This is a genomic window from Vibrio profundi (assembly GCF_005281835.1).
Taxonomy (GTDB): domain Bacteria; phylum Pseudomonadota; class Gammaproteobacteria; order Enterobacterales; family Vibrionaceae; genus Vibrio; species Vibrio profundi.
The window spans coordinates 57,672-115,342 of sequence record NZ_RZIS01000001.1; the positions used below are offsets into that span (position 1 = coordinate 57,672).

Annotated in this window: 49 protein-coding genes and 7 tRNA genes (1 of these 56 only partly in view); 37 read left to right on the top strand and 19 right to left on the bottom strand. The window is 44.3% G+C overall.

What is annotated here, in order from left to right:
• The 19 genes from alaS to luxS form a co-directional block, all read left to right on the top strand.
• A protein-coding gene (gene alaS / locus ELZ11_RS00280; protein ID WP_137355380.1) for an alanine--tRNA ligase crosses the window boundary here: on the top strand, positions 1 to 8 show its final stretch. Its footprint begins 2,575 nt before the window's first position; only the last 8 of its 2,583 coding nucleotides appear in the window; its start codon lies off the left edge, out of view; the stop codon is at positions 6 to 8.
• A 200-nt stretch (positions 9 to 208) separates the two neighbouring features.
• Positions 209 to 1,396, top strand: a complete 1,188-nt coding sequence (locus ELZ11_RS00285; protein ID WP_137355381.1) for an aspartate kinase — start codon at positions 209 to 211, stop codon at positions 1,394 to 1,396.
• Between the two features lie 92 nt (positions 1,397 to 1,488).
• Positions 1,489 to 1,686: a carbon storage regulator CsrA gene (gene csrA, locus ELZ11_RS00290; RefSeq protein ID WP_004415691.1), complete on the top strand. Its 198-nt coding sequence runs from the start codon at positions 1,489 to 1,491 to the stop codon at positions 1,684 to 1,686.
• A gap of 299 nt (positions 1,687 to 1,985) precedes the next feature.
• Positions 1,986 to 2,078, top strand: a tRNA-Ser gene (locus tag ELZ11_RS00295).
• A gap of 44 nt (positions 2,079 to 2,122) precedes the next feature.
• Positions 2,123 to 2,199 (top strand) — tRNA-Arg (locus ELZ11_RS00300).
• 48 nt (positions 2,200 to 2,247) lie between these two features.
• Positions 2,248 to 2,340, top strand: a tRNA-Ser gene (locus ELZ11_RS00305).
• Positions 2,341 to 2,437: 97 nt separating this feature from the next.
• Positions 2,438 to 2,514, top strand: a tRNA-Arg gene (locus tag ELZ11_RS00310).
• A gap of 60 nt (positions 2,515 to 2,574) precedes the next feature.
• Positions 2,575 to 2,651, top strand: a tRNA-Arg gene (locus tag ELZ11_RS00315).
• Between the two features lie 60 nt (positions 2,652 to 2,711).
• Positions 2,712 to 2,788 (top strand) — tRNA-Arg (locus ELZ11_RS00320).
• 60 nt (positions 2,789 to 2,848) lie between these two features.
• Positions 2,849 to 2,925, top strand: a tRNA-Arg gene (locus ELZ11_RS00325).
• Positions 2,926 to 3,299: 374 nt separating this feature from the next.
• Positions 3,300 to 3,557: an oxaloacetate decarboxylase subunit gamma gene (locus tag ELZ11_RS00330; RefSeq protein WP_137355382.1), complete on the top strand. Its 258-nt coding sequence runs from the start codon at positions 3,300 to 3,302 to the stop codon at positions 3,555 to 3,557.
• 31 nt (positions 3,558 to 3,588) lie between these two features.
• Entirely contained in the window at positions 3,589 to 5,376 is a 1,788-nt protein-coding gene (gene oadA, locus ELZ11_RS00335) for a sodium-extruding oxaloacetate decarboxylase subunit alpha (RefSeq protein WP_137355383.1), read from the top strand.
• 9 nt (positions 5,377 to 5,385) lie between these two features.
• Entirely contained in the window at positions 5,386 to 6,516 is a 1,131-nt protein-coding gene (locus ELZ11_RS00340; protein ID WP_137355384.1) for a sodium ion-translocating decarboxylase subunit beta, read from the top strand.
• A 152-nt stretch (positions 6,517 to 6,668) separates the two neighbouring features.
• On the top strand, positions 6,669 to 7,622 hold the full coding sequence (locus ELZ11_RS00345; protein ID WP_137355385.1) for an NADP-dependent oxidoreductase: 954 nt from the start codon (positions 6,669 to 6,671) through the stop codon (positions 7,620 to 7,622).
• Between the two features lie 6 nt (positions 7,623 to 7,628).
• Positions 7,629 to 8,090: a YqaA family protein gene (locus ELZ11_RS00350; RefSeq protein WP_137355386.1), complete on the top strand. Its 462-nt coding sequence runs from the start codon at positions 7,629 to 7,631 to the stop codon at positions 8,088 to 8,090.
• A 10-nt stretch (positions 8,091 to 8,100) separates the two neighbouring features.
• Entirely contained in the window at positions 8,101 to 10,959 is a 2,859-nt protein-coding gene (locus ELZ11_RS00355) for a M16 family metallopeptidase (protein WP_137355387.1), read from the top strand.
• 99 nt (positions 10,960 to 11,058) lie between these two features.
• Positions 11,059 to 12,627 (top strand): glutamate--cysteine ligase, encoded by a 1,569-nt coding sequence (gene gshA / locus ELZ11_RS00360; protein WP_137355388.1) that lies wholly within the window; start codon positions 11,059 to 11,061, stop codon positions 12,625 to 12,627.
• Positions 12,628 to 12,634: 7 nt separating this feature from the next.
• Positions 12,635 to 13,243 (top strand): transglycosylase SLT domain-containing protein, encoded by a 609-nt coding sequence (locus tag ELZ11_RS00365; protein WP_137355389.1) that lies wholly within the window; start codon positions 12,635 to 12,637, stop codon positions 13,241 to 13,243.
• Between the two features lie 23 nt (positions 13,244 to 13,266).
• On the top strand, positions 13,267 to 13,785 hold the full coding sequence (gene luxS, locus ELZ11_RS00370) for an S-ribosylhomocysteine lyase (protein WP_137355390.1): 519 nt from the start codon (positions 13,267 to 13,269) through the stop codon (positions 13,783 to 13,785).
• A gap of 81 nt (positions 13,786 to 13,866) precedes the next feature.
• On the opposite strand, the gene ELZ11_RS00375 is transcribed toward luxS, so the two are convergent.
• Both ELZ11_RS00375 and ELZ11_RS00380 read right to left on the bottom strand, forming a co-directional pair.
• Positions 13,867 to 15,135, bottom strand: coding sequence for an HlyC/CorC family transporter (locus ELZ11_RS00375; RefSeq protein WP_137355391.1), 1,269 nt, complete (start codon positions 15,133 to 15,135; stop codon positions 13,867 to 13,869).
• A 129-nt stretch (positions 15,136 to 15,264) separates the two neighbouring features.
• On the bottom strand, positions 15,265 to 16,059 hold the full coding sequence (locus tag ELZ11_RS00380) for a cytochrome C assembly family protein (protein WP_137355392.1): 795 nt from the start codon (positions 16,057 to 16,059) through the stop codon (positions 15,265 to 15,267).
• Positions 16,060 to 16,262: 203 nt separating this feature from the next.
• Between ELZ11_RS00380 and ffh the strand changes: the two genes are divergently transcribed.
• From ffh to rplS, 5 genes are all read left to right on the top strand, one after another.
• Positions 16,263 to 17,654: a signal recognition particle protein gene (ffh, locus tag ELZ11_RS00385; RefSeq protein ID WP_137355393.1), complete on the top strand. Its 1,392-nt coding sequence runs from the start codon at positions 16,263 to 16,265 to the stop codon at positions 17,652 to 17,654.
• A gap of 208 nt (positions 17,655 to 17,862) precedes the next feature.
• Positions 17,863 to 18,111 (top strand): 30S ribosomal protein S16, encoded by a 249-nt coding sequence (gene rpsP / locus ELZ11_RS00390; RefSeq protein WP_004410028.1) that lies wholly within the window; start codon positions 17,863 to 17,865, stop codon positions 18,109 to 18,111.
• Positions 18,112 to 18,140: 29 nt separating this feature from the next.
• The gene (rimM, locus tag ELZ11_RS00395) at positions 18,141 to 18,695 is read left to right on the top strand and encodes a ribosome maturation factor RimM (RefSeq protein ID WP_137355394.1); all 555 of its coding nucleotides are present in this window, start codon (positions 18,141 to 18,143) and stop codon (positions 18,693 to 18,695) included.
• 27 nt (positions 18,696 to 18,722) lie between these two features.
• On the top strand, positions 18,723 to 19,463 hold the full coding sequence (gene trmD / locus ELZ11_RS00400) for a tRNA (guanosine(37)-N1)-methyltransferase TrmD (RefSeq protein ID WP_137355395.1): 741 nt from the start codon (positions 18,723 to 18,725) through the stop codon (positions 19,461 to 19,463).
• 60 nt (positions 19,464 to 19,523) lie between these two features.
• Positions 19,524 to 19,877: a 50S ribosomal protein L19 gene (rplS, locus tag ELZ11_RS00405; RefSeq protein WP_032549758.1), complete on the top strand. Its 354-nt coding sequence runs from the start codon at positions 19,524 to 19,526 to the stop codon at positions 19,875 to 19,877.
• 132 nt (positions 19,878 to 20,009) lie between these two features.
• On the opposite strand, the gene yacG is transcribed toward rplS, so the two are convergent.
• The 8 genes from yacG to nadC all read right to left on the bottom strand — a co-directional run bounded on the left by yacG (position 20,010) and on the right by nadC (position 27,070).
• Entirely contained in the window at positions 20,010 to 20,207 is a 198-nt protein-coding gene (gene yacG, locus ELZ11_RS00410) for a DNA gyrase inhibitor YacG (protein ID WP_137355396.1), read from the bottom strand.
• A gap of 39 nt (positions 20,208 to 20,246) precedes the next feature.
• Positions 20,247 to 20,987, bottom strand: coding sequence for a cell division protein ZapD (zapD, locus tag ELZ11_RS00415; RefSeq protein WP_137355397.1), 741 nt, complete (start codon positions 20,985 to 20,987; stop codon positions 20,247 to 20,249).
• Between the two features lie 32 nt (positions 20,988 to 21,019).
• Entirely contained in the window at positions 21,020 to 21,628 is a 609-nt protein-coding gene (coaE, locus tag ELZ11_RS00420; protein ID WP_137355398.1) for a dephospho-CoA kinase, read from the bottom strand.
• Position 21,629: 1 nt separating this feature from the next.
• Positions 21,630 to 22,499: a prepilin peptidase gene (locus ELZ11_RS00425; RefSeq protein ID WP_137355399.1), complete on the bottom strand. Its 870-nt coding sequence runs from the start codon at positions 22,497 to 22,499 to the stop codon at positions 21,630 to 21,632.
• A gap of 68 nt (positions 22,500 to 22,567) precedes the next feature.
• Entirely contained in the window at positions 22,568 to 23,794 is a 1,227-nt protein-coding gene (locus ELZ11_RS00430) for a type II secretion system F family protein (protein WP_137355400.1), read from the bottom strand.
• Between the two features lie 46 nt (positions 23,795 to 23,840).
• Positions 23,841 to 25,526: a type IV-A pilus assembly ATPase PilB gene (pilB, locus tag ELZ11_RS00435; RefSeq protein ID WP_137355401.1), complete on the bottom strand. Its 1,686-nt coding sequence runs from the start codon at positions 25,524 to 25,526 to the stop codon at positions 23,841 to 23,843.
• Entirely contained in the window at positions 25,527 to 25,931 is a 405-nt protein-coding gene (locus tag ELZ11_RS00440) for a pilin (protein WP_137355402.1), read from the bottom strand. It abuts the gene before it with no gap.
• Positions 25,932 to 26,179: 248 nt separating this feature from the next.
• Positions 26,180 to 27,070, bottom strand: a complete 891-nt coding sequence (nadC, locus tag ELZ11_RS00445) for a carboxylating nicotinate-nucleotide diphosphorylase (RefSeq protein WP_137355403.1) — start codon at positions 27,068 to 27,070, stop codon at positions 26,180 to 26,182.
• Between the two features lie 134 nt (positions 27,071 to 27,204).
• Between nadC and ampD the strand changes: the two genes are divergently transcribed.
• The 5 genes from ampD (at position 27,205) to lpdA (ending at position 35,275) form a co-directional block, all read left to right on the top strand.
• Entirely contained in the window at positions 27,205 to 27,756 is a 552-nt protein-coding gene (gene ampD / locus ELZ11_RS00455; RefSeq protein ID WP_137355404.1) for a 1,6-anhydro-N-acetylmuramyl-L-alanine amidase AmpD, read from the top strand.
• 441 nt (positions 27,757 to 28,197) lie between these two features.
• The gene (pdhR, locus tag ELZ11_RS00460) at positions 28,198 to 28,965 is read left to right on the top strand and encodes a pyruvate dehydrogenase complex transcriptional repressor PdhR (protein WP_137355405.1); all 768 of its coding nucleotides are present in this window, start codon (positions 28,198 to 28,200) and stop codon (positions 28,963 to 28,965) included.
• A gap of 54 nt (positions 28,966 to 29,019) precedes the next feature.
• Positions 29,020 to 31,683: a pyruvate dehydrogenase (acetyl-transferring), homodimeric type gene (aceE, locus tag ELZ11_RS00465; RefSeq protein WP_137355406.1), complete on the top strand. Its 2,664-nt coding sequence runs from the start codon at positions 29,020 to 29,022 to the stop codon at positions 31,681 to 31,683.
• A 30-nt stretch (positions 31,684 to 31,713) separates the two neighbouring features.
• On the top strand, positions 31,714 to 33,603 hold the full coding sequence (gene aceF, locus ELZ11_RS00470; protein WP_137355407.1) for a pyruvate dehydrogenase complex dihydrolipoyllysine-residue acetyltransferase: 1,890 nt from the start codon (positions 31,714 to 31,716) through the stop codon (positions 33,601 to 33,603).
• A 241-nt stretch (positions 33,604 to 33,844) separates the two neighbouring features.
• The gene (gene lpdA, locus ELZ11_RS00475) at positions 33,845 to 35,275 is read left to right on the top strand and encodes a dihydrolipoyl dehydrogenase (RefSeq protein ID WP_137355408.1); all 1,431 of its coding nucleotides are present in this window, start codon (positions 33,845 to 33,847) and stop codon (positions 35,273 to 35,275) included.
• A gap of 92 nt (positions 35,276 to 35,367) precedes the next feature.
• Here lpdA and ELZ11_RS00480 read toward each other — a convergent pair whose 3' ends face one another.
• On the bottom strand, positions 35,368 to 35,973 hold the full coding sequence (locus ELZ11_RS00480) for a LuxR/HapR/OpaR family quorum-sensing transcriptional regulator (RefSeq protein WP_137355409.1): 606 nt from the start codon (positions 35,971 to 35,973) through the stop codon (positions 35,368 to 35,370).
• A 339-nt stretch (positions 35,974 to 36,312) separates the two neighbouring features.
• Here ELZ11_RS00480 and hpt point away from each other — a divergent pair, with 339 nt between their 5' ends.
• Positions 36,313 to 36,843 (top strand): hypoxanthine phosphoribosyltransferase, encoded by a 531-nt coding sequence (hpt, locus tag ELZ11_RS00485; RefSeq protein WP_137355410.1) that lies wholly within the window; start codon positions 36,313 to 36,315, stop codon positions 36,841 to 36,843.
• Positions 36,844 to 36,914: 71 nt separating this feature from the next.
• Here the strand turns inward: hpt and can are convergent, their stop codons facing one another.
• A complete protein-coding gene (gene can, locus ELZ11_RS00490; protein WP_137355411.1) occupies positions 36,915 to 37,583 on the bottom strand; it encodes a carbonate dehydratase in 669 nt (222 codons plus the stop codon).
• Positions 37,584 to 37,826: 243 nt separating this feature from the next.
• Here can and ELZ11_RS00495 point away from each other — a divergent pair, with 243 nt between their 5' ends.
• From ELZ11_RS00495 to ELZ11_RS00505, 3 genes are all read left to right on the top strand, one after another.
• Entirely contained in the window at positions 37,827 to 39,506 is a 1,680-nt protein-coding gene (locus tag ELZ11_RS00495) for a SulP family inorganic anion transporter (RefSeq protein WP_137355412.1), read from the top strand.
• A gap of 250 nt (positions 39,507 to 39,756) precedes the next feature.
• Entirely contained in the window at positions 39,757 to 40,674 is a 918-nt protein-coding gene (locus ELZ11_RS00500) for an ABC transporter ATP-binding protein (protein WP_137356237.1), read from the top strand.
• A 1-nt stretch (position 40,675) separates the two neighbouring features.
• Positions 40,676 to 41,446: an ABC transporter permease gene (locus ELZ11_RS00505; protein ID WP_137355413.1), complete on the top strand. Its 771-nt coding sequence runs from the start codon at positions 40,676 to 40,678 to the stop codon at positions 41,444 to 41,446.
• Positions 41,447 to 41,516: 70 nt separating this feature from the next.
• On the opposite strand, the gene panC is transcribed toward ELZ11_RS00505, so the two are convergent.
• The 7 genes from panC to sfsA form a co-directional block, all read right to left on the bottom strand.
• Positions 41,517 to 42,407, bottom strand: a complete 891-nt coding sequence (gene panC / locus ELZ11_RS00510; protein WP_137355414.1) for a pantoate--beta-alanine ligase — start codon at positions 42,405 to 42,407, stop codon at positions 41,517 to 41,519.
• 8 nt (positions 42,408 to 42,415) lie between these two features.
• Positions 42,416 to 43,210: a 3-methyl-2-oxobutanoate hydroxymethyltransferase gene (panB, locus tag ELZ11_RS00515; RefSeq protein WP_137355415.1), complete on the bottom strand. Its 795-nt coding sequence runs from the start codon at positions 43,208 to 43,210 to the stop codon at positions 42,416 to 42,418.
• Between the two features lie 22 nt (positions 43,211 to 43,232).
• Positions 43,233 to 43,718, bottom strand: coding sequence for a 2-amino-4-hydroxy-6-hydroxymethyldihydropteridine diphosphokinase (gene folK / locus ELZ11_RS00520; RefSeq protein ID WP_137355416.1), 486 nt, complete (start codon positions 43,716 to 43,718; stop codon positions 43,233 to 43,235).
• Positions 43,715 to 45,067 (bottom strand): polynucleotide adenylyltransferase PcnB, encoded by a 1,353-nt coding sequence (gene pcnB / locus ELZ11_RS00525; protein WP_137355417.1) that lies wholly within the window; start codon positions 45,065 to 45,067, stop codon positions 43,715 to 43,717. Before pcnB ends, folK begins: the two co-directional genes overlap by 4 nt.
• A gap of 86 nt (positions 45,068 to 45,153) precedes the next feature.
• Positions 45,154 to 46,044 carry a tRNA glutamyl-Q(34) synthetase GluQRS gene (gene gluQRS / locus ELZ11_RS00530; RefSeq protein ID WP_137355418.1) on the bottom strand — a complete coding sequence of 297 codons (891 nt, stop codon included), beginning with the start codon at positions 46,042 to 46,044 and terminating at the stop codon, positions 45,154 to 45,156.
• A gap of 107 nt (positions 46,045 to 46,151) precedes the next feature.
• Positions 46,152 to 46,598, bottom strand: a complete 447-nt coding sequence (gene dksA / locus ELZ11_RS00535) for an RNA polymerase-binding protein DksA (RefSeq protein WP_137355419.1) — start codon at positions 46,596 to 46,598, stop codon at positions 46,152 to 46,154.
• A 135-nt stretch (positions 46,599 to 46,733) separates the two neighbouring features.
• Positions 46,734 to 47,450: a DNA/RNA nuclease SfsA gene (gene sfsA / locus ELZ11_RS00540; protein WP_137356238.1), complete on the bottom strand. Its 717-nt coding sequence runs from the start codon at positions 47,448 to 47,450 to the stop codon at positions 46,734 to 46,736.
• A 56-nt stretch (positions 47,451 to 47,506) separates the two neighbouring features.
• Between sfsA and hrpB the strand changes: the two genes are divergently transcribed.
• The 4 genes from hrpB (at position 47,507) to acnB (ending at position 57,592) form a co-directional block, all read left to right on the top strand.
• Positions 47,507 to 49,984, top strand: coding sequence for an ATP-dependent helicase HrpB (gene hrpB, locus ELZ11_RS00545; protein WP_137355420.1), 2,478 nt, complete (start codon positions 47,507 to 47,509; stop codon positions 49,982 to 49,984).
• On the top strand, positions 49,984 to 52,380 hold the full coding sequence (gene mrcB, locus ELZ11_RS00550; protein ID WP_137355421.1) for a penicillin-binding protein 1B: 2,397 nt from the start codon (positions 49,984 to 49,986) through the stop codon (positions 52,378 to 52,380). The genes hrpB and mrcB overlap by 1 nt, the downstream gene beginning before the upstream one ends.
• A 38-nt stretch (positions 52,381 to 52,418) precedes the next feature.
• Positions 52,419 to 54,734, top strand: coding sequence for a patatin-like phospholipase family protein (locus ELZ11_RS00555; RefSeq protein WP_137355422.1), 2,316 nt, complete (start codon positions 52,419 to 52,421; stop codon positions 54,732 to 54,734).
• Between the two features lie 269 nt (positions 54,735 to 55,003).
• Positions 55,004 to 57,592, top strand: a complete 2,589-nt coding sequence (gene acnB / locus ELZ11_RS00560) for a bifunctional aconitate hydratase 2/2-methylisocitrate dehydratase (protein ID WP_137355423.1) — start codon at positions 55,004 to 55,006, stop codon at positions 57,590 to 57,592.
• Positions 57,593 to 57,671 lie beyond the last annotated feature (79 nt).

Below are 57,671 nucleotides of genomic sequence, written 5' to 3' on the forward strand. Positions count from 1 at the left end.
GCCTATAAAACTTATCTCTTGATTCAAAGATGCCCAATCACCCGATTGGGCATCTTTTATTGCGAAATTTCAATATTTCAATTAACCAAGTGGTTTAAGGTTACGTCTTAAACCACTTGGTTAATTTTTTCTAGCGCCTAATGCTTAGGTGTTGGGTTTTATATCGTGTTGTCATATATAGACAGGTGTCTTGGGAAGGTGAAGACTGGTGAACAAACCTCTTATCGTGCAAAAATTTGGTGGGACATCGGTGGGTTCAATTGAACGAATCCAAATTGTCGCAGAAAAAATCATTAAGGCAAAAAATGAAGGCAACCACGTTGTTGTCGTTGTTTCGGCCATGTCGGGTGAAACAAACCGTCTAATGGAATTAGCGACACAAATAGATACCGTACCAAACGCTAGGGAACTAGATGTGCTCTTAACGGCTGGTGAGCAGGTGTCTATGGCTTTGCTATCTATGGCGATCAATAAGCTAGGATACAAAGCGACGTCATTGACGGGACAGCAAGCAGGCATAGCCACCGACTCTCTTCATAATGATGCCACGATAACAGAGATAAATATTCAGCCAGTTCAGCAGTTACTTGACGATGACCATATTGTTATTGTGGCAGGCTTCCAAGGTATTAATGAGTTTGGCGATATCACAACTTTGGGGCGAGGTGGTTCAGATACTAGTGCGGTAACACTAGCTGGAGCGCTTAAAGCGAACGAATGTCAAATCTACACCGATGTGGATGGCATATATACGTGTGACCCTCGTGTTGTTACAGCTTCTAAGAAACTGGAAACAATCGATTTTCCATCAATGGAAAATATGGCTCGAAACGGTGCTAAGGTTTTACACCTACCGTGTGTTCAGTACGCTTGGAAGCACAAGGTTCCGCTCAGAGTGCTGTCTAGTTTTGAAGAAGGTGAGGGAACGTTAGTTACCGGTGAGCAACCAATTGGTGCGGTTACTGGCGTTGCGATTCAAAAAGAAATGGCAATGGTTGAAATTGATAATTGCGATTTAGACCGACTGAACGATCAGTGTTGCATGCTGGGTATTGAAGTGGGATGTGTGATCAAGGATACAGATCGAGCAGCCGTACTCGTTAAACGCGACGCAAGCTTCAAGTTAAAGCTGGTTTTTGATGAAAAAATCCGTAATAGTGAAGACGTCAGTTTACTTACAATAGTGGGTAACGATGCACAAGGAATTGCTGAAAGTTCACATGAGCTGTTGTCTGCTCAGAGCATTGATGTGTTCCATCATTCAGCAGGACTGCAGTCCTTAATGTTAGTTGTATCACCGAATCAGGTTGATGCGGCGGCTAACATACTTCATGATGCATACATAACGGCGTACGAAGCTTGTGGTTATCTAGGAAAAGAAGTGCATTTTGGTTAAATAAACTAAATAGATAGTTTACGAAAATATAACTTTTGTTGGATAATGCTCTCGTAGCTAGATAATTTTAGAGATTACTCAAGGAGCAAAGAATGCTAATTTTGACTCGCCGTGTTGGCGAAACACTGATGATTGGTGATGAAGTGACAGTTACTGTACTAGGTGTTAAAGGTAACCAAGTACGTATTGGTGTTAACGCACCTAAAGAAGTATCTGTTCACCGTGAAGAGATCTACATGCGCATTCAAGCTGAGAAAGGTAACGGTAACGTTGCATCAGGCAACTACTAATACGTTTTGCGTATTTAAGAGGGCTAGCTTATCAGCTAGCCTTTTTTGAGCGCGTAACTAAATAGTAAAAGAGCGGCATTAGATACAAAGTGAGGCTAATAGGATAAGTGATTCTAATCGACTGAATAGCCAGTAGCTTTTTTGCTGATTCTTGGTAAAAATCACTGTGATACAGGCCGAAAAGTTTAAATTGCAAGCGCTTTGATTAAATACGCATCGGTTGAGCGATTTTCCCCAATTTTTTCTAAGAAAGTGTTTGACATATTTTTGGTAAATCGTAATATGTGCCTCCGCAAGACGGTGAGGTGGCCGAGAGGCCGAAGGCGCTCCCCTGCTAAGGGAGTATGTGGTTTGTAGCTGCATCGAGGGTTCGAATCCCTCCCTCACCGCCATTTCTTGCTCGTTTGAATTAGCAAGCAAACACAGAAGTAAATGTGCGTCCTTAGCTCAGCTGGATAGAGTACCTGGCTACGAACCAGGCGGTCGGAGGTTCGAATCCTCCAGGACGCGCCATTCTCTTTCTTATTTCTTTAGTGAACTAAGAGTGGGAATAATGAATTTGGTGAGGTGGCCGAGTGGCCGAAGGCGCTCCCCTGCTAAGGGAGTATGTGGTTTGTAGCTGCATCGAGGGTTCGAATCCCTCCCTCACCGCCATTCATTACCGGCCCTTTGGGCTTTTTTTTGTTTCATTGGAAACGAAATGTGATATATTTCACAACTTCTTCGAAGCATAACTTCGTAAGAACATCGCGCGTCCTTAGCTCAGCTGGATAGAGTACCTGGCTACGAACCAGGCGGTCGGAGGTTCGAATCCTCCAGGACGCGCCACTCTTTAGGGTTTTCATTAATCCTGATATTGAATGAGAAAGTTCAGTATCGAAACCTTGTGCGTCCTTAGCTCAGCTGGATAGAGTACCTGGCTACGAACCAGGCGGTCGGAGGTTCGAATCCTCCAGGACGCGCCACTCTTTAGGGTTTTCATTAATCCTGATATTGAATGAGAAAGTTCAGTATCGAAACCTTGCGCGTCCTTAGCTCAGCTGGATAGAGTACCTGGCTACGAACCAGGCGGTCGGAGGTTCGAATCCTCCAGGACGCGCCACTCTTTAGGGTTTTCATTAATCCTGATATTGAATGAGAAAGTTCAGTATCGAAACCTTGTGCGTCCTTAGCTCAGCTGGATAGAGTACCTGGCTACGAACCAGGCGGTCGGAGGTTCGAATCCTCCAGGACGCGCCACTTTATATAAAAAGCCTCGTTTCGACGAGGTTTTTTTATATCTGAATGAAATTGTGTTGCTAAATTGTTAAATGTAATTTTGTGCAACTTATTGATTTTAAATCCACTCTATTCCGCATAGTTACACTTCCTTCCTCTCCAATATATTTCTTAGTTAAGAGTTAAATAATCACTAGTTAATATGCCTGTAAAAAGCCTATTTGATAGAGTTATGTGATCTGGGTGGTGAAAATTTAACCTAAAACGTGCTTTATCTATAAGAGAGCCTTAAACAAAATTGACAAAGTTTTACCAATCGAGATAATCCTTGGGTCGGGATCATAATTCGTTGAAATCCTGCACACATTGTCAGGATGACAAAGAAAGGAAGCAAAATGGAAAATATTGGAAGCCTGCTAGGAGATGCGGCAACCCTGATGCTAACGGGGATGTCTGTCGTCTTTATATTCCTAACTATTCTAGTTTATCTCGTTCGGTTAATGTCAAAACTGGTACCAGAAGAAGTACCAGAGCCGATCGCAGCCCCTAAAAAAAATCAAAAAATACAATCAACCCCTTCTGCTGTTCGTCCACAGGTAGTGGCAGCAATTTCGGCCGCGGTACATCAATACCGTACGTCGACTGCTAAGTAGCATTTGAAAGGATTAAAAGGAGTTAATGAGCATGTCTAAACCACTAGCTATCACAGATGTGGTACTTCGTGACGCGCACCAGTCACTATTTGCTACTCGTATGCGTATCGAAGATATGCTGCCGATTGCGGCAGAACTGGATAAAGTCGGTTACTGGTCACTTGAAACATGGGGCGGCGCGACGTTTGATTCGTGTATTCGTTTTCTTGGAGAGGATCCATGGGAGCGTCTGCGTGAACTAAAGAAAGCGATGCCAAACACACCGATGCAGATGCTACTGCGTGGACAAAACTTGTTGGGTTACCGTCACTACGCGGATGATGTAGTTGAAAAATTTGTTGAACGTGCCCATAAGAACGGCATGGACGTATTCCGTATTTTTGATGCGATGAATGACGTACGTAACTTTGAGAAAGCCGTGAAAGCAACGATTGATGTTGGTGGTCACGCTCAAGGTACTTTGTCTTACACAACCAGCCCTGTCCACAACTCAGATACTTGGGTTGATTTGGCTAAGCGTCTAGAAGACCTAGGTTGTCATTCATTATGTATCAAAGATATGTCAGGTTTGTTAAAGCCTTACGAAGCTGAAGAGTTAATTACACGTATCAAAGCGTCGTGTGATGTTCCTCTAGCACTGCATAGCCACGCGACAACGGGTCTTTCTACAGCAACAGCAGTTAAAGCCGTTGAAGCGGGTATCGATATTCTAGATACCGCTATCTCTTCAATGAGCTGTACTTATGGTCACACACCAACAGAAACGGTTGTGGCGATGCTAGAAGGTACAGAGCGTGATACAAACCTTAAGCTGGATCAGATTGAGCCAATAGCTTCTTACTTCCGTGATGTTCGTAAAAAGTACGCGAAATGGGAAGGCCAACTAAAAGGCGTCGATTCTCGTATCTTGATTGCTCAGGTTCCTGGTGGCATGTTGACTAACATGGAAGGGCAACTTAAAGAGCAAGGCGCCGCTGATCGTATGGATGAGGTGCTTGAAGAGATCCCACGTGTGCGTAAAGAGCTTGGTTACATTCCTTTGGTAACGCCAACTTCTCAAATTGTTGGTACTCAAGCGGTTATTAACGTACTAACGGGTGAGCGCTACAAGAGCATCACTAAAGAAACAGCAGGTCTATTGAAAGGCGAATACGGTCAAGCTCCAGCTGAAGTTGATGTAGAACTGCAAGCTAAAGTATTGGATGGTGCGGAAGCGATCACTTGTCGCCCTGCAGATCTGCTGAAGTCTGAAATGGATGAGCTAACGACTGATTTGCTAGAAAAAGCAAAAGCAGAGGGTATCTCTCTAGCGGAAGATACGGTAGATGATGTACTGACTTACGCACTGTTCCCACAAGTGGGTCTTAAGTTCCTTAAGAACCGTCGTAACCCAGAAGCATTTGAACCAGCGCCAACGGCTGAAGCTGCGGCTCCTGTTGCGGCAGCGGCACCCGCTCCAGTATCTGGTGGTATCGAAAGCTATAGCGTGAAGGTGGATGGCCAAGTTTATGATGTAGAAGTTGGCCCACAAGGTGAACTGACGTCGGTAGCGCCATCAGCGAAACCAGCTCAAGCGGCACAAGCTGCGCCTGTAGCTGCATCTGATGCTGAAGCGGTTCCTGCTCCTCTTGCGGGTAACATCTTTAAAGTGAACGTTCAGGCTGGCGCTGAAGTGGCTGAAGGCGACGTCCTGCTTATTCTAGAAGCGATGAAGATGGAAACGGAAGTTCGTGCTGCTCGTGGTGGTATCGTTCAAGAACTGAATGTTAAAGAAGGCGATGCAGTTACTGTAGGCGCTCCACTACTAAGCCTAGCGTAAGGGAGTACCATGGAAGGATTGATGACCCTATGGTCTGAAACAGGGATTGCTAACTTCGAGTTCGGCCAGATCTGTATGATGCTGGTCGGTTGCTTGCTGTTGTTTTTGGCAATCCGTAAAGGATTTGAACCTTTACTGCTGCTACCTATTGGTTTTGGTGCTGTATTGGCCAATATCCCAAATGCTGGATTTACCGATCCTGGCGGTTTGTTGTATTACGTCTACTACATTGGTATCGAAACGGGCATTTTCCCACTGCTGATCTTTATGGGCGTGGGCGCGATGACGGATTTCGGTGCATTGATCGCTAACCCTAAAACCTTGTGGTTAGGTGCAGCTGCTCAGTTTGGTATTTTCGCAACACTATTTGGTGCGATCTTGCTGAACTACATTCCAGGAATGGAATTCTCAATGGCAGATGCTTCTTCTATCGCTATCATCGGTGGTGCAGACGGTCCAACCGCGATCTTCTTAGCGAGTAAGCTCTCTCCTGATCTATTAGGTGCGATTGCAGTAGCGGCATACAGTTACATGGCTTTAGTCCCTATTATTCAGCCGCCAATCATGAAGGCGTTAACATCTCCTGAAGAGCGCAAAATTAAGATGGCTCAGCTTCGTCACGTAAGTAAAGGCGAGAAGGTTTTATTCCCTCTTGCTGTTTTGCTAATGACGATCTTGTTCCTACCTTCAGCAACACCACTGGTTGGTATGTTCTGTTTGGGTAACTTAATGCGTGAAGCGGGTGTGGTTGACCGTCTATCTAAGACAGCACAAAACGAACTGATTAACGTAGTGACTATCTTCCTTGGTTTAGGGGTAGGTTCTAAGCTTCAAGCAGATACCTTCTTGAACTTAGAAACGCTAGGTATTCTAGGCTTAGGTGCAGTGGCGTTTAGTATCGGTACTGCGGGTGGTGTGTTGATGGCGAAGGTTCTAAACCGTTTCTCGAAAGAAGATATCAACCCACTCATTGGTGCTGCTGGTGTATCAGCGGTTCCGATGGCAGCTCGTGTTGTGAACAAGGTTGGTCTTGACGCAAACCCTCAAAACTTCTTATTGATGCACGCAATGGGTCCAAACGTTGCTGGCGTATTGGGTAGTGCGGTTGCGGCCGGTATTCTATTAGCGCTGGTCGGATAATTTGGTAAATCAGGATATTTGACTGAGATAGCACAAGGTCAATTGACCGTTAATTTGCGATTCGCGTGTTAACTTATTCAGACAAAATGGTTTATAGTCAAAGGGATGCTTTCGCATCCCTTTCTTTTTGGATCAATTAAGGAATTATTGAAATGGAAAATAAGCAAATTGCGATAACAGAGTTCGGTGATGTCGGTGTGCTGGCCATGCAATCAAGCCAAGTCCCTGAACCTAAAGCCGATGAAGTTCTTGTTAAAGTCGCTTTTTCCGGAGTCAATCCTATTGATGTCAAAACCCGCGCTGGGCTTGGCTGGGCGGCGGCACAAAATAAAGACAATTTACCTTGGGTCCCTGGTTACGACATTTCAGGCCAAATTGTTGCCAATGGCGATAAGGCTGAACGTTTCTCTATTGGAGATAATGTGGCGGGATTCATTGGCTTTCCATTACAAGGCGGAGGCTACAGCCAGTACGTATGCGTGCCTGAATCGGTATTAAGCGCAGTACCTGATGCTGTGATGTTAGAAGCAGCAGCAGCTTTACCGCTTGCAGGGCAAACTGCAGCGCAAGCGATCAACAAAGCCGAAGTTCAGGAAGGTGAACGCGTATTGATCCTTGCAGGCGCAGGCGGTGTTGGGCATCTTGCTGTTCAAATCGCGGTGGCAGCTAAGGCTGAAGTGTTTACCACTTGTAGTGAAGATAACCTTGATTACATGGCGACCCTAGGGGCGCATGCGATTAATTACCACTTTGCACCAGCTTCGGAGCGAGTGTCAGACGTTGACGTTCTGATTGATCTCGTCGGCGGAGATACAGCTCTTGATGCATTGAAATGTTTAAAAGACAACGCTCGTGTCATTACAGTACCGACTTTGAGCGCGGAATTGATTTGCGAAAAGGCAAAATTACTTGGGTTTAGTGCGACGGGAATGTTAGTGGAACCGACTCCTTCCCAGCTAGATGCCATGCTTTACATGGTCAGCGTTGGTATTTTGAAAACTGAAATTCAAAAAGTATTCCCCATGGCAGAAGTTCAGTTTGCACATGAGCAAGTGGAAACGGGCCACACAAGAGGCAAGGTACTGCTTAAGATGCAAGAAGGTTGATATGCAGTGCTAGAGTCATTTAACGCACTTTTTGAAACGATCGCTTATTGGTTCTCAGACTCGGCTCTTTGGGTTTTATTCATTAGTGGCTTTCTTAGCGCTACTTTGTTGCCTGGAGGCTCAGAAGCAGGCTTAATCGCTACATTAAGCCTGAATCAATTCTCTACAGTTGAAATTGTTATTGTTGCTACCGTAGGTAATACCTTAGGCGGGCTAACCAATTATTGGTTAGGTTTGTGGTTACCGAATCGAACTCAATCCGAGAAACACGGTCATAAAGCTATGGCATGGCTAAACAAATATGGCTATTGGTCCTTACTATTTAGTTGGCTGCCCGTGATCGGTGACCCGCTGTGTTTAGCTGCGGGTTGGCTACGCATGAAATTTCTACCCTGTCTTATTCTTATTACCATAGGTAAAGCGCTACGCTATAGCTTGCTAGCCGCTGTTTATTTCGGTTTTTTCTAAAGGAGAACCTATGAAAAAGGTTGTGCTAGGTACATTATCTCTTATCGCCTTATATGGCTGTTCTTACAATGTACCAGTTTCTGTTCCTTTCTTTTCCTCACTTCCTGAGGGCGTCACATTAATTGAAGAGGTTGAAGCGGATTCCGGTAAAGTGGTGATCCCTTATTCAAAATATAAGTTGGATAATGGCCTTACCGTTATTTTATCTCCTGATGATTCTGATCCATTAGTACATGTTGATGTGACGTATCACGTCGGCTCTGCCCGTGAGGAGATCGGTAAATCAGGCTTTGCGCATTTCTTTGAGCACATGATGTTCCAGGGCTCTGAGAATGTCGCTGATCAAGAGCACTTTAAGATCATCACGGAAGCGGGCGGGACGTTGAACGGCACCACCAATCGTGACCGTACCAATTACTTTGAAACCGTGCCATCAAATCAGTTAGAAAAAATGCTATGGCTGGAGTCCGATCGCATGGGCTTCTTGCTTGATGCTGTATCTCAGCGCAAGTTCGAAATTCAGCGTGATACTGTAAAAAATGAACGTGCACAGAGCTATGAAAACCGTCCTTATGGTCTGATGTGGGAGAGAATGGGTGAAGCGCTTTACCCAGAAGGTCATCCATATTCGTGGCAACCTATCGGCTACGTTGAAGATCTTGAACGAGTTGACGTTAATGATCTTAAGGCATTCTTCTTACGCTGGTACGGCCCAAATAATGCGGTGTTGACGATCGGTGGTGATTTAGACGTCGAGGACACACTTGAATGGGTGAATAAATACTTTGGGTCAATTCCTAAAGGCCCAGATGTAGAGAAAGCTGAGAAGCAACCTGCAGTGGTCGAGGAAGACCGCTATGTGACGCTAGAGGACAATATTCGTCAGCCAATGGTTCTGATTGGCTGGCCTACAACCTACAGAGGGGAAGAGTCTCAGGCTTCAGTCAATGCGTTAGCGAATGTATTAGGTTCAGGGAGCAATAGCTATTTATATCAAAGCTTAGTGAAAACTCAGAAAGCAGTCAGCGCTGGTGCGTTCCAAGATTGTGCAGAGCTGTCTTGTACTTTGTATGTCTATGCGATGGGCGATTCTGGTAAGAAAGGCGATCTAACTCCGCTGTATCAAGAAGTTATGCAAGTGATGGATGATTTTGAACAACGTGGAGTCGAGCAGGTTCGATTAGACCAGATCACCGGTAAAGCGGAAGCGGATGCTGTATTTGCGCTGCAGAGCGTAAAAGGGAAAGTGTCGCAGTTGGCGTCTAATGAGACGTTTTATGGTCAACCGGATCGAATCGAAACTCAGTTGGAGCAGATCCGCTCAGTGACGCCAGAAAGTGTGATGCAAGCGTATCAAAGGTTTGTTAAAGATCAATCTAAGGTCACGCTGAGTGTTATTCCAAAAGGCCAACCAGCGCTTGCCGTCCAAGACGCGACTTTTGTTACGCCACCGCGCACGTTACCTGATTATGAGAAAGTGACAGAAGAGCAGTTAGTGGTACGTAAAGCGGTAGATGATTTTGATCGAAGCCAAATGCCTCCAGTTGAAGCGGCGGTAAAAGCATCGATGCCTGAACTGTATCGTATCCACTATCAAAATGGTGCGGAGCTGATTGGTACGGTCAGTAATGAGACTCCAACTGTACAATTACAAATTCAATTACCAGCAGGTGAAAGGTATGTTAAGCCGGGTCAAGAAGGCTTAGCTAACCTTACCGCAGCGATGATGGAAGAAGGTTCTACCAAGCGTACAGTGGAAGAGTTACAAGCCGCGCTCGATAAGCTGGGGAGTGAAGTAAGCATCAGTGCAGGGAGCTACACAACAGATATTTCCGTTTCTACGCTGGAGAAAAATTTAGCGGAAACGTTAACGATCGTTGAAGAAGTATTACTTAGCCCTAAGTTCTCTGAAGATGATTTTAAACGGGTCAAAAATCAGATGCTGGAAGGGGTGGTCTATCAACATCAGCAGCCGAGTTGGATGGCTTCTCAGGCAACGAGGCAGGTGATCTTTGGCTCGACGATTTTTGGCCGCTCAAATGATGGCACCAAACAATCGTTGCAGAAACTGACCTTGGCTGATGTTAAACGTTTCTACCAACAAAATTACACACCTGAAGGGGCGAAAGTTGTTGTTGTTGGTGATATCAATAAACGCCAGATCAAAGGTGAACTCGCTTTCTTTGAAAACTGGCAAGGTGATGCAGCACCGATAGTCCGCCCTGAGCGAATCTCGTCTTTGAACGAACAAAAAATTTATTTGGTTGATAAGCCAGGGGCGCCGCAAAGTATTGTCCGTTTGGTTCGTCGAGGTCTGCCATTTGATGCGACAGGCGAATTGTATATGAGTCGTTTAGCCAACTTTAATTTAGCAGGGAACTTTAACAGTCGGATAAACCAAAACTTGCGCGAAGATAAAGCGTATACCTATGGAGCGAGCGGTTATTTTGCTAGCAATCGTGAAGTCGGCATTATTGTCTTTGGGGCGCAAGTTCGCGCGGATGTGACAGTGCCATCGATTAATGAATTCATCGCTGAGCTAAACGAGTTCAGTCAGTCAGGTGTAACCGACAAAGAGGTCGATTTCATGCGCTTGGCTGTTGGCCAACAAGACGCTTTGAAATACGAAACGCCTTCTCAAAAAGCGAACCTACTGAGTAATATCGTGACTCTAGACTTGGATGAGGACTATTTACAGCAAAGGAATGAGATCGTTGAAACCATAGAGAAACAGACGCTAAATACACTAGCTCGTAAGTGGTTTGATCCTCAGGACTATCAAATCATAGTGGTTGGAGATTCGAAAACGCTTCGTCCACAGTTAGAAAAATTAGATATTCCAGTGGAAGAACTTGAAATCGTTCGTTAGAGCACATATTAATGGGAGGGGAGCGACTGGTTCGTCTTCTCCCAAAACCTAATTTATGATAGTTCTAGCCAGAACAATATAAGATAAGTGAACTGAATTTTGACTGATTTTGCTGCGCGACTTAAGCAAGTTGCAAACAACCCTTCGACTTTTTCAAAGCTTGGTCGTGGTGTTGAAAGGGAAACGCTACGTTACACTGCGGATGGTCATTTGGCATCCAGCCCTCATCCAAAAGCGCTAGGTTCTGCGTTAACCAATGAGTGGGTAACTACTGATTTCGCGGAGTCTTTGCTTGAGTTTATCACTCCAGTCTCTAACGATGTTCCTACGTTATTGAATCAACTGGCAGACATCCACCATTTCACTCAAACCAAATTAGACGGTGAAAAACTGTGGCCGTTATCGATGCCATGCTTTGTTGGTAGTGAAGATGCGATCCAACTTGCGCAGTATGGCGATTCTAATAACGGAAAAATGAAAACTTTGTATCGTGAGGGCTTAAAGCGCCGTTACGGTAGTTTGATGCAGATTATTTCTGGTGTTCACTTTAACTTTTCGTTCCCTGAATCTTTCTGGGATTCATTGTTCGGTGAGCAAGATGAAGCCTCTCGCAGTGAGTCTAAATCCGACGCTTACTTCGGATTAATCCGTAACTATTATCGTTTTGGCTGGTTAATCCCTTACTTCTTTGGTGCTTCACCTGCTCTGTGTTCTTCATTTATTCAAGGGCGCGAAACGAAGTTACCTTTTGAAAACATCGATCAAACGTTGTTTTTGCCGAAAGCGACCTCACTGCGTTTGAGTGATTTGGGGTATACCAACAGTGCTCAAAGTTCCTTACGTATTGGCTTTAATAGCTTGAATCAATATTTAGAAGGGCTTAACACGGCGATCCGCACTCCATCTCAAGAGTTTGCGGAAATCGGCGTGAAAGTCGATGGTGAGTACCGCCAACTAAACAGCAATGTCCTCCAGATTGAAAATGAGCTGTATGCGCCAATTCGTCCAAAGCGTGTGGCGAAGAATGGCGAAAAGCCATCAGAAGCCTTGGCTCGTGGTGGTGTTGAATATATTGAAGTCCGTTCGCTGGACGTTAACCCATTTAGTTCTGTAGGTATTACTGAAGAGCAAGTGCGCTTCTTAGATCTCTTCTTAACTTGGAGTGTATTAACCGACTCTGAAGAGATGGATAACTGTGAACTAGAATGCTGGCGTGATAACTGGAACAAAGTCATTATCGAAGGCCGCAAAGAAGGTCTAGAGCTGCAGATTGGCTGTAATGGCGAAAGGTTAACACTGCAAGAATGGGCAAAACGCGTATTTAAAGATTTACGCCTTATTGCAGAAATGATGGATTCAGAGCTTGGTGGTAATGCTTATCAAGCAACCTGCGAAACGCTTGAAGCTTGGATTGATAACCCTGAATTAACTATTTCGGGTCAATTACTAGAGAAAACTAAAGCTCTGGGTGGTTTAGGTAAAGTAGGTTGCGAGTTAGGTAAAGCGTACTCAAAGCAGCATAACGAACACCAATATAAAGTGTATTCTGAACAATTAATGGAAGAAGAAGTTAGCCGTTCTGTGAAAGCACAGCAAGGCGCTGAAACCGCAGAATCTCAGGACTTCGATAGCTTTTTGTCAGATTACTTCTCATATTTAAAGGCATAAGTCGTCAATGCAGAAGCCGTTAAAAGCAATAGGTGTCGGTAGCGGATTGTTGTTACTTGCTGGGTGTGCGGCAACGCCACCTAAACAGCAGGACAATATTTGCAGCATTTTCCGCGAGCACTCGTCTTGGTATGAAGATGCCTTAGATATGGAAGATGAGTGGGGGACACCTATCAATGTCGCTATGGCTTTTGTAAAGCAAGAAAGTAGCTTTCGGCATGACGCTAGACCACCCAAAGATTATGTCTTAGGGTTTATTCCTTGGGGGCGCGTGAGTAGCGCTTATGGATACGCTCAGGCTCAAGACCCTGCATGGGAAGATTTTCAGAAAGCGACCAACCATGGTGGTTCACGGACGAATTTTGATGACTCATTAATGTTTATCGGCTGGTATACTAGTGAGACTCAACGTCAATTAGGTATCTCTAAGTGGGACCCTTATAATCAATATCTGGCCTACCATGAAGGTAGAGGTGGGTATAAGCGTAAGAGCTATAATTCAAAGCCATCGCTGATTAAGGTGGCTAGAAAAGTTGAGCAGCAAGCAAAAAATTATGGTTGGCAACTTAAACAGTGTCGACAAGAGTTGGAAGATAATAGGAGTTGGTTTTTTTAAACCGCTCGTCATGGAGAGCAACAATGCCGTTACTAGATAGTTTCACAGTAGACCACACACGAATGAATGCACCCGCGGTGCGCGTGGCAAAAACAATGCAAACGCCAAAAGGCGATACCATTACTGTTTTTGATTTACGTTTTACAGCGCCGAACAAAGATATCTTATCTGAAAAAGGTATTCATACGTTAGAGCACTTATACGCTGGCTTTATGCGCGCGCATCTAAACGGTAGCGATGTTGAGATCATCGATATCTCACCAATGGGTTGCCGCACAGGTTTCTACATGAGCTTAATCGGTACGCCTTCAGAACAGCAAGTAGCTGACTCGTGGTTAGCAGCGATGCAGGATGTACTAAAAGTTGAATCTCAAAACAAGATCCCTGAGTTAAACGAATATCAGTGTGGTACCGCAGCTATGCACTCTTTGGATGAAGCAAAAGAGATAGCTAAAGCGATCATCGCTGCAGGGGTTGCAGTGAATAAGAATGATGAGCTTGCGCTTCCAGAGTCTATGCTTCAAGAGCTAAAAGTAGACTAAGTTCGTTGCTTTAATACTTGTATACAAAAAATGCCTTGTTCATTGAACAAGGCATTTTTTTATATAGGTTATCTTCAGCGGTTATTTGGCAAGTTGAGGGAACACTCTTACTAGTTTGATACGGTTTTCTTCCAGTTCCACGATTTCCATTGGATGCTGTGCTACCTGGACGCTAAGGTGACTCTCAGGAATATCTTCTAGGTGCTCCAATATCAAGCCATTTAATGTTCTAGGGCCGTCGGTTGGTAGTTCCCACTGCAAGCCTTTGTTAATGTCTCGAATATTTGCACTGCCTTCAATTAAGAAGCTGCCATCACTTTGAGGAGTAATTTCTTCAGATAAACTTGGTGCTATCGAGGTTGTAAATTCACCAACGATCTCTTCTAGAATATCTTCTAAAGTGACGAGGCCATTAATGTCACCATACTCATCAACAATAAGACCGATACGCTCTTTATTGCGCTGGAATTTGAGCAATTGAACGTTTAACGGTGTCGATTCTGGAATGAAATATATTTCATCAGCGGCACGTAGTAGTGTCTCTTTGTTGAACTCGTTTTTCTCAAGCATCAAGCGGTAGGCTTCACGCAATCTAAGCATTCCGACCACCTCGTCAATTTGGTCTCGATAAAGCACAATACGACCATGAGGTGAGTGAGTAAGCTGTCGAACAATTGACTTCCAATCATCATTGATGTCGATCCCGGTGATCTCATTTCGAGGCACCATGATGTCATTAACGGTAACGTGTTCAAGGTCGAGAATCGAAACTAGCATGTCTTGGTGACGCTGGGGGATTAAGCTGCCGGCTTCGTTTACTACGGTACGTAGCTCTTCTGAACTTAAGTGATCGGTGGCGTTGTGGTCGGCTTTTACACCAAGAATACGAATGAAGCCGTTAGTTATGAAATTCACTAAGATCACCAAAGGTGATAGGAGCTTCATAAGTATCGTGAGTAGGATACTGCTGGCGTAGGAAACACGTTCTGGGAATAAAGAGGCAATGGTCTTTGGTGTTACCTCTGCAAAAACCAAGATCACTAGCGTAAGGGCACCAGTTGCAATTGCAACACCAATATCTCCATAGATACGCATACCTAAAATGGTCGCGATAGCAGATGCAAGGATATTAACGAGGTTATTGCCGATGAGGATCAATCCGATTAGACGATCAGGGCGGCTAAGCAGCTTTTCTACTCGTTTAGCACCTTTATGGCCAGTATTCGCAAGGTGCTTGAGACGGTAGCGGTTCAAGGACATCATGCCCGTTTCTGAACCAGAGAAGTAACCTGAGATAATAATGAGACACGCGAGTAGCGCAAATAAGATACCCGTTGATATGTCGTCCAAACTATTGCTTTCCTATTGAGATGTCTGCTTAATTAATGACCGAATCTGGTCGAGATGTCAATTGAATATATCGTATTCAATATTTTAAACGCAAGGAGCTTTCCTGCTCCTTGCTAGAAGGTAATAAAATCAGTTCAGGATGATCTCTTGAACGAAGCGGCTACCGAAGTAAGCCAGAGTCAGTAAGCTAGCGCCGGCAACGGCAAACCAAGTGACTTTTTGGCCTCGCCAACCTTTTTGATAATGGCCCCAGAGCAATACCGAGTAGATAATCCAAGCTACGAAAGACAACACCGCTTTGTGCGCTTTTCCTTGAGCAAACATATCTTCTACGAACACAAAGCCAGTCAGTAATGTACCGGTAAGCAGTAAATTACCAATCATGATGATCTTGAATAACTGCCTTTCCACCATCATTAATGGAGGGAAGTTTGGATTTAATGCTAAGGCTTTTTTGTTCTTTAATTTGTAGTCTAGCCACGCAAGTTGAAGTGCGTATAGCGCACCTATGGTTAATGTGGCGTATGAGAATAACGCTAGAGAGATATGTACCAGTAATTTAGGGTCATTTTCTAAATGGCGGATAAACGTGCTTGGTAGGAAAGCAGCAGCTGATAGATTTAGTGCAGCGAAGCTATAGATAACGGGCAATAAAAACCACAGGCGGTTTTTGAGCATCGCAGCACTCATTACCAATGAAATGATAAAGCTGATCAAAGAGGCGACATTTAGAATGCTAAGATTCTGGCCACGATCAGAGACAATGAGATCGCTTAGTAACCAAGCGTGAAAAACCAAAGCTAGCGCTGCACTTATGAATACAGTTTTAACTCGAATCCCTGTTTGGTGTGCTAAGCCTGGAATGATGGTGGAAATCGCCATTATGTAGAGAAAGGCTGCAACTATCGCAATGAGGCTGTCCATGGTTTCCATTAAAATGATTGTCGAATTAATGAATTATACCTTGCATCGACCTCTTGGGCTATCATCGAAACCAATTCAATTGAAGTCGGACAAGGTCTCACTTCACACACATCACACAATTACCGAGATACTACGGGTATGACTCGATTGATCGCTAAGGTATACTCACAGTAATAGTCGCAGTTTTGAGCGAAGAGAAAACTATGTTTGATAATTTAACGGATCGTCTATCCAAAACGCTGAAGAACATCAGCGGTAAAGGTCGCCTGACCGAAGAGAATATTAAAGAGACCCTACGCGAAGTGCGTATGGCACTACTTGAAGCAGACGTAGCTTTACCCGTAGTTCGTGATTTTGTAAAACGCGTAAAAGAAGGCGCGGTAGGTGTAGAGGTTTCTAAATCGCTTACACCGGGCCAAGAATTCATTAAGATCGTTCAAGCTGAACTTGAAGCGGTAATGGGGGAATCTAACGAAGCGTTAGACCTAGCTGCTCAGCCGCCAGCTGTGATTTTAATGGCCGGTTTACAAGGTGCGGGTAAAACCACATCGGTAGGTAAACTGTCTAAGCTATTAACTGAGCGCGACAAGAAGAAAGTTCTAGTTGTATCTGCCGACGTTTATCGCCCTGCGGCAATTAAACAGTTGGAAACTTTAGCCGCTGATGTTGGTGTCGACTTCTTCCCGTCTTCTGCTGACCAAAAGCCTATCGATATCGCGAATGCCGCGATCGATCATGCGAAAAAGAAATTTTATGATGTCCTTCTAGTCGATACTGCAGGTCGTTTGGCTATCGATGAAGACATGATGGCTGAAATCCAAGAGCTTCATACTGCTATTACGCCAGTAGAAACTCTGTTCGTGGTTGATGCCATGACAGGTCAAGATGCGGCGAATACGGCGAAAGCTTTTGGTGATGCGCTACCGCTAACTGGTGTGATTCTAACTAAGGTTGATGGTGACGCTCGTGGTGGTGCTGCGCTGTCGGTGCGTCATATTACTGGTAAACCGATTAAGTTCTTAGGTGTTGGTGAGAAAACTGACGCATTGGAACCATTCCATCCAGATCGTGTTGCATCTCGTATCTTAGGTATGGGTGACGTTCTGTCTTTAATCGAAGACCTGCAAAAGAACGTTGATACCGAGAAAGCAGAGAAGCTGGCTAAGAAATTCAAAGAGAAGAAAGGTTTCGACCTTGAAGACTTCCGTGAGCAACTAGGCCAGATGCAAAACATGGGCGGCATGATGGGCATGATGGATAAGCTTCCAGGCATGTCTCAGCTACCAGACAACGTAAAAGACAAAGTTGATGACAAGATGTTCAAGCAGATGGAAGCGATCATCAACTCTATGACGATGAAAGAGCGCCAGCGCCCTGAGCTAATTAAAGGCTCACGTAAAAAGCGTATTGCAGCTGGTTCTGGTACTCAGGTACAGGACGTAAACCGCTTGCTAAAACAGTTCACCCAAATGCAGAAGATGATGAAGAAAATGCAGAAAGGTGGAATGAAAGGCATGATGCGTAACATGCAAGGCATGATGGGCGGCGGTGGTATGGGCGGAATGGGTGGTGGATTCAACCCATTTGGTCGATAACAGCTCAAGCATCGTTAATTTTCAGACTGTTATCTGTGTCACAATAAATATACAGCTAATGTGTTGGTGAAAAAATAGCTAAACCCCTTGCATTGCCCCGGAATAAGAGTAAAATTCCGGGGCTTTAATTTGGCACGAGACCCCAGACTATTTAGCGATAAATGGTTATTGGGGTTAATTATTTTTTTAAGAAAGCAAAGAGGACGACATGGTAACCATTCGTTTGGCACGTCACGGCGCTAAGAAGCGTCCATTCTATCAAATCGTAGTTGCGGATAGCCGTAACGCTGCAACTGGCCGTTTCATCGAGAAAGTAGGTTTCTTTAACCCTACAGCTCAAGGTCAAGAAGAAGGTCTACGTCTAGACCTAGATCGCGTTAACCACTGGGTTGGTCAAGGCGCATCTCTATCTGACCGCGTAGCTAAGCTAGTTAAAGACGCTCAAAAAGCGGCTTAATTTTTACTTTAAAGTAGAAGAATTAGCTTATGTCGATGAAGGGTAAAGAAACAATGAGCAAACAAGACGAAAAAATTGTTATGGGCAAGTTTGGTGCTACCTATGGCATTCGTGGTTGGCTCAAAGTTTTTTCCTACACAGACAATGCTGAAAGCATATTCGATTACTCCCCTTGGTACATTAACCAAAAGGGGAAGTGGGTCGAGTTCACAGTAGAAAGCTGGAAGCGCCATAACAAAGGTATGGTGTGTAAGCTGGATGGGTTTGAAGTTCGCGAGGACGCTCATGCTCTGACTAACTTTGAAATCGCTATTGACCCTGCTTCGTTACCAGAATTGTCAGAAGATGAATTCTACTGGCGTGAATTGTTTGGTATGCAAGTCGTAACTACTAAAGGTTACGATCTAGGTGTCGTTACAGACATGCTAGAAACTGGCTCAAACGATGTTCTAGTAATTAAAGCAAATCTTAAAGATGCTTTCGGACAAAAGGAACGGTTAATCCCGTACCTTGAAGAGCAAGTGATCAAGAATGTTGATCGCGAAGCTCAACGGATCGAAGTTGACTGGGATCCTGGATTCTAACTCTAAAATTTCAGAGCGAGAGAACACATGTGGGTTGGCGTAATTAGCCTATTTCCTGAAATGTTCCGTTCTGTTACTGATTTTGGAGTAACAGGTCAAGCGGTTAAAAAAGGTCTTTTATCTATTGAGACATGGAATCCTCGCGATTTCACTCAAGATAAACATCGCACTGTTGATGACAGACCTTACGGTGGTGGTCCTGGCATGCTAATGATGGTTCAGCCTTTGCGCGATGCCATTCATGCAGCTAAGAAAACGTCACCGGGTAAGACGAAAGTTATCTACCTTTCACCTCAAGGTCGCAAGCTCGACCAGCAAGGTGTAGAAGAGTTGGCAACTAATGAGAATTTACTTCTTATTTGTGGCCGATACGAAGGAGTAGATGAGCGCATTATTCAATCTGAAGTTGACGAAGAATGGTCAATTGGTGATTTTGTGATGACGGGTGGTGAACTGCCAGCCATGACGTTAATTGATTCAGTGTCTCGGTTTATACCGGGTGTGCTTGGAGATTTTGCGTCAGCAGAAGAAGATTCTTTTGCAAATGGTTTGCTAGATTGCCCTCACTATACGCGCCCTGAGGTGCTAGACGATAAAGAAGTGCCATTGGTACTCAAGTCTGGAAACCACAAGGACATTCGTCGCTGGCGATTAAAACAATCGCTAGGCCGTACTTGGCTAAGAAGACCAGAACTCCTGGAAAACCTAGCTCTGACTGACGAACAGGAACAATTACTGGCTGAATTCGTTCGTGAGCATCGCTCGTAAATGAAAAGCAAGCAGTAACCTATTAAATTTAGTATCAGTTTATTCTAGGAATTTATACAAATGAGCAACATCATCAAGGCTCTTGAAGAAGAGCAACTAAAATCAGACCTTCCTAAATTCGCACCAGGTGACACTGTTGTAGTTCAGGTTAAGGTAAAAGAAGGTGACCGTGAGCGTCTACAGGCTTTCGAAGGCGTTGTAATCGCTATTCGTAACCGTGGTCTTCACTCTGCATTCACAGTTCGTAAGATCTCGAACGGTGAAGGTGTTGAGCGTACGTTCCAAACTCACTCTCCAATGGTTGATAGCATTGAAGTTAAACGCCGCGGTGCAGTACGTCGTGCCAAGCTGTACTACCTACGTGAGCGTTCTGGTAAGTCTGCTCGTATTAAAGAGAAGCTTGCTAAGAAGTAATTCTTTTTGCATTCTATCGATAAAAGCGGAGCCATTTGGCTCCGCTTTTTTGTATCTGTTATTTGTCTGAGTTTCAGATAGATATAAAAAAGCAGGTATAAATACCTGCCCTTATAGTTCGATAGTGAATGACTAATACTGATCTTCAGACCAACCATCACTGTCAGACATATCAGGTGCACCAGCAATGCTGTTTTCTTCATCTGCCCATTCACCAAAATCAATCATTTGACATTGTTTACTGCAAAATGGGCGATGAGGGCTTTGCTCTCCCCATTCCACATCAGTACTGCATTGTGGGCATTTTACAATCGTTAGCTTCTTAGACATATATCGTGGTTCTTTAGTGTAGTCAGGTAAAATAAGGACTTAGCTACAAATAGCTAAGTCAAATTCAATGTCTTTTGTGCAAGCTTGGCCTGTTTCAAAACTCATGAATTTGACGGCAAAACGGTTCTTATGACCAGAAATCATTGGGTAAGCACCATATTGCATTGGAATGGAAAGCCTTAAAATATTGGCTTCTTCGGCATCACTTTGGAAAAAACCTGCGCGCGCCATTTGACTGGTAAAGTGACCAGTTTCTCTGGTTAGTTTCAGCCATAAGCTTAGTGCGTCGAATAAGGCTTGTAGGCTATCCGTCCAAGATTTAGCATCACGAATCTTTTTATCGATTGGTAGGTGAAGCCAATAATGAAGAGCCGGAAGATCAAAACAACAAGATCCACCAGGTAAATTAAAACGTTGACGAATTGCACTTAGGAATCGGTCTTCCTTGAGTGATTGTCCAAAACGTTCAGCAAGCATAAGCTGGCGATGAACTTGGTCAACATTGTTTAGTAGAGACAGAAGCATCTCTTGATCAACACCATCTACATTCAGCCAACTTTTATAGGTTAGCCTTTGTTTCTCAATGTCTTTTGCAAGCTCACTTTTTAATTGGATCTGCTCAAAAATTTCTAACAAGTCAAATAGTGAGCGGAAGAATAGCTGATATTGCTGAGGATCAGAAAAAGTTGATGACACGTGAAGTTGCCTTAACAGTGATTCCACTCTTAAGTAAATGCGGGTTTTCTCGTTTAATGGATGTTCAAACTTATGGGTGGTCATCTAACTAGCCTTAATTCTGCTCTTTGCTATTTTCACCGATTTTCCCTACAAATAGCCAGATACTTTTGATGTAAATCTGTGACTTGAGGCAAAAGTTTTTCGTTTTTCGTACTATTTTTAATCACATCATTTGCGATGGCTAAACGTTGCTCGCGAGAAGCTTGTGAACGAAGAATCGCTTCAACTTGCGCTTCTGAAACCTTATCTCGGGAAACCGTTCTACGAATTTGTTCTTCGGCCGAAACATCAACAACTAATACGCGATCGGCCATAGACTGCATGTTGTTCTCTACAAGTAATGGTACGACTAATAAACCATAGGGTGATGAAATCTTGGCAAGATCTAAGTTAATTTTTTCGCGAATCATGGGATGAAGTAGTGCATTGAGCCACGCCTTCTCTGATTCATTTGAAAAAATAACCTCACGAAGTTTTTGTCGGTTGAGTGAACCTTCAGGTAATAGGATCTCTTCACCGTACCTTTGTATGATGGTCTTTAGGCCTAGGCTTCCTACTTCAACCACTTCTCGTGCAACGACGTCAGCATCAACGATATCAATGCCAAAATGTTCACTGAATAAGTTGGCGACCGTAGTTTTCCCGCTGGCGATGCCGCCTGTTAAACCAATGACTAGTGACATGTTAAATACCTAAGATGGAAGTGAAGTACCAATCAATAATTTGATCGCCCCAAATTAAACTGATCCAGCCGGCAATAGCAAGGTACGGACCGAACGGGAAAGCCTTATCAATGCCTTGTTTTTGTAATCTTAATTGAATGCTCCCAAATACTAGACCGACGAGGGATGATAAAAGAATGATCAGTGGTAAATGTTGCCAGCCGAGCCATGCGCCAAGAGCGGCGAGAAGTTTGAAGTCGCCAAACCCCATTCCGTCTTTTCCGGTCAGAACTTTAAAAATCCAATAAACAGACCATAGACATAGGTAGCCAGCCATTGCGCCGATGACAGCGTCTTGTAGTGAAACTTCAGTGAGGTTGAACAGCGAGAGTGCAATGCCTGACCACATTAAAGGCAGAGTTAACTGGTCCGGGAGTAGCATTGTGTCGAGATCGATAAAGGTGGCTGCAATCAAAATGAAAGTAAAAAATATTAACGCGACACTAAAAGCACTAAACCCAAAGGTTGTGGCCACAGTGAAACTCATCACTGCCGTCAGTAACTCAATGGCAGGGTAGCGAATGCTAATTGGGTTAGCGCATTGGTGACATTTGCCTCTCAGAAGCAGCCAACTGAGTACTGGAACATTATCGATAAGTCGGAGCTGTGTATTACATTTAGGGCAAGTAGAGCGAGGAACGCTTAAGTTGTATTTCCCCTCTGGCATTGGAATATTATATTCAGGGAAACATTCTGAGCACTCTTGTTTCCATTCTCGCTCCATCATAATTGGAAGCCGATGAATAACGACGTTTAAAAAACTACCGACGATCAAGCCGAATACAGCAGCCATAGAAGGGAACAGCCATGGGTAATAGTAGAGTGCATCCATTTGTTTCTAGTGCCACCAAAATTAGGTTCAAGCGAAGCGCTTGGGAATCAATGAAAAGGTTCTACATACTATCCTAATACACTCATTAAGTTAAAGATTGGTAAGTACATTGCTACGACTAATCCCCCAACGACTGTTCCGAGGAAAACAATAATCAACGGTTCTAAAATCTTACCAAGGTTATCAACCGTATTATCCACTTCAAATTCATAAATAGTGGCCACTTTATTCAGCATATCGTCCAGCTTTCCAGACTCCTCACCAATCATCACCATTTGTAAAACCATTTCCGGGAAGGCATTGGTATTGCGCATTGCAATATACATTGGCACACCTGCGGCGGTTTCACGATGTACTTCACCAATAGCGGTTTGATAATGGGTGTTACCGGCTGTTTTTGCTGTTGTTTTTAAGCTAGTTAAAATAGGAATACCAGAGCTAAAACTGGTGGCAAGTGTTCGACTAGATTTTGCAATTGATGCTTTCGAAATGATGGAACCTAGCACTGGGAACCTTAACCCGATACGACTCGTGGCGAGCCTAATGGAAAATGAACGCTTGCGGATAATACGGAATGATAGAATGCAAATAATAATCAAGAGTGCGCCCCACAAACTGTAGGACTGTACCCAGTGGGAAAGGAGCAAGATTTTTTTGGTAAACCAAGGTAAGTCGGCCCCAAAACCAGAAAACATGCTTTCAAACTCTGGAATCACAATTGTAAGCATTAAATAAGATACGGTAAGGGCGACAGCGATGACTATACAAGGGTAAATGAGCGCTTTGATTACTTTTGCTTTTAGTTGTTCACTTTTTTCTCGGTAGGTAGCTAAACGTTCAAATACCTCGGCCAAATTACCAGATTGCTCGCCTGAGGCGACTAAATCCGTATAAAGGTCATCAAAATGACGACTTGCCGTTCTCATTGTTTTGGACAATGGGGTACCTGCTTCCACCCCTTTACTGATGTGGGTTAAGATCGATTTCATTTCGGCTTTTCGGTGGTTGTCGGAAACTAGTTTTATCGCTTGTACGATAGGAACACCAGTGGCTAGCATAGTGGCAAGCTGTCGAGTAAGAACCGTAATATCTTTGGCTTTTACCCTATGGCTTATCCGTGTAAATGCTGAAACACTGCTTTTTTTAATTTTCTTTATTTGGATATGTTGTTCTTTGAGTTTGTCCCGAACCTCGATCTCAGTTAACGCCAGAGTTTGTCCTGAAACTTTCTTACCTGAACTATTAATGCCTTTCCAGCGATAGTTTTTTAATTGATTTTTCATGGAGGATTTCATGACTTGCCCGTTAATTGATAGCTGATAGCTGATAGCTGATAGCTGGTTAGATGTAGAGGACGCGTTGAAGCTCTTGGTAACTGGTTAAGCCTAAAGATAGCTTCTCAATGCCGGATTCCTGCAAGGTTTGCATACCATTTCGTTTGGCTAATGCTTGAACTTGGTGGATGTTGGCATTATTCATTAGTGCTTCAGACATACTGTTATCAAAAGGCATTACTTCATAAATTCCAATCCTGCCAGAATAGCCCCGAGTGCACTCATTACACCCGTGAAAGTTAGCCTGGTAGATAATGATGTCTTGTTGAATCCCATGACGCTCGCGTATGGAAGTTGAGCTATCAACTGTTTTACAGTGTGAGCACAGTTTTCTCGCAAGACGCTGAGCAATGATTAGGTTCAAAGACGAAGCTAAATTGAAGGCTTCTATCCCCATATGTGAAAGTCGTACTACGGTTTCAGCAGCAGAGTTAGTATGTAGCGTTGATAATACTAAGTGGCCTGTTTGAGCGGCTTTAACGGCGATCTCCGCTGTCTCGATGTCCCTTATTTCACCAACCATTACAACATCAGGATCTTGGCGTAAAAATGATCGTAATGCTTCTGCAAAGCCAAACCCAATTTTGGGTTGAACTTGAACTTGATTGATCCCTGATAAATTGATCTCTACGGGATCTTCCGCAGTGGATATATTGCGTTCAGGTGTGTTGAGGATTCTTAAGCCAGTATACAGCGATACAGTTTTTCCGCTGCCTGTTGGGCCTGTCATTAAAATCATGCCTTGAGGTCGTGATAGGGCTGATAGGTAGAGCTGCTTTTGTGTTTCGTTGTAGCCTAAGATATCGATATCCAAGTTCGAAGCGCTACTATCGAGTAGCCTTAGTACGATCTTTTCCCCCCAGAGGGTCGGTAACGTCGAAACTCGCATGTCGATGGACAGTTCGGTATTGAGCCTTAATTTTATGCGTCCGTCTTGAGGGAGGCGCCGCTCAGCAATATCAAGTTTTGCTAATATTTTCAATCTCGCGGATAGACGCCTGCTTAGGTGGGTCGCTGGCTGTTGAGTCTCCACTAAAATACCGTCACACCTTAACCTGATTCGATAAAGCTCTTCGTAGGGTTCAAAATGAATATCTGAGGCGCCTTTGCGCACTGCGTCTACTAATATTTGGTTTATAAAACGGCTGACCGGTGAGTCATCTTGGCTTAAGTCCTCTATGCTTTGAATTTCATCGTCAGAAACTTCAACTAGATTGGCAAGCTCATCCTGACTGATCTCCTTTCGGTGAGTGTCATTAGAGTTCAGGCTTTTTCCATAAATCCTACGTATAGCGCCTTCCAATTCTTTAAAATTCGCGAGAGCAAGCTCGATTTGTAAGCCCGTAGCGAACCGGAAGTCGTCTTCTGCTTGTATGTTTGTCGGATCCGAAATCGCTAACGTAAGCGTAGAGCCAGAGCTGTGAAGGGGGAGTGCTTGGTACCGAGTAATGAGCTCTCGAAGACCGAGTTCCTGGCACAATCCCTCATAGTCAAAGTGAGATAAGTTGGTTTCAGCTAATCCAAAAATCGAAGATAAGTGTTCGGTAAGCTGGTAATAATCAAATAGATCTAAATGGACTAACGCTTCAAGCGTTGAGGAGCCTGAAGCGTTAATATGTGCGACCACAGCTTGTTCTTGAGTCAGGCTAATAATATTAGCCTGACGGAGAATGGTAGGAAGGTTGGTTAGCACTTATGAACAGCCATTTATCGAAATATCTGAAGATAATGAGTTGATGCAATTCCAAACCCCATCTTTGTCACGCTTTAGAGTGATACTTGCGCCTACTCCACCGCCTTCTGTAATTGTCGCTACAATGTCATTTGTGTTGCTTCCAGTGGCAATAGCTCCTGAGGTTGCAGCTATTGTTCCGATTCCGAACGCTGCAGAAATTGAAGGAAATTGATTAGTAGTTGCTATATGGTCTTCTACATTCGTTTTGTACGCTGTAACAGAAGCCAGCGCTGAGCCTAAAGCTCCTTTTTTTACATAGCTCTGATACTGTGGGACCGCTATCGCTGCTAAAACTCCTATTACGGCCACCACGATCATTAACTCGATAAGCGTAAAACCTTTTTGCTTCTTTACGTTTTTCATTTTTATATTCCAATTAGATTATTTAATCACTAACCCGTGATGAAGTTAGGATAAGTGTCTAAGTGAATAAGAAAATGGAGCTCTGAGTATGACGCGAGTGGATTAGTGTTTAATGACTATAGTTTTCAGAGTCTTAGCAAATTAATGCGATCAAGTTAATGGCACTTAAGTTGCTAATTTTAATGCTGAAAACAAAAAGGCCGAACTTAATAAGTTCAGCCTTTTTATTGATAAATCAGGTTATTGGGTTAGTCTGTGAAGCGCATCGACAAATCCATTGCTTTCAAATGCTTAGTTAAAGCTCCAACCGAAATGTAGTCCACACCAGTTTCAGCATATTCAGCGATCGTATCTAACGTAATGTTGCCTGAGTTTTCTAATGCTGCTCTTCCTGCATTAATCTTTACGGCTTCACGCATCATATCTTTGGTGAAGTTATCTAGCATGATGATATCGGCACCTGCTTCGATAGCTTGTTCCAGCTCTTCTAAAGATTCCGTTTCCACTTCAACTGGTTTACCTGGATTCAATTCTTTCGCTGTAGATATTGCTTTTTCAATCCCCCCGCAAGCGATGATGTGGTTCTCTTTGATCAAGTATGCATCGAAAACGCCAATGCGGTGATTAAAGCCACCGCCACATGCAACGGCATATTTTAATGCGCTGCGTAATCCTGGGATTGTTTTTCGAGTGTCTAGTAAGCGACATTCTGTGTGCTTGATTTTATCAGCATAAATAGCCGTTGTAGTTGCACAACCAGAAAGCGTTTGAATGAAATTCATAGCATTACGCTCACCAGTTAATAGTGCGCGAGCAGGACCTTCTAAAGAGCATAACGTTTGATTAGGCTTGACTTTATCGCCATCTTTGACGTGCCATTTAACTTTTACTTCACCGCCCAGCTGCTTAAATACTTCATCAGCCCAAGCTTGACCACAAAACACACCATGCTCGCGAGTTATAATGGTCGCAGAGTTATACGCGTCTGACGGGATTAGACTTGCTGTAATATCCGCAGACACATCTAGCGTACCACCTAGGTCTTCTTTTATCGTTTCAGCAACTGCGCGGGTAATTTCAGCAGGAAGTTGCTCTTTTAGGTAATCAAGGCGTTCGTGGCTGTTGTGTGTGTTTTTCATCGCAAATCTAATCTTGAAAGGAAGTGAGGATGGAATGATACTCTTGCTGGAAATCAAATTAAAGAGGTGACAAAGGGCTGCTATCGGTCTAAATCACATCTTGTCTGTGAAAGAACTAATAAAGAGAGGTTTACGTGGAAATTAATAACGCTGGTTGGTGCAGTTCCGCGAAGATAGTACCGTCGCCTTACTTTGATAGCCGCCCGAAAAGTGAACCTATTTCATTGCTGGTGGTGCACAACATTAGTTTACCTCCTGGCGAATTTGGAGGTCCTTACATTGAACAATTCTTTACTGGAAAACTCAATCCACATGATCATCCATTTTTTGAAGTAATTCATACTATGGGAGTGTCGGCCCATTGTTTGATTCGTCGAGATGGAGAAGTGGTACAGTTTGTTTCCTTTCTAGATAGAGCCTGGCATGCTGGGCAGTCGAGCTTTGCCGGGAAAGATAAATGCAATGACTACTCGATTGGTATCGAGCTAGAAGGCAGTGATTATACGGCTTACACCCAAGCTCAATATCATTCATTGGCAACCCTTTCTGATAGTTTAATGAAAAGCTACCCTCAAATCACACTTCCAAGAATTACTGGTCATCAATACATAGCACCATTGCGAAAAACAGATCCCGGTCTATGCTTTGATTGGTGCTTTTACCGAGAGCTCTTGAAATCTAAATGACACAGATAGGCGATATGGTTACTCAAATGTAATGGGTACGTAGCGTCTATGCTTCTTTTTGTTGAGGGGACTACCCAGTTTCCCATTATTTTGATTAGAGCTTACCGAAATTCAATTGTAATGAGTTATGAACGGTTACGACCTAAAAAATGAGACTTCAGCGCAGTTATAGCCCTGAATCTGAGTCACAAATTTTCATTTCTTAGCATATCGATTCAATTTCCCTAGCACGTATACTCCCCAAAAGTATTATTACTGTAAATGGTAAGACCAATTTGGTTGCTGTTTTAAATTTGCTTTGTTAAAGCTGAGTTAATTCGCGTCATGTTCTATGATTCAGGTCAATTTTGATCTGGACAGTGGCGTTTTAATTATGTTAATTTCTGCGCAACTTAAAATTGGTATTACCAATTGACTGCAAAAAAAGAAGAACAATAAATTATGGCTTATCAAAGGATTCGTCAGCCTAAGCTTTCTGATGTTATTGAGCAGGAACTTGAAAGGTTGATAGTGGAAGGAACACTAGCACCAGGGGAGCAACTTCCTCCGGAGCGAGAGCTGGCAAAACAGTTCGATGTGTCTCGTCCATCAATCCGAGAAGCGATACAACGCCTAGAAGCAAAGCGTTTACTGACTCGCCGTCAAGGTGGGGGAACGTTTGTCAGTGAAAATATTTGGAAAAGCTTTTCAGATCCTTTACTGAATTTATTGTCTACACATTCCGAAACCCAGCTTGATTTGTTGGAGTCGCGTCATGCGATGGAAGGAATTTCAGCTTATTTTGCAGCTCTTCGTGGTACCGATGAAGACTTTGCTCGTATTCAAGCCTGCCAAGACAAGATTCGAAGTGCGCAAGAAGACAAAAATATCGAAGCAGAATCTGCGGCAGTTATGGAGTTTCTAGTAGCACTAACAGAAGCTGCCCATAACGTGGTGTTGTTACACATTGTTCGCAGCTTAGCGCCGTTACTTGAGCAAAATGTCTTACAGAATCTGAAGTTGTTACATCGCCGCGATGAAGTGGTGGAAAAAGTAAGTAAACACAGAGCTAATATTGTTGATGCGATTGTTTCAGGGCAGCCAGAACAGGCACGTGAAATGTCACACTCTCATTTAGCTTATATCGAAGAAACACTGTTGGATTTGACTCGTGAGGAGTCAAGAAGAGAGCGCTCTTTGCGTCGAATTCAACGGGGTAATGAGTCGTAAATACGGCTCTTTACTAGTTTAAGTAGAATCCAACCAATAGAAGGATAGATCGCCATGTCTGACATGAAGCATGACGTAGACGCACTGGAAACTCAAGATTGGCTACAAGCCCTTGAATCAGTTGTTCGTGAAGAAGGTGTAGAGCGTGCTCAGTTTTTACTAGAGCAAGTTTTAGACAAAGCACGTTTAGACGGTGTAGATATGCCAACAGGCATCAACACAAACTACATCAACACAATTCCAGCAGCGCAAGAGCCAGCATACCCAGGTGATGTTACTCTTGAACGTCGTATTCGTTCGATTATTCGCTGGAACGCAATCATGATCGTATTGCGCGCTTCTAAGAAAGACCTAGACCTAGGTGGCCACATGGCTTCTTACCAGTCTGCGGCGGCATTCTACGAAGTATGTTTCAACCACTTCTTCCGCGCTCCAAACGAGACGGACGGTGGCGATCTGGTTTACTACCAAGGTCATATCTCTCCAGGTATCTACTCTCGTGCATTCGTTGAAGGCCGTCTAACTGAAGATCAGCTAGACAACTTCCGTCAAGAAGTTGATGGTAAAGGTATCCCTTCATACCCGCACCCTAAATTAATGCCTGAATTCTGGCAGTTCCCAACAGTATCTATGGGTCTTGGCCCAATTTCTGCGATCTACCAAGCGCGCTTCTTGAAGTATCTTGATGGTCGTGGCATGAAAGACACATCTGCTCAACGCGTATACGCTTTCCTAGGCGACGGTGAGATGGATGAGCCAGAATCACGCGGTTCTCTATCTTTCGCTGCACGTGAGAAGCTAGATAACCTATGTTTCCTAATCAACTGTAACCTACAGCGTCTAGATGGCCCTGTAATGGGTAACGGTAGCATCATTCAAGAACTAGAAGGCCTATTCAAAGGTGCTGGTTGGAATGTTGTTAAAGTTATCTGGGGTAGCAACTGGGATTCACTACTTGCTAAAGATACGTCTGGTAAACTACTACAGCTAATGAACGAGACTGTAGATGGCGACTACCAAACATTCAAATCTAAAGATGGCGCGTACGTACGTGAGCACTTCTTTGGTAAGTACCCAGAGACAGCTGCACTAGTTGCAGATATGACTGACGACGAAATCTTCGCACTTAAGCGTGGTGGTCACGAGTCTTCTAAGCTATACGCAGCTTACAAAAATGCAGCAGAAACTAAAGGTCGTCCAACAGTAATCCTAGCGAAAACTGTTAAAGGTTACGGCATGGGTGAAGCGGCTGAAGGTAAGAACATCGCGCACCAAGTTAAGAAGATGGACATGACTCACGTACTACACCTACGTGATCGCCTAGGTCTTCAAGATATCCTTTCTGATGAGAAAGTAGCAGAACTGCCATACCTGAAACTTGAAGAAGGTACAGCGGAGTACGAATACCTGCACGCTCGTCGTAAAGAACTAAAAGGTTACACGCCACAGCGTCTACCTAAGTTCACTCAAGAATTCAAAACACCTGAACTAGAAGAGTTCGCTCCGCTACTAAGTGAGCAAAAGCGTGATATCTCTACCACTATGGCTTACGTTCGTACTCTTAACATTCTGCTTAAGAACAAGAACATTGGTAAGAACATTGTTCCTATCATCTGTGACGAAGCTCGTACGTTTGGTATGGAAGGTCTGTTCCGTCAGATCGGTATCTACAACCCGCACGGTCAGGAATACACGCCAGAAGATAAAGGCATCGTTTCTTACTACAAAGAAGCAACGTCTGGTCAGGTTCTACAAGAAGGTATCAACGAGCTAGGCTCAATGGCTTCTTGGGTTGCTGCTGCGACTTCTTACAGCACGAACGATCTACCAATGATCCCGTTCTACATCTACTACTCAATGTTTGGTTTCCAACGTGTAGGCGATATGGCGTGGATGGCTGGCGACCAACAAGCTCGTGGTTTCCTACTAGGTGCTACTGCTGGTCGTACAACACTTAACGGTGAAGGTCTACAGCACGAAGATGGTCACTCACACATCATGGCGAACACAGTTCCTAACTGTATTTCTTACGACCCAACATTCGCGTACGAAGTTGCAGTAATCATGCAAGACGGTATCCGTCGCATGTACGGTGAGAACCAAGAAAACGTGTTCTACTACCTAACAGTAATGAACGAAAACTACGCAATGCCAGCAATGCCAGAAGGCGCTGAAGAAGGCATCCGTAAGGGTATCTACAAGCTTGAATCTTACGCTGGTGATAAGTCTAAAGTTCAGTTAATGGGCTCTGGTACTATCATGAATGAAGTACGTAAAGCTGCGACTATCCTGAGCGAAGAGTACGGCATTGCATCTGACGTATTCTCTGTAACGTCGTTCAACGAACTAACTCGTGACGGCCAAGACGCAGAGCGTTACAACATGCTTCACCCAGAAGGCGAAGCAAAAGTACCTTACATTGCACAAGTAATGGGTACTGAGCCAGCAATCGCTGCAACTGACTACATGAAGAACTACTCTGAGCAAGTTCGCGCGTTCATGCCTTCTGAGTCATACAAAGTACTGGGTACTGATGGTTACGGCCGTTCTGACAGCCGTGAGAACCTACGCCGTCACTTCGAAGTTAATGCGGGCTACGTAGTAGTTGCAGCACTAACTGAGCTAGCGAAGCGTGGCGATGTTGAGAAGTCAGTAGTCGTTGAAGCGATTGCTAAGTTCAACATCGACACTGAAAAAACTAACCCACAATACGCTTAATACAGCGCTTAACTAGAAGGTAAATAAGCAATGGCAATCGAAATTAATGTACCTGACATCGGTGCGGATGAGGTTGAAGTTACTGAGATTCTTGTAAGCGTTGGCGACAAGGTTGAAGAAGAACAGTCTCTGATTACTGTTGAAGGCGACAAAGCTTCTATGGAAGTTCCAGCGTCTCAAGCAGGTATTGTTAAAGAAATCAAAGTAGCGGAAGGCGATTCTGTTACGACTGGTTCTCTTATTATGATTTTCGAAGCCGAGGGTGCAGCGCAAGCTGCACCTGCTCCAGCAGCAGAGGCAGCTCCAGTAGCAGCTCCTGCGGCAGCAGCAGCGGCTGAACTGAAAGAAGTTCACGTTCCAGATATCGGTGGCGACGAAGTAGAAGTTACTGAAATCATGGTTGCAGTTGGTGATGCAGTAGAAGAAGAGCAATCTCTTCTAACTGTTGAAGGCGACAAAGCATCAATGGAAGTTCCTGCACCATTCGCTGGTACAGTTAAAGAGATCAAGATCGCTTCTGGTGACTCAGTATCAACTGGTTCTCTAGTAATGGTATTCGAAGTAGCGGGCTCTGGCGCTCCAGTAGCAGCAGCTCCTGCAGTTGAAGCAGCTCCAGCAGCAGCTCCTGCGGCATCAGCAGAGAAAGAAGTAAACGTTCCTGATATCGGCGGTGACGAAGTAGAAGTTACTGAAGTAATGGTAGCGGTTGGCGACACGGTAGAAGAAGAGCAATCTCTTATCACTGTGGAAGGCGACAAAGCTTCAATGGAAGTTCCTGCACCATTCGCTGGTACAGTAAAAGAGATCAAGATTGCAGCTGGCGACAAAGTAACGACTGGCTCTCTAATCATGACTTTCGTTGTTGAAGGCGCAGCTCCTGCTCCTACAGCGGCTCCAGCTCAAGCGGCAGCGCCTGCTCCAGCAGCAGCTCCTGCACCAAAAGCTGAAGCGGCAGCACCAGCAGCAAACGACTTCCAAGAAAACAACGATTACGCACACGCGTCTCCTGTTGTTCGTCGTCTTGCTCGCGAGTTTGGTGTAAACCTAGCGAAAGTTAAAGGTACTGGTCGTAAGAGCCGTATCCTTAAAGAAGACGTTCAGTCTTACGTTAAAGATGCACTTAAGCGTCTTGAGTCTGGTGCTGCGGCATCTGGCAAAGGCGGTGACGGCTCTGCTCTTGGTCTTCTACCTTGGCCAAAAGTTGACTTCAGCAAGTTCGGCGAAACTGAAGTTCAGAAGCTTTCTAAGATCAAGAAGATCTCTGGTGCAAACCTACACCGTAACTGGGTCATGATCCCTCACGTTACACAGTGGGATAACGCAGACATCACTGAGCTAGAAGCATTCCGTAAAGAGCAGAACGCAATCGAAGCTAAGAAAGACACTGGCATGAAGATCACTCCTCTTGTGTTCATCATGAAAGCGGTTGCTAAAGCACTAGAAGCGTTCCCAGCGTTTAACTCTTCTCTTTCTGAAGATGGCGAAAGCATCATTCTTAAGAAGTACGTAAACGTAGGTATCGCAGTAGATACTCCAAACGGTCTAGTTGTTCCTGTATTCAAAGACGTGAACAAGAAAGGCATCTACGAGCTATCTGAAGAGCTAATGGCTGTGTCTAAGAAAGCACGTGCTGGTAAGCTAACTGCAGCTGACATGCAAGGCGGTTGTTTCACAATCTCTAGCCTTGGTGGCATCGGCGGTACTGCATTTACACCAATCGTAAACGCTCCAGAAGTAGGTATCCTTGGTGTATCTAAGTCTGAAATGAAGCCAGTTTGGAACGGTAAAGAGTTCCAACCTCGTCTACAACTTCCACTGTCTCTATCATACGACCACCGTGTGATCGATGGTGCAGAAGGTGCACGCTTCATTACTTTCCTAAACAGCGCTCTGTCTGACATCCGTCGCCTAGTACTGTAGTAAGAAAGCAATAATTAAGGTGACTTTCGGGTCACCTTAATTTCTTTACGTAAAGCATATTTTTAGAGAACAATTTCAATCATTTCTAATAAACTGATGGGGAATTGTTGTCTAGCTCACAGGCTAACTTAAAGCTACTTTCACACTGTTAACATCTCTGTAAAATGTTGGCTGTTTGAAAGCCCAATAATTTAAGAACATCTACTCAGCCTGTTAGGGATAATGACTACAAGAGGTCACAATGAGCAAAGAAATTAAAGCCCAAGTTGTTGTACTTGGTTCAGGTCCTGCTGGTTACTCAGCTGCATTCCGTTGTGCAGACTTAGGTCTAGACACAGTATTAATCGAACGTTACAACACTCTTGGTGGTGTATGTCTAAACGTTGGTTGTATCCCATCTAAAGCACTTCTTCACGTTTCAAAAGTAATCGAAGAAGCTAAAGCGATGGCTGACCACGGCGTAGTGTTCGGTGAACCACAAACTGACATCAGCAAGATCCGTATCTGGAAAGAAAAAGTAGTAGATCAACTGACTGGCGGTCTTGGCGGTATGGCTAAGATGCGTAACGTAACTGTTGTAAACGGTTTCGGTAAGTTCACTGGTCCTAACAGCATTCTTGTTGAAGGCGAAGGCGAAGCAACAACAGTTAACTTCGACAACGCAATCATCGCTGCAGGTTCTCGTCCAATTAAACTTCCATTCATTCCGCATGAAGATCCACGTATTTGGGATTCTACGGATGCACTAGAGCTGAAAGAAGTACCAGAAAAACTACTTATCATGGGTGGTGGTATTATCGGTCTTGAGATGGGTACGGTTTACCACTCTCTAGGTTCTAAAGTTGAAGTTGTTGAGATGTTCGATCAAGTTATCCCTGCTGCGGATAAAGACATCGTTAAAGTCTTCACTAAGCGTATTAAGAACAAGTTCAAGCTAATGCTTGAAACTAAAGTAACAGCAGTTGAAGCGAAAGAAGACGGTATCTACGTTTCAATGGAAGGCAAAAAAGCACCAGCTGAAGCTGAGCGTTACGATGCTGTTCTTGTTGCTATCGGCCGTGTTCCAAACGGTGCACTTATCGACGCTGAAAAAGCGGGTATCGAAGTTGATGAGCGTGGCTTCATCAATGTTGATAAGCAAATGCGTACTAACGTACCTCACATCCACGCTATCGGTGATGTTGTTGGCCAACCAATGCTTGCTCACAAAGGTGTGCATGAAGGTCACGTAGCGGCTGAAGTTATTTCTGGTAAGAAGCACTACTTTGATCCTAAAGTAATTCCATCAATCGCGTACACTGAGCCAGAAGTTGCATGGGTAGGTAAGACTGAGAAAGAAGCGAAAGCTGAAGGCATCAACTACGAAGTTGCTACTTTCCCTTGGGCTGCTTCTGGTCGTGCAATCGCATCTGATTGTGCTGATGGTATGACTAAGATGATCTTTGATAAAGATACTCATCGCGTAATCGGTGGTGCAATTGTTGGTACTAACGGTGGTGAGCTTCTTGGTGAAATCGGCCTAGCAATCGAAATGGGTTGTGATGCTGAAGATATCGCTCTAACTATCCACGCTCACCCAACTCTACACGAGTCTGTTGGTCTAGCGGCGGAAGTATTTGAAGGTTCAATCACTGACCTTCCAAATAAGAAAGCAGTGAAAAAGAAGAAGTAATTCTCTTTTAACGACTTGTTAAGTTAATAAAAAACCGCTGATGATTCAGCGGTTTTTTTATTTGTGTTTTAAGCCGATTAAGAAGCGAGACGCTATTTATAGATACATAACATGTCTAAGTAGCTAGAGGTTAGCTGATTAAGCTCTGCTTGTGATTGTGCACGGTTCGCTTGGATGAATAATGAGTAGCAAATACCGTGGAACAGGTTCGCAAGATGTTTAGGATCGTGTTGGTCACATACTTCACCGCGTTCAATCGCTTTGCTAAACATGTTTTGTACTAGCATTTGATTAGTGCGGTTGGTCGTAACAAATAACGGCCATACTTCATCACGAGTTGATGCACTCCACTCAAACCACACTTTAAGCCAATGGCAGTCATGAGCAACGAGTGTAACCATTTCGTTTGCGATGGTATCTAGGTTTTCTTTCGCGTGTAAATCGAGGTCGATATTATCCGAAAGGAAGTTAGAGAACTGGCGAACCACATGATTAAGTACTTCGTCTACTAAGTCTTCGCGAGTAGGGAAGTAGTTAAATACGGTTGCCACTGACACTTGAGCGATTTCTGCAATATCTGCATGTCCGCCGCGGCCAATGCCTCTGCGAGCAAAAACTTCAAGTGCGATTTCCATCAGTTGAAGTTTTCGTTTTAATGGTGAAAGCCTTGTTCGAGGTCTCTTAGCTATTGAGTCCATATGATTTTCCTTGCCAATGAGTTTTTATAATTAGTGATGTTTTTATTATTTAAGCCCCATGAGTGTAATGGTGCATATGCAAATGGTCAATAAATTATGCCTATTTTGTAGTCAGTTATATCAAGATTGATACTTACATCAACCCATTTAAGGTGTAAAAGAACGAGACAGAAAGGCTTAGTGTCACAGCGGGCACATTTCGACCATTAACTAAAAGCGAAATGGGATTGGAAGGTGGCTTGGTTAAATGAGCAGTGCTAGACTTAGCCTCGAAAAATAGCGGCGAAGCCTAGATTGAAGGCTACACTTGTCGCATTAACCAAATAAAATGAGAACAGTATGAAACATACAGTTGAAGTCATGATTTCTGAGCAAGAAGTTCAGGAGCGAGTAAATGAATTAGGCAAACAAATCACAGAGCACTACCAAGGTAGTGAAGATCTTGTGCTGGTTGGCCTACTACGTGGATCATTTGTCTTCATGGCGGATCTAGCTCGTGCAATCAATCTAACTCACCAAGTAGACTTTATGACCGCATCTAGCTACGGCAACGGTATGGAAAGCTCACGTGATGTTCGTATTTTGAAAGATTTAGATGATGACATCCAAGGTAAAGACGTACTATTAGTTGAAGACATTATCGATACAGGTAATACCCTAACTAAAGTAAAAGAGATTCTGAGCCTACGTGGGCCTAAATCTATCGAGATCTGTACGCTATTAGACAAGCCTTCACGTCGTGAAGTTGAAGTTGATACTAAGTGGATTGGTTTCGAAATCCCAGATGAATTCGTTGTTGGTGTTGGTATCGACTACGCTCAAAAATACCGTCACCTGCCATACATCGGTAAAGTTGTACCGCAAGAGTAATCATTACGCTTGCCGAAAAAAGATGTTAAAAAGCCCGCTTGATGCGGGCTTTTTGTATTTGATAGAGATAATTAGCCTTGTTGACTAAGAAGAGGCGTCGTTAAGATTTTATTTAATGCCTCAATGTGGCTGCTCTCTAATGTGTCGATACTAGAGCAACGTACGCCAAGATCTTGCAGCTTGCCATCGCCGATTCCATAAACCACACCGTGAATTTCCACCTCTTGGCCACGTTCCCATGCACTTTGCATAATGGTCGAGTTTCCAAGGTTGTAAACCTGCTCTGCAACGTTAATCTCACAAAGTTTATCACCCCACTGTTCGCGCGGTAGTGCTTCGATCTGTTTACGATATTTAAGGTAATTGTCGCGAATATGCAGTAACCAGTTATTGATAAGACCTAATTTAGGGTTATCAATTGCGGCATTTACACCACCACAACCGTAGTGACCACATACAATAATGTGTTTCACTTTAAGTACATCGACCGCGTATTGAACCACAGACAGGCAGTTTAGGTCGGTATGAACGACTTGGTTTGCTACATTACGGTGAACAAAAAGTTCTCCTGAGTATAGACCGGTTAAGCGCTCTGCTGGTACACGGCTGTCTGAGCAACCTATCCATAAAAAGCCAGGGTTTTGCCCTTCTTCAAGGGTGGCAAAATATTCTGGACGTTCAGATTTGATAGACTCAGACCACTTAGAGTTGTTTTCAAAAAGCTGTTTAATTTCTGGCATTTTACGTCTTATATCCCTTAAATAACTTCCGTCACTATACACAATGTTACAAAATGCTTCTTGTTAAAATTGTTAGAAATGGCACTCATCTGACGTGTTCTAGCAGCGAAAATCATATAATCCTAAACATTCATTTCACTTAGTTATAACGCATATCGAATCGGTGGTAGCATCTAACTCGATTGCTTAATAACATTGTACGAATTTATACAATTTAAATTTCTATCAGCAGGGAGCTGTGTTTTGTTTGGAAGTCGTTTTAAAGATATCAACCTTAAGGGAGATATGTTTGGTGGCGTGACCACTGCCATTATTTCATTGCCATTGGCTCTCGCGTTTGGTGTAGCCTCTGGCGCTGGCGCTGAAGCCGGTTTATGGGGCGCAATCATGGTGGGCTTGTTTGCTGCTTTGTTTGGTGGCTCAAGCAGTTTGATTTCGGAGCCAACCGGCCCGATGACGGTGATCATGACCGCTGTGATGACCAGCATGATGGCCAAGTACCCAGAATCAGGAATGGCGATGACCTTCACCGTCGTAATGATGGCTGGTGCTTTTCAGATTCTACTTGGTACGCTAAAGCTTGGTAAATACGTTACTTTGATGCCATATAGCGTGATATCCGGCTTTATGTCGGGTATTGGCGTGATCTTGATTATCCTGCAGCTTTCTCCTTTACTTGGCCATGCTGCGCCAGCTGGTGGTGTGATGGGCACGCTAACGGCTTTGCCAGACACGCTAGCGAACATGAAGTTCTCTGAATTGTTCTTAGGTGCTCTTACTCTGGTTATTTTGTTCTTGTTCCCAGAGAAATATCGCAAGTATGTACCTGCCCAGCTGGTCGCTTTGGTCGCGGTGACGTTGTTATCTGTAATTGTCTTCGATACGGAGTCGATTCGTCGTATTGGAGAGATTCCAGCGGGCTTACCTTCATTGGTGATGCCAACGATTAGCCCGGAAGTTTTTACTACTATGGTGATTGATGCGCTAGTACTAGGAACACTAGGCTGTATCGATACTTTGCTTACCGCAGTTATTGGTGATTCATTAACGCGTAAAGAGCATGACTCGGATAAAGAGCTACGTGGTCAAGGTATCGCCAACATGCTGTCTGGCCTTTTTGGCGCATTACCTGGTGCCGGCGCAACTATGGGCACAGTCACCAATATCCAGGTAGGTGCACGCTCGCCGCTTTCAGGGGTGATTAGGGCATTAGTGCTGGCATTAGTCGTACTGGTTGCTGGAGGCTTAACAGAGCCTATTCCTATGGCTGTACTGGCAGGTATAGCGGTTTATGTTGGTTTTAATATTCTCGATTGGAGTTTCATTCAACGCGCCCATAAAGTCAGTGTTCAAGGTATGGCGATCATGTATGGCGTGATGCTGCTGACGGTATTTGTTGATTTGATTGCTGCGGTTGGCTTAGGTGTATTTATTTCTAATATCATTATTATCGAGCGCTTAAGCCGAGAACAAGCAAGGCAAGTGAAAGCGATTAGTGATGCAGATGAAGATGATCTTCCGCTGACGGAAAGCGAGCGTCAGCTACTAGATAGTGCTAATGGCCAAGTGTTGTTCTTCTATCTTTCGGGGCCGATGATCTTCAGTGTATCAAAAGCGATTTCCCGTCAGCACTCCAGTATTTCAGATTATGAAGTGATGATTTTGGATCTCACGGACGTACCTATGATTGATGTAACGGTTGGATTAGCGTTAGAAAATGCCATCAAAGATGCGCTGGATGCCAATTGTGAAGTGTATTTGTTATGTCCAAATGAAAATACTCGACAGCAGCTGGAGAAATTCCACGTGATTGATCTTGTGCCGGAATCGAACACTTATCGTTTCCGCTATGAGGCGTTAAATGCCGCTAAATCTTATGTGGAACGAGATGAACACCAGTTTGAGCCAATTGGCCTGACTTAATAAGCTGATTATATTGAAAAGTTACGCCGCCTTACTCTGAGTATGGCGGCGTTTTTCTTTTTATAAGAAAGGGGAAATTAACGTTTCTAAAAAAATGGAAATGAATAATTGTCTCTATCGTGATTCGACGATAAACTTGGTGGTGAAATGGTCAGCTCGTTATTGGCGCAGAAGTGGTGCCAAATGGTATCGTGCTTTAAAAATCTAGATGACCAACGCACCCAATAAAAATAAATGGCAACGCATCTTTATGTACGCATTAGAAATTGAGCAATTAAGAAAGACATATGCTGGTGGCTTTGAAGCACTAAAAGGCATTAGCTTACAGGTTGAAAAGGGCGACTTTTATGCGCTGCTTGGGCCAAACGGCGCAGGTAAATCAACGACGATCGGTATTATCTCTTCATTAGTGAATAAGACATCGGGAAAGGTCAAAGTCTTTGGTTATGACATAGACCGAGACCTTGAGCTGGCTAAACAGAACTTAGGGCTTGTACCGCAAGAGTTCAATTTCAACCAGTTTGAAACGGTTGAGCAAATCGTACTGCAACAGGCGGGCTATTACGGTGTACCTAAGCCTCTTGCAAAAGAACGTGCTAAAAAGTATCTATCTAAGCTAGATCTTTGGGAAAAACGAAGCGAACGTGCAAGAAACTTATCAGGCGGTATGAAACGTCGTTTGATGATCGCGCGTGCGCTTATGCACGAACCACAATTGTTAATCTTGGATGAACCAACTGCAGGAGTCGACATTGAATTACGACGTTCAATGTGGGAGTTTCTGCAAGAGATCAACTCTGAGCAAGGCATTACCATCATTTTGACCACTCATTACCTTGAAGAAGCAGAAATGCTTTGTCGTAATATCGGTATCATCAGTAAAGGTGAGTTGATTGAAAACACTACGATGAAAGATTTGTTGAGTAAGCTGCATGTTGAGACTTTCATTCTAGATTTAGAAGAAGGCAGCAGTGAGCCTAAAATTGAAGGTGTGAATAGCCAAGTGATGATCAACGGTTCGTTGGAAATCGAAATTGATAAAACCTTGGGTTTGAACTCGATATTCACACAGTTAACTGAGCAAGGTGTAAAAGTATTGTCTATGCGCAATAAAGCGAACCGACTTGAAGAGCTGTTTGTAAGTATTGTCCGTGAAGGGGGCAACTAATATGTATAGTTTATATTGGACAGCTTTTTGTAGTTTGTTAACCAAAGAGGTGAACAGGTTTACACGAATTTGGGTGCAAACTCTGGTCCCGCCAGCGATCACTATGACATTGTATTTCATCATTTTCGGTAGCTTAATTGGCTCACGAATTGGTGAGATGAACGGCTTTAGTTACATGGAATACATAGTGCCTGGTTTGATCATGATGTCGGTGATCACTAACTCGTATTCAAATGTAGCGTCTTCGTTCTTTAGTGCTAAGTTCCAAAAAAATATTGAAGAGCTGCTGGTGGCTCCTGTTCCAAACTATGTGATTATTTTTGGTTTTGTAATGGGCGGCGTCGTTCGTGGTTTATTGGTCGGAACAATCGTCACTTTTGTCTCTTTATTCTTTGTCGATCTTCAGGTTGAACACTGGGGAGTGATAGTTGCAACGGTATTCTTAACTTCCGTAGTGTTTGCACTAGGTGGTCTGATAAACGCCGTATTTGCACGCACTTTCGATGATATTTCGATTATTCCAACGTTCGTGCTAACACCTTTGACTTACTTAGGTGGCGTGTTTTACTCGATCAGCCTTTTACCTGATTTTTGGCAAGGCGTGTCTAAGTTAAACCCGATCGTCTACATGGTGAATGCGTTCCGTTACGGCTTTTTAGGCGTATCTGATGTTGGTATCGTGACGTCATTTAGCGTACTTGGAGTATTTATTGTTGGTTTGTACGCGGTAGCCCATTATTTGGTGACAAAAGGTATTGGCTTAAGAAGCTAATACATTCGAGAGGTATGATTAAAAAAGGTCGGCAAATGCCGACCTTTTTATTTGATTCTGAGCGCTGAGGTTATTCTGAGCTTTCTTCAGTCGTTTCTTCCTTAGTCTCTACCGCTAAATCAAACACTTGATTATCAATTAGGCGAGTTTTTCCTAAGAATGCAGACATCAATATCACGACTTGAGTGGTTTCCGAAGTCACCGCCTGCAGAGTGCGAGCATCGCAAATAAAGATTTCATCTGGTTGTAGATCTGCTGCGCGTAACTGGTCTGTCGCATCTTCAATAACTGATGAGTAATCATCGCGGCCACCACGAATAGCACTGCTGATCCAACGCATTGTACGAGCTAGCACAGGGGCACGCTGACGTTCATCAATCGTAAGATTGCTGTTACGTGAGCTCATCGCTAATCCGTCCATCTCTCGAACAGTAGCCACACCCATGATCTCGATATCCATGGCTAGGTCGAGTGTCATCTGACGAATAATTGCTAATTGCTGGAAGTCTTTTTCACCGAAGCACGCGACGTCTGGCTGAACGATGTTAAACAGTTTAGTGACGATAGTTGCAACACCACGGAAGTGGCCCGGACGAGAAGCTCCTTCCAGCATGTGCGATAAACCTGGTACTTCAACAAACGTCTGCTTATCCAAACCGTTCGGGTACATGATTTCAGGTGTTGGGGTAAAGACGATTTCTACGCCTTCACCGTTTAATTTGCTTAGGTCGTCTTCAAGTGTGCGCGGGTAGTTATTTAAGTCATCAGCACGATCAAACTGCATTGGGTTGACGAAAATACTGACTACAACGACATCTGCAAGCTCTCGAGCTTTACGCACTAACGTTAAGTGACCTTCATGAAGGTTACCCATAGTCGGAACGAAGGCGATACGGCGCCCATCGCGCTTGAATTGCTTTATCTGCTCTCTAAGAGCGGCTACTTCAGCAAAAGTCTGCATGGTTACTCCTAGGCAATAGTATGTGCGTCGTCAGGGAAGGTCGCGTTTTCAACTTCTTCCTTGTACTTCGCCACTGCTTTACGCATGTCGCCCGTTTCTGCTAAGAAGTTCTTAGAGAATTTAGGCATGTAGTTTGCCGAGATGCCGAACATATCGTGCATTACTAAAATTTGGCCATCGGTAACGTTGCCTGCACCAATACCAATAACAGGTACATGGCATGCGTCGGTAATACGCTTGGCTAATGAAGCGGGAACACACTCAAGTAAGACAATTTGAGCGCCAGCATTTTGTAAAGCTAATGCATCAGCGACCATCTTGTCAGCTTGCTCATCTTCACGGCCTTGTACTTTATAGCCACCAAAGATATTTACAGACTGAGGAGTTAGGCCAAGGTGAGCACAAACAGGAACAGCACGCTCAGTTAGCATTTTTACCGTGTCTACTAACCAGCTTCCACCTTCAATTTTCACCATATTTGCCCCTGCGCGTACTAGCGTTGCAGCGTTTTCACACGCTTGCTCAGGCGTCGCATAACTCATGAATGGCATATCAGCCATTAATAAACAATTAGGGCTACCAGCACGCACACTGCGCGTGTGATAAGCAATATCTTCAACGGTTACAGGCAAAGTGTCTGTTTGGCCTTGTAAAACCATACCTAGAGAATCACCAACCAATAATACAGGCATTTCTTGGCTTTCGAATAGCTGCGCAAAGCTCGCGTCGTAAGCTGTAGAGGTAGCGAATTTACGGCCTTCACGTTTGTACTTGATCAGGTCGTTAATGGTTACTTTTTTCATGAGTTTTCCTTACTAGGTTTGGCTATTGCTGCCAAACATTGAGCCCATTCTTATCTACTATTTTGAGTAAATCAGTGAGCTCAGTCCCGTCTGGGAGTTGTAAATTTGGTGAGATTTCAGCGAGCGGGTAGAGCACAAATTCACGCTCTTTCATTCCATAGTGAGGAACCACTAGGCGCTCGGAATCGATCACCTCATTGCCGTATAAAATGAGGTCTAGGTCTAGTGTTCTAGGACCCCAACGCTCATCTTTACGGACACGCCCTTGTTCCAGCTCAATTGCTTGGGTGCAATCAAGTAGCTCAAGTGGCGTTAATTCGGTTTTAATCGCAACCACGGCATTGATGTAGTCGGGTTGGTTTTGCGGCCCCATTGGGGTGCTACTGTAAAGCTGAGACGTAGCCAAAAACTCTGACTTAGGCAGAGTTTTAAGAGTTTCAATGGCTAGATTCGCTTGGCTTACAGGATCGGCAAGGTTACTGCCGACCGCAATATAGGCTGTGATCATTGTGAAGATTTCGCTTTTTTATTGCGGTAAGTCTTACGGCGACGATGGGGCTTAGATGAACCACCGACATCGGCAGCCATTGCTTGACGCATATTGCGTCCCGCCGATTGGAACGTTGCCCACCATTTTGCTAGTTCTTCCGTTTCTCCACCTTCGACTTCACCACGCATCTCTAAGAAGTCGTAGCCAGCTCGGAACTTGTTTAGCTCCATTAGGCGGAAAGCGCGTTTACCATTGCGGCGAGGCAAGCGAAGCTGAAGCTGCCAAATCTCACGAATCGTTGCGGTGTGGCGGCGAGGAATCGCTATTGACTTAACTTGCTGATCTAAAATGATGTTGCTCGCTTCCATTATGGCATCGTACTGGGCGATACCTAACTCGGCGACTAGTTTGTCTGCTAGCTTATTGAGTGGATACCACAAAATGGCTGCGAACATAAACGCAGGGTTTATACGCTTGCCATCTTCAATACGTAAATCGGTTGAATCGAGCACTAGATCGAGCATTTTTTCTGTTTCTGAAGAGTAATCTTCAGTGAAGTGCTCGGCAATCGCTGGGAACATTTGTTGGAACAGGTTGTACTCACGCATTAAGTGGTAAGTTTCTAAACCATGGCCCGATTGAAGCAGTTTTAAAGATTCTTCAAACAAACGCGCTGCAGGAATATCTTTAAGTAAATGCGCCAGATCTTCGATTGGATCGGCGGTATCTTCTTCAATGTCAAAATCAAGCTTCGCCGCAAATCGCATTGCACGTAACATGCGTACCGGATCTTCACGGTAGCGAGTCTCCGGATCACCAATTAGACGAATAAGGCGATCTTCCAAATCTTCTACACCGCCAGCGTAATCATGAATACTGTAATCGCTAATGTTGTAGTACATCGCATTGATAGTGAAATCACGACGCTCGGCATCTTCATCGACGCTGCCGTACACATTGTCACGTAGCAACATGCCTTCTTTGGATTGGGCAGAAACGTTTTTCGATGGTTCTTGATGATGACCACGGAATGTTGCAACTTCAATGATGTCACGGCCAAACATAATGTGCGCTAAACGGAAACGGCGACCAATTAAACGGCAGTTTCTGAAAAGGTGTTTGATTTGCTCTGGAGTTGCATTGGTTGCGATGTCGAAATCTTTTGGCTGAGAGCCAAGTAATAAATCACGTACGCCACCACCGACTAAAAATGCGTCAAAACCCGCACCGTTCAATCGGTAAAGCACTTTAAGTGCGTTATCGCTGATCTGCTTGCGTGAAATATTGTGCTCTTGTCGAGTGTAAATATTCAGAGCCAGTTCGTGGAACCCGCGTTGTTCGCTAGGGGTATTGTCGTTTTTATTCATTAGTTTATAGCAAAGTTGGTATCGCCAACTTTGATTTTCTCTAGTCCAAAGTGGTATTGCAGAGTTCAATTGCGGCTAATAATAGCTTAGCAAGAGCCATTTGAGAATATGGGAGTGATCGCCAGTTCTTCAGGCAATTGCGCATAATGCCAATTTTGGCAGCCCCAAAGCAGAATATCGTCGATAGATGACGAAGCAATGTCTTGTGGAATTTGAAAGCCTAAAAACCTCATCGCCTGCAATAATGTGGGGACGGGATTCTGATTATCAATCGCTGTTGCGTGATTTTGTTTGGATAGTTTGTTCCCTGTCTCATCCGTTGCGAGTGGCAAGTGAAGGTAACTGACTGTGGGTTGATCAAGCATGTGATACAAACTGATTTGGCGGCCTGTGGGCTCAATTAAATCAGCACCACGTACAACTTCTGTGATGCCTTGATCGATATCGTCGAGTACGACGGCTAAGTTGTAAGCGAACAGGCCATCACGTCGTTTGATGATGAAATCTTCTGCTGCTAACGCTTTAGGAATCGAAATACTGCCGTGGCGAATATCATCGAAGTTGTTGATAGGGTGGTTCATTGTTAAGCGAACCGCGCTATTTGATGAGTCAGTGAGCGCTTTATGGCGGCAAGTACCAGTATAAAAACCGCCAGATTCTTTAATTTGTTTGCGAGTGCATTGGCAATAGTACGCCTGACCGCTGCTTAACCATTCATCAATTTGTGATTGATAGAGAGAGTGACGTTGGCTTTGGTAGACGACTTCTCCATCCCAATATAAGTGGTACGCTTCTAACGTTTCTAAGATGAGTTTGGCTGCACCTTCCATTTCTCTTGGCGGGTCAAGATCTTCCATGCGGACTAACCATTGGCCATGGTTCGCTTTAGCTTGAAAGTAACTTCCAAGTGCGGCGATGAGAGAGCCAAAGTGAAGTGGACCAGAAGGAGATGGGGCAAAGCGTCCAACGTAACTCATTAATTAGGGCCTTATACCAAATGTTTGGGTGGTGAATTCCCCGATTTAGGGAGTGGATATAAACAAAAAAGGGAGCAAGCGCTCCCTTTCTTTTCAAACATCAAGGATTAACCTTGCATTTGTTTCTCTTTGATTTCTGCAAGTGTTTTACAGTCAATACAAAGGTCAGCAGTTGGACGAGCTTCAAGGCGACGGATGCCGATCTCAATACCGCAAGAATCACAGAAGCCGAAATCGTCTTCTTCGATTTTATCCAATGTCTTCTCAATTTTCTTGATAAGACGACGCTCACGGTCACGGTTGCGTAGCTCTAAGCTGAACTCTTCTTCTTGAGAAGCTCGGTCAACTGGATCTGGGAAATTCGCTGCTTCGTCCTGCATGTGGTGCACAGTACGATCAACTTCTTCCCTGAGCTGGTTGCGCCAAGCTTCTAAAATTTTTGTAAAATGTTCCGTTTGCTCAGGTGACATGTACTCTTCACCTGGCTTTTCTTGATACGGTTCAACACCTGCGATGGCTAGGATGCCTAGCGCTTTTTTCTTAGATTCTGGCATACAGCATCTCCTATTTACACCTAGTCAACTGCTTTGCAGCTAATTTTAAGGCGGGTATCTATAGCAGAAAGATTTGGTGCTGGCAAATACTCGCTAACAAACTTGTTGCCATTGTGAACATGTCATCATTTTTATCTAGTTACTGATAAATTCAACAGCATGTTCCAGTTTGATCTCAGTATTGCTTAGCTTTGCTTTATAGCAAAGCACTTCAACTCCAGCGTCTTGTGCTTGTTTTAGTAATAATGAATATTTGGCGTCTATATGGTGTGCCGCAGACACTTTTTCAATACCTGAATGTAAAACAGTGAATAAAAGTACTGCTCTGCTTCCAGAATTGGCCATTTCTGTGAGTTCACGCAAATGCTTCTGGCCACGAGTGGTAACGGCGTCTGGGAAGTAGCCTTGTCCGGCTTGTTCTTCATCCAGCAATGTCACACTTTTGACCTCAATGTAGCAATCCGGTTTATTGCCATCCTTTAAGTATATGTCTATACGACTATTTTCACTGCCGTATTTTACTTCGGTGCGCAACTCTTCATACCCTAAGAGTTCTACTATAGTCCCATTTTCAATTGCTTCCACTGCTAATTGGTTAGCACGGGCAGTGTTTATACAAATTTGGTGACCGAGCGCAGTTTGCGAGAGCTCCCAGCTATTTGGATACTTACGTTTAGGGTTGTCTGACGTCGAGTACCACACGGTGTTGCCTGGTGTTGCACAACCTGTCATTGCGCCTGTATTCGCGCAGTGGATGGTGCGATTAGTGCCATCAGGAAGTTCGATGTCAGTTAAAAATCGTTTGTAACGTTTGAGCAGTGTCGCTGACTCTAAAGGTGGATCGAAGTGCATTTCATTACTGTTTTTATGTACAATGGTTGCAAACATTACACCACAAGGCTTTCCCATTGTCACAACTGCCTATTGAAGCTGTGATGCCAGAATTACTCTCTGGTGTTAGGCAGCACTCTCAACTGATTCTCAAAGCAGCACCTGGTGCAGGTAAATCAACCTTTTTCCCGTTGCAGTTAGTTAAAGCGAATCTCTTTACTGGCAAAATTGTTATGTTGGAGCCACGACGTTTGGCAGCGCGTAACATTGCTCGCTATTTAGCGAAGCAGCTTGGTGAGGAAGTTGGAGAGAGTATTGGCTACCGAGTTCGTGGTGAAGTGAAAGTGAGTTCGAAGACACGTCTTGAAATTGTGACGGAAGGGATCATGACGCGAATGATTCAGTCGGATCCTGAGCTTGAAGGCGTTGATCTTATTATTTTTGATGAATTCCATGAACGCAGCATTCACGCCGACACGGCCTTAGCATTCAGTTTAGAAATTCAAGAAGCACTTCGTGACGATCTAAAAATCGTGGTGATGTCTGCCACCCTTGATCAGCAAGCACTACAATCACTATTGCCTGATGCGGATTATGTAGAATCTACAGGGCGCTGTTATCCGGTTGAATATCGTTACCAGCCTCTTTCGGTCAACGAATATCTTGCCCCTAAAGTCGTCCGACAGATTGAAAACTTAATGAGCAATGAGTCAGGTTCGTTATTGGCATTTTTGCCAGGCGTAGCTGCTATTAAGCAGGTTGAGCAGCAATTAACGAACCTAAGTAGCGATATCGAAGTGTGTCCACTGTATGGACAGCTTAGTTTTTCCCAGCAACAGAAAGCCATTTCCCCTGCCCCTGTCGGCAAGCGAAAAGTAGTATTGGCGACCAATATTGCTGAAACCTCACTTACCATTGAAGGTATTCGTTTGGTTGTGGATTGTGGCTTAGAGCGAGTCGCTAAATTCGATTTGAAAACGGGCATTACTAAGCTTGAGCAAGTCAAAATCGCTCAATCTTCCGCAGAACAAAGAGCGGGGCGAGCAGGGCGATTAGAAGCTGGAGTTTGTGTCCGTTTGTACAGTGAAACACAATTGCAGCAGCAGCCTTATGTACCAGAGCCAGAAATCCTGAATTCCGACCTGTCGGCGTTGGCTGGCGAGCTAGCGCAGTGGGGCACCGCAGATGCCAGCGACTTATTGTGGCTAGACTTACCGCCACAGGTTGCGATGAAGCAAGCCCAACAATTGTTAACGAGCTTGGGAATGTTAGATGAGCGTTCGCAGTTAACTTCGCTTGGAAAGCAAGCTCAAAAGCTCGGATTAGAGCCACGTATTGCTAGCATGTTGATTCAAGCAAGTGGGCTAGGTGGTGCGGCTCAGCAATCTATGCTGGATGCAGCTATCGTGACAGCTGCGCTGCTCGAAGAGCCGGAGCGCAACATCACTGACTTACAGCACTCTTTGCATCGTTTAAAGCAAGGCACACACAATAAACAGTCGATGGTGACTAAACGTGTAAATCAACTGGCTCAGAAATTTAACCGAAAGTTGTCGATACAACAGCTAGATGAGACCTACCTTCCGTTATCATTGTGTTTAGCTTTTCCAGATAGAGTGGCGCAAAGTCGCCGTTTAAATAGCGGTCAGTACTTGCTTGCGAATGGACATGGTGCTGAGGTGAGAGATGATGATCCGCTAGCTGGACATGAATACCTCATCGCTGTGGATTTGATGAGATCTCGTAACAATACGAGCCAAGTGTTCTTAGCCACCGCGCTTGATATGGCGCTGCTTGAGCAAACATTTCCGGATTTGTTATCAGAATCAGAGCATGTTGATTGGGATGAAAAACGTGGACGCTTAATTGCTGAGAAACGCACTCAACTTGGTTCTTTGATTATCCATCGTCTAGCGCTGCCTGAACCAGATAAAAGTATGATTAGCCAAGCACTATTGAGCTATGTCGAACGAAAAGGCTTAGATTGTTTAAATTGGACAGAAAAAGCCGAGGCCTTACTTGAGCGTATCCGTTGTGGTATCGATTGGCTACCCGAGCAAGATTGGCCAGCGATGGATGAACAATCTCTTGTCGCTGATCTAGAAGCTTGGCTAGCCCCTTATCTGAATGACGTAAAATCCGTTAAAGGGTTAGCGAATGTATCGATAGAGCAAGCATTGCTTGCAAGGCTTGGTTGGCCATTAAATCAACAGATTGATGAGTGGTTACCGACTCGATACACCATGCCAACAGGTTCCAGTAAGAGCATTCGCTATCAGCATCAAGCCGAACCTGTGATTTCGGTTCGGATGCAAGAAGTGTTTGGTGAACAAGATTCACCATTAATTGCACTTGGGCGCAAAAAAGTAGTGTTGGAATTGCTATCTCCGGCGCAAAGACCATTGCAAATTACCCAAGACCTCGCAGGTTTTTGGGCTGGCGCCTACAAAGAAGTTCAAAAAGAAATGAAAGGGCGTTATCCCAAGCATCCTTGGCCCGATGACCCTGCAAACCATGAAGCGACAACCAAAACAAAACGACAGTTGAATAAATAATGAGTAAGACGCTTACGACAAAAAAGGCGCCGCCTAAGAAAGCGCCAGCGAAAAAAACAGCCGCTAAAACGGCAACTAAAGCGAAAAAACCGAGAGCGCCTCGTAAATCCAAATCTAAAGCGAAGCCAAAAGCTCGTCGAGGTTGGTTGAAGACTCTTTGGGGTATCGGCTGGAAAGCTGGGTTGGCATTCGCTGCCGTTTTGCTATTTATCGGGATTTATTTAGATACGGCAGTCAAACAACGCTTTGAAGGGCAACTTTTTGATTTGCCGACCGTGGTTTACGCGCGCGTACTGCATTTGGCACCGGGAGATTCAGTGACGCTTGCTCAAGTGAGAAATGAACTTGATGTACTGAATTATCGTAAGGTTCGAGCCCCTCGTCATCCTGGTGAGTATTCCTCTTCGTCGACTAAAATAGAATTGATTCGTCGCCCATTTGAGTTTGTCGATGGCCCTGAGCCTGATCGTCATATCATGCTGCACTTTAAAGACAAGCAGTTACAGCGCATTCAGTCACTCGAAAGCAGCGGTGATATGGGGTATTTGCGCATTGAACCTAAAATGCTTGGGATGCTTGAAAAATCAACCGACGAGCAGCGCTTGTTCTTAAAACGTGCGCAATTTCCAGAAGTGATGGTTGATGCCCTGTTAGTGACAGAAGATCGTGATTTTTATCAGCACGATGGTGTTTCGCCACTCGCAATAGCTCGCGCGATGGTGGTGAATGTTAAAGCCGGACGCACTGTACAAGGCGGTAGTACCTTAACTCAGCAGCTTGCGAAAAACTTATTCCTTTCGAGCGAACGTACCTTGTGGAGAAAGGTTCGTGAAGCTTACATTGCATTGATTTTGGATCATCGCTACAGCAAAGATCAAATTCTCGAAGCCTATTTGAATGAAGTGTATCTTGGCCAAAGTGGTGGGCAAGCGATCCACGGCTTCGGGTTGGCGTCGCGTTTCTATTTCGGTCAACCAATTCAAGAGCTGCGTATCGATCAGTTGGCGTTGTTAGTCGGGATGGTGAAAGGCCCATCGTATTACAACCCAATCCGTTTTCCTGAAAGAGCGAAAAAGCGTCGAGACCTCGTACTTCGCTTGATGATGCAGCAAGACATTTTAACGGCGGATCAATACGATGCAGCAGCAAGTCGTGGCTTGGATATTCAAGATAACCCTAAGATTGCTAGTCGCCAGCCTGCTTACTTTCAGCAAGTGAAAAACGAACTCAATCAATACGTTGGTGACCGGTTCCAATCACATAAGGGCTTACGTGTATTTACTTCGTTAGATCCTGTTTCGCAAGACAAATTGGAAAAGGCGTTAGCGTCTAAAGTCCCGACGTTTGCTAAGAAATCTGGTAAGCAGCTGGAGGGCGCAGCGATTGCAGTTGACCGAAATACTGGTGAGATCCGAGCAATGGTTGGTGGCAAGCGAGTGGGGTACGATGGCTTTAATCGAGCGTTGAATGCCAGCAGGCCGATTGGTTCGTTAGTGAAACCCGCTGTCTATCTGACCGCGTTGCAACAACCTGAGAAGTATACCCTGGCGACGACATTGATGGACTCACCACTTAGTATGAAAGGCAGTAAAGGTAGCGTTTGGAGCCCGCGAAACTTTGATCGTAAGTTCCGTGGCGAAGTGCCGATGTATGTCGCATTATCAAAATCTTTGAATGTACCCACGGTGCGGTTAGGGATGCAGCTTGGTATTAAAAATGTATCGGATACGCTTGAAAGGCTTGGGGTTGATAAAAGTGAAATCCGCCCAGTTCCTTCGATGTTTCTGGGTTCTTTCTCATTGACGCCGTTCCAAGTGGCGCAAATGTACCAAACGCTGACTAACTCGGGGAAAAAGGCCCCCCTCTCTGCATTGCGCTCTGTCGTCGATATTGAAGGTGATGTGATTTACCAATCACTGCCGAGAGTCTCCCAATCTGTAGATGAGCAAGCTGCTTGGCTGACAACCTATGCGATGAAAAAAGGCGTGTCTGAAGGAACGGGACGTTTTCTACAAAGTAAATTTGGCTGGGCGGCACTCGCGGGTAAAACCGGTACCAGTAATGACAGCCGTGACAGTTGGTTTGTCGGCGTCGATGGGCGTGAAGTCACTACCATTTGGTTAGGGCGTGACGATAACAAATCGACTCACTTAACGGGTTCGAGTGGCGCGCTGCGTGTTTATGCTGAATATTTGCAACAACGTATACCTGAGCGCCTGATATTACCTTGGCCGACGGGCATCGCTACCGCCAGCTTTAATAAGGAACCGAATGGAGAATTGGGCTTTGACTGTGATGGGCAAGTGAAGTTACCTGTTTGGGACGAACGAGGTGAAATAAAGCAAGGTTGTGAAAGTCAGCCAAAACAGTGGCTTAAAAAGCTTTTTCAGTGGTAGAGTTTAATTGACTGACAAATTACAAGGATTGAAATTTAATGGCAGTATCTCGTTGGCTTACTAGCTGTGCAAGCGTCTTAGGGCTTGTGGTCAGTGTGAATGCTTTTGCAACCACAACTTCACTAGATTCCAAGGAAGAAAAAGAACGTCCTAAAGTGGCGGTCGTTCTAGCGGGCGGTGGTGCAAAAGGTGCCGCGCATATTGGTGTTTTGAAAGCCTTGGAAGAGATGCAAATTCCAGTCGACTACATCACGGGTACCAGCATGGGCGCTTATGTCGGTGGCTTATACGCGACGGGGATGAGTGCCGACGAAATAGAAAGCTTCATCTATTCGATTAATTGGAATGACGGTTATCGAGATCGTGTAAACCGCAGCCAACGCCGGGTCCGCGACAAAGAATATGAAGACCGTTTTCAACTCACGACCGATCTGGGTTTACGCTGGGGGGAAATACGAGCTCCAAAAGGTGTGGTTCAAGGCCAGAATATGCTGCGTATCCTTCGTGAAACCACTGGTAACCTCACACCATTAAAATCATTCGATGAATTAGCGATACCTTATCGCTCTGTCGCAACAGATATTATTGAGCTTGAAGAAGTCATTATTGATAGCGGCCAGTTAGTGGATGCAATGATGGCAAGCATGTCGGTGCCCGGAGCGCTGCCGCCTTATGAGCATGATGGCCGAATGCTAGTGGATGGTGGCGTCACCAATAATATGCCAGTAGATGTGGCAAGAGCCATGGGCGCAGATATTGTTATCGCAGTCGATATTAGTACCGATTACAAAAATGAAGATGACTTTACGACTTTTCTCACCGTTGCTGATCAGTTGTCTAACTACCTAGTGCGCCGCAGCACTCAAAAACAAGCCAAAACACTGACCGAAGAAGACATTTTTCTACGCCCAGATGTCGGGCAAATGGAAACCACTGAATTCGATAAAATGCCGAGTGCCTACTTGGCTGGCTACACCATCGCCAATCAACTTGCAGAAGAGCTGTCGGAACTGTCATTGTCTAACGCGGACTACCAGCATTATATCGACGATAAACAAGAAGCTCGTAAACGCTTGAAGCATGGTGACCAAACCGTGATTGACGAAATTGTGGTGAATAACAATACCCATTACTCTGATAAGTTGTTGGAAAATCGCTTAAATCTAGAGTCTGGGAAGATCCTCAAAACCAGCGAATTGGAATCGAAAGTTCAAGACTTATACGCTTTAGACCGATTTGAGTTGATCACTTATGAGTTTACGGAATTCGAAGGTGAAGATCAGTTAGTGGTGGATGTTAATGAAAAATCATGGGGGCCGAACTACCTCAACTTTCGTTTTTACTTAGAAGATGATTTTTCGACTGACAGCCAATATTCGTTAGGAATGTCAGCCAACTTTACTGATATCAACTCTCATGGTGCCGAGTTAAGAACCAATTTGGAAATGGGGACAGACAAACGCATTGAAGCAGAATTGTTCTCGCCGTTTTTCTCTAGCCAAAAACTATTTACTTCGGCGTCGATCATCTACAGCAATCAAAAACGGAATCTACCTGCCACTTTTGATGATATTGAAGAACCATCACTAGAGGTGACCAAAGACTATGTACCCATGACATACATTGAGTACATCGGTGAGTGGGCGCTGGGCTATCAGCCAACCCTTTGGCAAGAGTTTAAGTTTGGTGCTCGCTACACCGATGGCGAAGCAGAAGTGTCTTCATTGCCATCGTTTGGCAATATCGCATATACCCGTTTAGGTGGTTTTGCGAGTTACCGCTTAGATACATTAGATAATTTCAGTTTGCCGACAGAAGGTTACTTTATCGACTTGGAATATGTGGTGTCTCATGATGACTTTGAAGCCGATGTCACTGAGGCAACTGCAGATGCGGACAGCGACACGGTGTATGAGTTGTCGGCAAACTTCATGGCGGCACAAAGTTATAAAAGACATACTTTAGTCGCAAAATTGGACTATGGCATTGTAGAAAGCAAAAATTCTGCGTTTCCGATCGATCCTAAAGAGTTAGGTGGCTTTCTTAACTTGTCAGGGATTCCGAGAAACAGTTTGATTGGCCAAAACTTAGCGTACAGCAGTTTAGTGTATCGATATAAATGGTTCGATAACGATTTTGGTTTGTTTGAATCGCCATTTTATATAGGGGCTTCACTAGAGCACGGTGGGGTTTGGTCAGATAACGATTTGAAACTTCATGAGGCACCAATGTATACCGCTGGATCAATTTTTGCGGGTGTCGACTCTCCGATTGGGCCTATCATTTTGGCCTACGGTAAGACCGAAGATAACTTTGATTCTGTGTACTTAATCGTTGGTACATCTTACAAATAATCAGCAGTTTGGTAGCAAATCGAACGAATAAATAGCTAAAAATGTTAGAACTTTAGTCTTAAGTTGCTATGTTGGTCAAAATGATAAGATTTTAATTTATCGTTAAATTTGCTATCCTGCGTCCCACAGTTTGGCCTCTCTGGCGCTGCTCATCAATCAACGTTGAATGACTAAAATGGCAAAGGAGAGCCAAGTTTCCAAGGATGTTCACTCCAATCTGTTTAATAATATTTATAACGATGGAGGAACCGCAATGAGAGGAAAAAGTCGTGCTTGAAGCCTACCGTAAACACGTCGAAGAGCGTGCTGCCGAAGGAGTAGTTCCTAAACCACTAGACGCCGAGCAGGTAGCTGGCCTAGTTGAACTTCTAAAGAACCCACCTCAAGGTGAAGAAGAGTTTATTCTTGACCTACTAGAAAATCGTATCCCGCCAGGTGTTGATGAAGCTGCTTATGTAAAAGCGGGCTTCCTTACTGCCATCACTAAGAATGAAGTTGAATCACCATTAGTTAGCCGTGCGAAAGCAGCTGAGCTTCTAGGCACAATGCAAGGTGGTTACAACATCGAGTCGCTAGTTTCTTTACTAGAAGATGCAGAGCTTGCACCTATCGCTGTTAAAGCGCTATCTCACACTCTACTGATGTTTGATGCATTCTACGATGTAGAAGAAAAAGCAAAAGCTGGTAATGCGTCTGCACAACAAGTACTTCAATCTTGGGCTGATGCTGATTGGTTTACATCAAAAGATAAAGTAGCGGAAAAGATTACCGTTAAAGTATTTAAAGTCACTGGTGAAACAAACACCGATGACCTATCTCCAGCTCCTGATGCGTGGTCACGTCCAGATATCCCAGTGCATGCTAAAGCAATGCTTAAAATGGAACGTGAGGGTATTAACCCAGATCAACCAGGTAGCGTTGGTCCAATCAAGCAAATTGAAGAGCTACAAAAAGACGGCATTCCACTAGCGTACGTTGGTGACGTAGTGGGTACAGGTTCTTCACGTAAGTCTGCAACTAACTCTGTGCTTTGGTTTATGGGCGAAGATATCCCATACGTACCAAACAAGCGTACAGGTGGTGTTTGTTTAGGTGGCAAAATCGCTCCAATCTTCTACAACACAATGGAAGATTCAGGTGCGCTACCAATTGAGCTAGACGTTCAAGAAATGAACATGGGCGATATTATTGATATCTACCCATACGAAGGCGTTGTGCATAAAAACGGCGCTGAAATTTCAAGTTTTGAGCTGAGCAAAGTACTGCTTGATGAAGTTCGTGCTGGTGGTCGTATTCCACTTATTATCGGTCGTGGTCTAACTAGCCGTGCTCGTACTTCTCTTGGCTTAGAAGAAACTGATTTGTTCGCTAAACCGATTGACCCTTCTGCTTCAGATAAAGGCTATACGTTAGCTCAGAAGATGGTTGGTAAAGCTTGTGGCGTTGAAGGTGTACGTGCTGGTCAGTACTGTGAACCTAAAATGACAACTGTAGGTTCTCAAGATACTACGGGTCCAATGACACGTGATGAGCTTAAAGACCTTGCGTGTCTAGGCTTCTCTGCAGACCTTGTGATGCAGTCTTTCTGTCACACGTCGGCTTACCCTAAACCAGTTGATGTAAACACGCACCACACGCTACCTGATTTCATCATGAACCGTGCCGGTGTTTCACTGCGCCCAGGCGACGGTGTTATCCACTCATGGCTAAACCGTATGCTTCTTCCTGATACTGTTGGTACAGGTGGTGACTCGCATACTCGTTTCCCTCTAGGTATTTCATTCCCTGCAGGTTCTGGTCTAGTCGCGTTTGCTGCGGCAACAGGCGTTATGCCTCTTGATATGCCTGAATCAATCTTGGTTCGCTTTAAAGGTGAAATGCAACCGGGTATCACGCTACGTGACCTAGTACACGCAATTCCTCTATACGGTATCAAGCAAGGTCTTCTGACTGTTGAAAAAGCAGGTAAGATCAACGAGTTCTCTGGTCGCGTACTAGAAATCGAAGGTGTTGAGCATCTATCTGTAGAGCAAGCATTTGAGCTTTCTGATGCATCGGCTGAACGTTCGGCTGCTGGTTGTACGGTTAAGCTTTCTCAAGAGTCTATCGAAGAGTACCTAAACTCGAACATCACTATGCTTAAATGGATGATCGCGGAAGGTTACGGCGATGTACGTACTATTGAGCGCCGTATTACTGCGATGCAAGAGTGGCTAGCTAACCCAGAGCTACTTTCTGCGGATGCAGACGCTGAATACGCACACGTTATCGAGATTGATCTTGCTGACATCACTGAGCCAGTATTATGTGCTCCGAATGACCCTGATGATGCTCGTCTACTGTCTGACGTTCAAGGTACTGAAATCCAAGAAGTGTTCATCGGTTCTTGTATGACGAACATTGGTCACTTCCGTGCTGCAGGTAAAATGCTTGAAGAGTTCAACGGCTCTCTAAGCACTCGCTTGTGGGTTGCTCCACCAACGAAGATGGATAAAGACCAGCTAACGGAAGAAGGCTACTACGGTATCTTTGGCCGCGCTGGAGTGCGTATCGAAACTCCTGGCTGTTCACTATGTATGGGTAACCAAGCGCGTGTTGCTGACAAAGCTACAGTAATGTCTACATCGACGCGTAATTTCCCTAACCGTCTAGGTACTGGCGCGGATGTATATCTAGCGTCTGCTGAGTTATCAGCGGTAGGTGCAATCTTAGGTCGTATCCCAACGAAAGAAGAATACCTAGAGTATGCTCAGAAGATCGATGCGACGGCAGCGGATACGTACCGTTACCTGAACTTCCATAAGATGGGTCAGTACACAGAGAAAGCAGATACTGTGATCTTTCAAGAACCTGCATAAAGCGTATTAGCGCAACATCAGCGTTCTTAACGTAATAGAAGGCCACTGGATTATATTCAGTGGCTTTTTCTTTTGTAAA

What these genes read in the sequence shown, in the direction of transcription:
- csrA (WP_004415691.1), top strand. Translation starts at nt 1,489, where the DNA reads ATGCTAATTTTGACTCGCCGTGTTGGCGAAACACTGATGATTGGTGAT.
- ELZ11_RS00330 (WP_137355382.1), top strand. Translation starts at nt 3,300, where the DNA reads ATGGAAAATATTGGAAGCCTGCTAGGAGATGCGGCAACCCTGATGCTA.
- oadA (WP_137355383.1), top strand. Translation starts at nt 3,589, where the DNA reads ATGTCTAAACCACTAGCTATCACAGATGTGGTACTTCGTGACGCGCAC.
- ELZ11_RS00340 (WP_137355384.1), top strand. Translation starts at nt 5,386, where the DNA reads ATGGAAGGATTGATGACCCTATGGTCTGAAACAGGGATTGCTAACTTC.
- ELZ11_RS00345 (WP_137355385.1), top strand. Translation starts at nt 6,669, where the DNA reads ATGGAAAATAAGCAAATTGCGATAACAGAGTTCGGTGATGTCGGTGTG.
- ELZ11_RS00355 (WP_137355387.1), top strand. Translation starts at nt 8,101, where the DNA reads ATGAAAAAGGTTGTGCTAGGTACATTATCTCTTATCGCCTTATATGGC.
- ELZ11_RS00365 (WP_137355389.1), top strand. Translation starts at nt 12,635, where the DNA reads ATGCAGAAGCCGTTAAAAGCAATAGGTGTCGGTAGCGGATTGTTGTTA.
- luxS (WP_137355390.1), top strand. Translation starts at nt 13,267, where the DNA reads ATGCCGTTACTAGATAGTTTCACAGTAGACCACACACGAATGAATGCA.
- ELZ11_RS00380 (WP_137355392.1), bottom strand. Translation starts at nt 16,059, where the DNA reads ATGGACAGCCTCATTGCGATAGTTGCAGCCTTTCTCTACATAATGGCG.
- ffh (WP_137355393.1), top strand. Translation starts at nt 16,263, where the DNA reads ATGTTTGATAATTTAACGGATCGTCTATCCAAAACGCTGAAGAACATC.
- rpsP (WP_004410028.1), top strand. Translation starts at nt 17,863, where the DNA reads ATGGTAACCATTCGTTTGGCACGTCACGGCGCTAAGAAGCGTCCATTC.
- rimM (WP_137355394.1), top strand. Translation starts at nt 18,141, where the DNA reads ATGTCGATGAAGGGTAAAGAAACAATGAGCAAACAAGACGAAAAAATT.
- trmD (WP_137355395.1), top strand. Translation starts at nt 18,723, where the DNA reads ATGTGGGTTGGCGTAATTAGCCTATTTCCTGAAATGTTCCGTTCTGTT.
- rplS (WP_032549758.1), top strand. Translation starts at nt 19,524, where the DNA reads ATGAGCAACATCATCAAGGCTCTTGAAGAAGAGCAACTAAAATCAGAC.
- yacG (WP_137355396.1), bottom strand. Translation starts at nt 20,207, where the DNA reads ATGTCTAAGAAGCTAACGATTGTAAAATGCCCACAATGCAGTACTGAT.
- zapD (WP_137355397.1), bottom strand. Translation starts at nt 20,987, where the DNA reads ATGACCACCCATAAGTTTGAACATCCATTAAACGAGAAAACCCGCATT.
- coaE (WP_137355398.1), bottom strand. Translation starts at nt 21,628, where the DNA reads ATGTCACTAGTCATTGGTTTAACAGGCGGCATCGCCAGCGGGAAAACT.
- ELZ11_RS00425 (WP_137355399.1), bottom strand. Translation starts at nt 22,499, where the DNA reads ATGGATGCACTCTACTATTACCCATGGCTGTTCCCTTCTATGGCTGCT.
- ELZ11_RS00430 (WP_137355400.1), bottom strand. Translation starts at nt 23,794, where the DNA reads ATGAAATCCTCCATGAAAAATCAATTAAAAAACTATCGCTGGAAAGGC.
- ELZ11_RS00440 (WP_137355402.1), bottom strand. Translation starts at nt 25,931, where the DNA reads ATGAAAAACGTAAAGAAGCAAAAAGGTTTTACGCTTATCGAGTTAATG.
- nadC (WP_137355403.1), bottom strand. Translation starts at nt 27,070, where the DNA reads ATGAAAAACACACACAACAGCCACGAACGCCTTGATTACCTAAAAGAG.
- pdhR (WP_137355405.1), top strand. Translation starts at nt 28,198, where the DNA reads ATGGCTTATCAAAGGATTCGTCAGCCTAAGCTTTCTGATGTTATTGAG.
- aceE (WP_137355406.1), top strand. Translation starts at nt 29,020, where the DNA reads ATGTCTGACATGAAGCATGACGTAGACGCACTGGAAACTCAAGATTGG.
- aceF (WP_137355407.1), top strand. Translation starts at nt 31,714, where the DNA reads ATGGCAATCGAAATTAATGTACCTGACATCGGTGCGGATGAGGTTGAA.
- lpdA (WP_137355408.1), top strand. Translation starts at nt 33,845, where the DNA reads ATGAGCAAAGAAATTAAAGCCCAAGTTGTTGTACTTGGTTCAGGTCCT.
- ELZ11_RS00480 (WP_137355409.1), bottom strand. Translation starts at nt 35,973, where the DNA reads ATGGACTCAATAGCTAAGAGACCTCGAACAAGGCTTTCACCATTAAAA.
- hpt (WP_137355410.1), top strand. Translation starts at nt 36,313, where the DNA reads ATGAAACATACAGTTGAAGTCATGATTTCTGAGCAAGAAGTTCAGGAG.
- can (WP_137355411.1), bottom strand. Translation starts at nt 37,583, where the DNA reads ATGCCAGAAATTAAACAGCTTTTTGAAAACAACTCTAAGTGGTCTGAG.
- ELZ11_RS00500 (WP_137356237.1), top strand. Translation starts at nt 39,757, where the DNA reads ATGTACGCATTAGAAATTGAGCAATTAAGAAAGACATATGCTGGTGGC.
- ELZ11_RS00505 (WP_137355413.1), top strand. Translation starts at nt 40,676, where the DNA reads ATGTATAGTTTATATTGGACAGCTTTTTGTAGTTTGTTAACCAAAGAG.
- panC (WP_137355414.1), bottom strand. Translation starts at nt 42,407, where the DNA reads ATGCAGACTTTTGCTGAAGTAGCCGCTCTTAGAGAGCAGATAAAGCAA.
- panB (WP_137355415.1), bottom strand. Translation starts at nt 43,210, where the DNA reads ATGAAAAAAGTAACCATTAACGACCTGATCAAGTACAAACGTGAAGGC.
- folK (WP_137355416.1), bottom strand. Translation starts at nt 43,718, where the DNA reads ATGATCACAGCCTATATTGCGGTCGGCAGTAACCTTGCCGATCCTGTA.
- pcnB (WP_137355417.1), bottom strand. Translation starts at nt 45,067, where the DNA reads ATGAATAAAAACGACAATACCCCTAGCGAACAACGCGGGTTCCACGAA.
- gluQRS (WP_137355418.1), bottom strand. Translation starts at nt 46,044, where the DNA reads ATGAGTTACGTTGGACGCTTTGCCCCATCTCCTTCTGGTCCACTTCAC.
- dksA (WP_137355419.1), bottom strand. Translation starts at nt 46,598, where the DNA reads ATGCCAGAATCTAAGAAAAAAGCGCTAGGCATCCTAGCCATCGCAGGT.
- sfsA (WP_137356238.1), bottom strand. Translation starts at nt 47,450, where the DNA reads ATGCACTTCGATCCACCTTTAGAGTCAGCGACACTGCTCAAACGTTAC.
- mrcB (WP_137355421.1), top strand. Translation starts at nt 49,984, where the DNA reads ATGAGTAAGACGCTTACGACAAAAAAGGCGCCGCCTAAGAAAGCGCCA.
- ELZ11_RS00555 (WP_137355422.1), top strand. Translation starts at nt 52,419, where the DNA reads ATGGCAGTATCTCGTTGGCTTACTAGCTGTGCAAGCGTCTTAGGGCTT.